Below are 55,417 nucleotides of genomic sequence, written 5' to 3' on the forward strand. Positions count from 1 at the left end.
CGCTCGGGCTCGGTCGCGGGCTGCGGGCCGCCCGGCAGCGGGAACGGGTAGGAGGGCATCGGCTGCGGGAAGGGCGCGGTGGGCGGAGCCGTCGGGTACGCCACCTGCGGGGCGGGCAGGACGGGTGCGGCCGGGGCCGGTGCCGCGGGGGATGCGGAGTCGGAGTGCGCGACCGACCCCAGGACGCTCGGGGTGGCCTCGGCCTCGGCGGACGGTGCCGCCCGGCCCGGCCCGGCGGCGATCGCGGCCCGCAGCAGGGCGGCGGTCTCCGCCGCGTCCGCGGGACGCTGATCCGGTTCCTTGGACAGTAATCGCATGACGAGCGCGTCGAGTCCGCCGAACCCGGCCAGCTCCGCCCGCCGGGCGCTCAGTGGTTGCGGGACGTCCCCGAGGTGCTGCGCCAGCACCGCCGTACCGGCACCGGTGAACGGCGGTGCGCCGGTGAGCAGCGTGTGCAGGAGACAGCCCAGGGAGTACAGATCGCTGCGGCTGTCCAGCACGTCGGGCGCCCGGATCTGTTCCGGCGACATGTAGAGCGGGGTGCCGATCACGAAGCCGACGGCGGTCAGGTCGGTACGGGTCATCTCCGCGGCCGTCGACAGCATCCGGGCGATCCCGAAGTCGAGGATCTTGATGGTGCCGGCCGCGGTGAGCAGGATGTTGGCCGGTTTGATGTCACGGTGCACGATGCCTGCCCGGTGCGCGGTCTCCAGCCCCGCGCAGATCTCCACGCCCCACCCCAGCACCTCCTCGGGCGAGGGAAGGTCCGGCTTGCTGCCCTCCAGTACGGCCCCGAGGTCGCGCCCCTGGAGGTGCTCCAGGACGAGGTAGAGGACGCGTTCCCCCGCCACCCGGGCCTCGCCGAAGTCGTGCAGGGTCACGATGTGCGGGCTCGACAGACCGCCGACGACCCGGGCCTCACGGGCGAAACGGGTCGCGGAGGTGTCCCCGTCCGGCCGGGAGAGGACCTTGACCGCGACCTTGCGGCCGATGCGTTCGTCCTCCGCGAGCCAGACCCGCCCCATGCCGCCGGAACCCACCGGTTCCGTCAGCCGGTACCGTCCGTCGAGAACCTCACCACGCATGGTTTCGCGCCCCCCTGCTCAACGTGCGTTGCCCGCCCCGTACATGATGACCCGACAAGCGGCGCACGGCCCAGTACATCGCGGTACCCGGCCGATCCGCGCGGGCGGCGCCGCCCTCCGCCGAAACCGTCCGCGTACACCGGTCTACGATCCGCCGAACCGGTCCAGCGCCCCCCGGACCGCCCGGCTCGTCGCCGCCCCGCCCAGGTGGCCCGCGTCCTCGATCACGGTCAGTTCCGCGTCCGACCACGCCTTCGCCAGCTCCCACGCGGTGACCGGCGGCCCGCCCATGTCGAGCCGGCCGTGCACCAGCACCCCCGGGATTCCCGCCAGCCGCCCCGCGTCCCGGATGAGGCCGCCCTCCTCAAGCCACGCACCGTGGGAGAAGTAGTGCGCGCAGATCCGCACCAGCGCCAGTTGGGCCCGGCCCGGCCGGCCGCTGTACGGGGGCGGTCCGGTGTACGCCTCCATGGAGAGCACCGCGTCCTCCCAGGCGCACCAGTCGGCCGTGGCCCGGGCCCGTACCTCCGGGTCGGGGCTCTCCGTCCGCCGGGCGTACGCGGCGAGCACGTCGGGCGTCGCGTCGCTCGCGGCCTCCGGCACCCCGGCACGGAACCGGTCCCACGCCTCGGGGAAGAAGTGGCCCGCGCCCCGGTACAGCCAGTCGATCTCGGAGCGACGGGTCGTGGTGACGGCCGGGATCACGATCTCGCTGACGCGCTCCGGGTGCCGCTCGGCGTACGCGAGGATCAGCGTGGAGCCCCAGGACCACCCGTACAGCAGCCACTTGTCGATGCCCAGCCGCACGCGCAGCCGCTCCATGTCGGCGATCAGACGGTCCGTCGTGTTGAACCGCATGTCGGCGGCCGGGTCGCTCGCGTGCGGGGTGGAGCGGCCGCAGTTGCGCTGGTCGAAGAGGACCACGCGGTAGCGGTCCGGATCGAAGTCCTGCCGGGGAGCGGGCGTGCACCCGGAGCCCGGACCGCCGTGGACCACCAGGGCGGGCTTGCCGGCGGGGTTGCCGCACACCTCCCAGTGGATGAGGTTGCCGTCGCCGACGTCGAGCATGCCCTGCTCGTACGGTTCGATCGGCGGGTACTTCTCGTCGGGCAGGCGTTCCATGCCAGGTGCTCCCTCTGGTCCTCAGCCCTTGACCGCGACGTGGTACGCGGAGGCCCACAGCACGGCCGCGGAGGCCAGGCCGACCGCGGCGCGCACGCTCTCGTCCGACAGGCCGGCCGCGACGAGCGCGAAGCCGGCGATCCCGACGACGGTCAGCAGTACGGCCGTTCCGTTGTACTGCCACTGGTCGTAGCAGCGCGCGAGCGGGAAGAAGTGCAGGCCCACCACGAGGGCGATGGCCGCGGGGATGAACTCGGGGCGGCCCGACGCGTTGGACGCCGCGATCACCGCGAAGACCGCCACGACCTCGACACCGTTCACGATGCCGACGGTGCGCGCCCAGTTCCGCGGGAGGTCCACCAGGCGGGGCGAGGGGGCGGCCCCCTTGCGGTAGGCGAGGAGGACCGCCGACGCGGTGAGCGCCACCGCGACGATTCCGACGGCCACGGCGGCACCCGACGACGCCAGCCCGGACGCACCGGCGAAGGCCCAGACGACGGCGAACACCGACAGCACGACGGTGCCCCGGCGGCGCAGACCGCGGGTCAGCGCGAGACATTCGGCGGCGTCCGGCGCGGCGGAGGCGGGCGCGCCGGAAGGCGCGGATATGCGCGGGCCGGAGACGGCGGAGGCGTCGGATGCACCGGAATCGTCGGACGGGCCCGGTGTCGCCGCCGGTTCCGGCGGCAGGGGCGTCGTGGGCGGTGTGGGCGTCATGGCCGGAGATTACAGCGATCATGCTGTCCGGCCGCCGGTTTTCCGGGGCCCGGTGGGCGCCGGGTGAGGCACCGCCCGGCGGCGTAGCCTGGGAATCGTGAATTCCACTCCCGCTCCCGAGGTCCTGGCCGTGCTCGGCGACCTGCTCGCCGCCGCCGCTCCCGACGATCGCGGAGCGCTGTGGCAACTGGCGCAGGAAGGACGGGAGTTGGACGCCAACCTGGTCCGTCTGCCGCCGGGCGCCGAGGTGGGGGAGCACCAGGAGGACGTCCTCGACGTCCTGCTCGTGGTCCTCGCGGGCGGCGGTCGCCTCACCCCGGGCGACGGCGGCGAGCCCCTCACCCTGGCGCCCACCACGGTCACCTGGCTGCCCCGCACCTCACGCCGCGCCCTGGCCGCCGGCCCGGACGGCCTCGCCTACCTCACGGTCCACCGCCGCCGCCCGGGCCTCGCGATCAAGCGCGGTCCGGCCCCGGCGGTGGCGTACGAGGGGGGCGAGGCGCCCTGCGCCCTGGACCGGGTCTGCCCCGAGTGCGGCCGGATGGCGCAGGAGCCGTCGCCGACGTACTGCAGCGCGTGCGGCGAACGCTTCCCCGACCGCTGACCGCTGCGGCGGGCTCAGTGGCGCGGCCGGCGGCGGCGTCCTTGCAGGAACACACCGGCGGCGACGAGCAGGAGTGCGCCGCTCGCGGCGTAGAGCGTGGTGGACGCCCCGGTGTCGGCGAGCCCGCCGCCCGGAGGCCGGTGGTGGTGCTCTCCGTCGCCGCCGTGCGGCGGGGTGGGCCGGGAGTGCGTGTGCGTCGGGGCCGGTGTCGGGGTCGTCGTCCCGTCGGTCGGCGTCGGCGTCGGTGTCGGGGTGGGTGTCGGCTCCTCCGTCGTCGGGGACGGCGACGGAGAGGGGGACGCGTCGTCGTCGCACTCGATGTCGGCGGCGAATGGGAACTCGTGGATCTCGCCCGCGTTCACGGACGTGGCACCGCCCTCGGTGAGCGGGCCGGCCGTCAGCTGCCGGGCCACGATCGTGCCCTCGATGTTGGAGGCGTCGATGTCGGTGAGGTGGGCGCGGGGCGCGTAGACCGTGCCCTCCAGCGAGTCGCCGTCCGCCATGGTGATGTCGGTGGCGTCGGGGAAGTTCCAGAGCATGTACGGGGCCTGGGCGCCCGACACTCCGGCGAGGGTCGGCATGTGCCAGGTGTACGTCCCGCCGGTCCCGGTGGTGTCGACGTCGACCACGAAGGGCGTGGTCGCGGTGGGCGGGGTGTCGAAGGTGATCTCGGCGAGGTTGTTCAGCTGCTCACCGGTGAGCCGGAGGACGTTCGTCCGCCCCTCGGTGAGGGTGACGTAGGCGTTGGTCCCGGCCGGGTAGCCGGTCTGGTCGGGGAGCGGGGTGCCGGTGTCGTCGCGCAGGACGACGTTGGTGTCGCACGTGTCGATCGCGTCCGAACGGTCCCGGAACTGCGCGAACAGGGCGTCCAGATCGGGGAGTCCGTCGGTGTCGAGGACCGAGAGGACCGGCTGGCGGACCGTCGTCTCGATGCGCGGGGTCGAGTTGTGGCCCGCGCCCTCGGCGACGACCTGGGTGTTGACGTCGGCACCGTTGGTGTCCGCGTCCACGACGGACGAGCCGGTCCGGTCGCCGATCTTCACGTAGCCGTCGCTGAGGACCTTCAGCACGCCCTGCGGCGAACTCGCGGCGTGGTCGGCCCGGCCCTTCACGAGCAGGGCCGTCGGCCGGGCGTCACCGGGCGCGGTGAACGTGCCGGGGGTGTGCAGGGCGACGTTGTACCCGGGCCCGTAGGTGAGGTTCCCCCCGATGGCCACGGAGCCCTCGGTCTCGGTGCTGCCCAGCGTGGCATCGTCCTGGACGAGGACCCCGAAGCCGTTGGAGCCGGCCAGCGGATTGCCCGAGTAGTCGGCGGCTGCGGGAGCGGCGAAGGCCAGGCAGAGGACGCAGACGGTCGCGGCGCCGGTGAGACGGGTGCGTTTCATGCCGGGGAACGTAAATGTGATGGTCGTGCCCCGAGGAACGGCGAGGCCGCAGGGTCACTCGCACGGCGGCCGCACTCCTTCCACTGGCGGGCGGCCGCTTGCCGGGGCACGGCGCGCACTCCGTCACGTCACCCCGGGTCCGTCCCGAACCGGATGGCCGGTGAAACTGATTCACCCGGTCCGCTCGTCCTCCTGATGAGCGAGGCGCGGGATCGAGGGAGCGGGGTGGATCGGATGGGCCGGGTGGACCAGGCGGACCAGGTGGGCCGGGCCGACCGGGCGGATCGGTCGGGCGGTGGCGCGACTCCGGTGACGGACGGCGCGGGGTCGCGTGTGCCGGGACGGCGGGCGGCGCGGTGGGCGCGGACCGGGTCGGCCTGGACACGGGGACGGGTGCTTGCCGCGGTCGCGGCGCTGACGGCGCTGCTGCTCGCGTTCCCCCGGGTGCTGCCGAACCGGCCCGGCCACTTGGGCAGTCTGCTGGAGGCGTTCCTGCCCTGGCTGGGCCTGGCCGTCGTCCCCCTGCTCGTCCTGGCCCTGCTGCGCCGCTCGTTCACCGCCCTGCTGGCGCTGCTGCTGCCGGTGGCGGCCTGGGCGTACGCGTTCGGCGGGCTGTTCCTCGCCGGGCCGGGGCCCGCCGAGGGCGACCTGGTCGTGGTGCAGCACAACGTGAGCGATGTGAACACGGACCCGGCGGGCACGGCCCGTACCCTGGCCGCGGCCGGACCCGACCTCATCGCGCTGGAGGAACTGGTCCCGGCGGCGCTTCCGGCGTACGAGAAGGCGCTCGCCCCGGAGTACCGCTTCCACGAGGTCCGGGGAACCGTCGGGATCTGGTCGAAGCACCCGCTGTCCGGTACGCGCGTGGTGGACATCAGGCCCAGGGGGATCGAGGGGGGCTGGAGCCGCGGTCTGCGCACCGTGGTCCACACCCCGCGCGGCGAAGTCGCCGCCTACGTGGCCCACTTGCCGTCGATCCGGCTGGGAGCGCGAGGCTTCGCCTCCTCCTGGCGGGACGAGAGCGCCCATCTGCTGGGCCGGGCCGTGGCCGCCGAGACGGTCGCCAAGGTGATCGTGCTGGGCGACCTGAACAGCACGGTGGACGACCGCGGCCTGAACCCGCTCACCTCTCAGCTGAACGTGTCGGAACGCGGTTTCGCGTTCAGCTTCCCCGCGTCCTTCCCGCTGGCCCGGATCGACCAGATCCTGGCCCGCTCGGCGACGGTCGGCCGTATCCACACCCTTCCGGCCACGGGCAGTGACCATCTGCCGATCACGGCCCGGATCACGCTGGGCTGAGCGCCCGGCAGGCCGCCGGCCGTCAGGAGGACGGCAGTTGGGTCTGTGTGATGATGCACGGATCATTGCCCGGCCCCGGGGTGAGGCCGGGTGCGTCACAGGGGGGGCAGTGTGAGCGAGGACGGGTCGTCCATACCGGACGAGGAGTGGGAGCGCTTCCTGCGGGACGCGGAGGCGGGGACTCCCGGCGCGCCCGAGGAGCCGTCGGCGCGGGCCCGGATGGTGGGGAACCGGCTGGAGGAGCGGTCCGGTCCGCCGGAGGGGTGGCGTACGCATCAGCCGCCGGTGCGGCCGGCCGGCCGGGTCCGGTACGTCGTCGGGTTCCTCGTGGCCGTCGCCCTGCTCGTCGTGGCGCTGGATCCCGGACGGGTGACCGGCTGGTTCGGCGGGGACGGGGGCGGGGACGGTGAGGTCACCGCGGTCATCACCACCGCGCCGGGGAGCCGGTCCGCGGACGAAGTGCCCACGCCCGACGATCCGTTCAGGGGCTCTCCCGCCACCGACTGGGAGGACGGGCCGGCCGCGCTCACCCTGCCCGAGGCGCGGGCCACGGGCTGGATGAGCAAGGCGCAGGTCGCCCGGGCGCTCGAACGGTCCCGGGACTTCATGACCGAGTCCAACCTCGACCCCGGGGTGCTGCGCGGGGAACGCCCCGACGAGGCGATCGCACTGATCAACCCCGAGCAGGAGGACGTCCAGCAGTACCTGGCCGCCGCACTCACCGCACCGAGCCGCAGGAACGATCCGCTGCGGATGTTCAGCCGCTTCGCACCGTCGAAGGCGCGTGTCGTCGGGGACGTGGTGAAGGCCCGCGGCAGCATCACGTACCGCGAAGGCAGGCGAGGCGCGGTCGAGGTGACCGCCGATGTCACCTTCGTCTATCCGGTCGTGCGGGCCGCCGGGGGGAGCGACGAGGTCACGCGCACCATCGTGCGCCGCGAGATCGTGATGGGCTGGGACGACCCGGCGAAGGTGATCACCGAACCGGGGACGTTCACCGTCGTCTCCTACCGCTCGCACACCGCCAACGGCGGCTGCGACAACCACACCGGTTACTACCTCCCCGAGTTCGCCGCCGAACGCGTCACCGGCGGCTCCGGGGAGGGTGCCGAGGCCGATCCGTACGACCGCGACACGACGATGGACGAACTCCTGCCGCAGGGCGCGGAAAGGAAGTGCGGAGTCGCCGGCCGGCTGTGACCGGTGACCCGCCCTTCAGCGCAGTACGGCCGTGAGCAGGTCGGTGCCCAGCTCCGTCAGGGCGGACAGGTCGAGGGTGTAGCGGACGTAGCGGCCGTCCCGTTGTGCCGTGAGCAGGCCCGCGCGGCGCAGGGCGGCAAGGTGGCGGGAGACCTCCGGGGGTGAGAGTCCCCAGGTGTGGGCCAGCTCGCGGGTGGTGTGGGGGCCGCGGGCCAGGGTGCGCAGCAGCCGCAGCCGGACCGGGTGCGCGAGTGCCGCCAGCCGCAGCGTCACCGTCTCCAGCGACACCGGCTCGGACGGACCGGGCTCGGCCACGGGGTACTGCACCACCGGCTGCCACCCGGGTGCGTGGACCGCCACCAGGTGCGGGCTGCCGAAGACGCTGGGGATGAACGTGACGCCCGTGCCGTGAGCGGTGGTCGCCTTGTCCTGCAGCTTGTCCACGACGATGCTGTCGCCGTCCGGTGCCAGGGTGACCGAGCCGGAGACGGCCGCGAGGGCTGCCCCGATGCCCTTGCGCCTCAGCAGGTCGTTCTTGACCCGCAGATCGGCGGCGAGCTGCGCGGCGATCCCCGCCCAGGCGGCGTCGAAGAACGCCTCGGCGCACATTTCGAGGGTGCGGCGCACACGCGCCCGCACCGAGGCCGGATCGGCCAGCAGCCGTTCCGCGAAGGCCTCCTGCTGTGCGCCGCGGGACTGGGCCAGGTCGAGGGCCCGCTCGCGCGCGGTCGCGTCGGTCAGGGGCGACGGTGTGCCGAAGTGGACCCGGTTGCTGCCGCACGCGGTGACGAGCGCGGCCGTCACGTACCGTTCGTCGCCGATCCGGTCCACGCCGTCCAGCTCCTCGGCGAGGGTGGGCCCGGGCCTGGACGGGACGAGGAAGTCGGCCTGCGAGGAACGCCAGAGGAACTCCGCCTCCCCCAGCCGCTCGGCCAGCTCGGGCCGCAGCCGCGCCCGGACGTCCGCGGCCCAGCCGGCCAGCCGCGGATGATGTGCGGGTGCGGCCAGCACGTGCAGCATCGCGGTCAGCTCGGCCAACGGGGAGGCGGTGAACCGCAGTCGCCCGGTCGGCAGGCCGCCGATGTCGATCCTCAACGTCACCCCGCCATCATCACCGACCGCCCGGCCGACGGCGTCATGGGTTGACGGACACCGTCAACCGACGCGGCCCGCCCCGGCGGCCGGACGCACCGTTGCCCCATGCCAACCACCACCAAGATCCGGCCGCACGTGCTCGTCCGGGCCTCCGGAGGCCGCCGCTATGTCGTCGCCCTGGCCGTGGACGCGCTCGGGACCGGCCTGCTGCGTCCCTTTCTGCTGCTCTACGGAGTGACCGTGCTGCGGCTGTCCGCGCCGGTCACCGGCATCGCCATGACGGCGGGCGTCGTCGTGGGCCTGGCGTGCACGCCCGGGGTGGGCCGGTGGCTGGACCGGGGCGCACGCAGCACGGTCGTGGCGGCGTCGATGCTGGTCCGGGTGCTGGGCGTGGTGCTGCTGCTGGTCACCCCGGCGGGAAACGCCTGGCTGTTCGCGACGGCGGCCCTCTTCCTCGGTATCGGCAACCAGGCGTTCCCCGCCGCCCACGCGGCCCTCGTCGCCACGATCGCCCGCGGCAGGGAACGCGACGTCGCTCTCGCGGGAGGCCGCGCCCTGCGCAACGCCGGCATGGGCGTGGGCGCGCTCGTCGCCCTGGCCTGCCTGGCGGGCGGCGCCGCCGCACTGCAGGCGCTGGCCGCCGTCACCGGGCTCGCCTATCTCGCGGCGGCGGCCCTGGCGTGGTCGGTCCGCCTCCGGGCACGTCCCGGCGCCGCCCCGGCCGCGGACGGGGACGACGGGCCCGCACCCCGGATGCGTACGCTGCTGGCCGCCAACGTGGTCTACGTCTTCTGCCTCAACGTTCCCGAGATCGCGCTCCCGCTGGTCCTGGTGACCCAGCTGGACGCCTCCCCGGCCTGGTCGGCGGTCATCTTCGTGGCGAACACGGTCCTGGTGGTCACCCTCCAGGTCCCGGTCACCGTCCTGACGTCCCGCTTCCCCCGGCGGACCGTGCTGTCCCTCGCCGGCGTCGTCCTCACCGCGTCCTACCTGGGCTTCCTTGCGGCGACCTCGCTGGGGGACGGCTGGGGTGCCCCGGCAGTCGCCGCGGTGTCCGTGGTGTGCACGCTCGGCGAGATCATCTACGCGGGCAGCGCCACCGCGCTCGTCACCGTCCTCGCCCCGGCCCACGCCCTGGGACGCACCCTGGCCCGCTTCCAGCTCTCCACGGGCCTCGGCCTCGCCGTCTCCCCGGCGGTCATCACCGCTCTCGCACCCCACGGCCCGGCAGCCCTCTGGGGCAGCCTGGCCGGAGCGACGCTCGTCTCCGCGGCCGCCGTACGGACGGACTGAGGCGTGACGGGCGGACCGCGTGCCCGGCAAGGGCTCAGGCGTGCAGGGCGGGACGGTAGACGAGCTCCTGGATGCTGCCGTCGAGGGTCCGCTGCTCGATGAGTTCGAGGTCGAAGTCGGCCGCGCCCCGGAAGATCGGCTCCAGACCGGTCCGGCCGGTGATCACGGGGAAGAGCGTCACCTGGACGCGGTCCACCAGACCGGCGGCCATCAGGGCCCGGTTCATCGACAGGCTGCCGTGCGAGCGCAACGGCACCGGGGACTCCTCCTTGAGCCGGGCGACGACATCGACGGCGTCGCCGCTCACGACCTGCGCGTCCGGCCAGTCGAGGGGCTCCTCCAGCGTGGTCGACACCACGGTGGCCGGGAGGCTCCGCATCCGGGTGACCCACGGGTCACGCACATCGGAGTCCGCGGTGCTCGACGCCAGCATCTCCGCGAACGCGCGGTACGTGTGGGCCCCGAGGACCATCCGCTGCTCCTCGGCGTACAGCGCGAGGCGGTGGTCGAGGAGCTCGGGGCCCTGCTTGCCCCAGTAGCCGGTCCAGTCGCCGCCGGCGGCGCCGTAGCCGTCGAGGCTGGAGAAGATGTCGAAGGTGTAGGCGACGGTCATGATGCGCTCCTCGACTGCGGTGGGTCAGATAGGTGCGGATATACACGTACAGACCGGTGGCCGCACCGAAACTCATCGATCGGCGCGTCGCGCTCCGCAGGAGTAAAGGTGCCGCCGTACGCGTTGTCGGCACGATGACCAACGCCGATGACCGACGTCGATGGGACGGGAGCCGATGAGCCTCCGGCAGTACGAGTACGCCCTGGCCGTTGCCGAGGAGGGCTCGGTGACGGCGGCGGCGGAGCTGCTGCGCGTCGCGCAGCCGTCGGTGTCCCAGCAGATCCGCGGCCTGGAGCGGGAACTCGGCGTGCAGCTGTTCGCCCGTACGCCGACCGGGCTGGTGCCCACCGTCGTCGGCCGCGCGTTCCTGCGGGAGGCGGAGGTCGCGGTGAGCGCCTCGCGGCGGGCGCGGGCGACGGCGCGGGCCGGCGCGGACGACGTGGTGGGTGAGCTGGTGGTCGCGGCGCAGATGGGCTTCGGCACGCGGCAGTTGCCGGGTGCGCTGAGCACACTGCGGCGCCGCTACCCGCGGCTGGAGGTCACCGTCTTCGAGGAGCCGAGCTCCGCGGAGCTGGAGCGGCTGTGCCGGCGGGGCGTGCTGGACCTCGCGCTGATGGCGGCGTGCGAGCGGAGCCCCGCCGACGCCCACCACCTCGGCGACGAGGAGTTCGTCGTGGTGCTGGGCGCCGGGCACCGGCTGCTCGCCGCGGACCGGGTCGGGCTGGACGCGCTGGAGGGCGAGTCGTGGGTGAGGTTCGACCGCGACAGCGCACTGGACGGGGTGCTGCTGAGCGTGGCGCGCGACAACGGACTGACCCCGGCCACGGCCGCCCGCGTGTCCCAGACGGCGACGGCCGTGCGCTGGGCCGCCCACGGGCTGGGAGTGACCCTGGTCCCGGCCTCCGCCGTGCCCGAGGGCTACGAGCAGCTCGTCCGTCCGGTGCTCCCGGCCGTGTCCCAGCCCGTGATCGCGGTGGTCCGGCAGGGCGCGGGCCCGGCGGAGACGGCCCTGCTCGAACTCCTGCGTGCGGCGGCGTGGTCCGAGCCCGAGCCCGTCTCACCGGTGTCCTGACGGCGGCGACGGTGAGGGCCTCAGCCCCGGGGGAACTCACCACCGTCCACCACGAGATCACTTCCGGTCACCCAGCTCGCCCGGTCGGACACGAGGAACAGCACCGCCTGGGCGATGTCGTCGGGCCGGCCGTCGCGCCCCAGCGGCACGGCGGTGACCTCCTGGCTCTGCGCGGGGTCCAGCCGGGCCCACTGCTCCCGCGTCGCCTCGCCGCCCGGGGTGGCGACACGGCCCGGGGTCACGGTGTTGACCCGGATTCCCGACGGAGCCAGCTCTGATGCCAGCCCCCGGCTGTAGTTCTCCAGCGCGGCCTTCGCGGCCGTGTAGTGCAGGAACGGCGGGGGAGTGGCCGGCACCGCGGCCGAGGAGATGTGCACGATCGCCCCCGAACGGCGTTCCCGCATCTCCGGCACCAGCAGCGCGTCGAGCCGTACCGACGCCAGGAAGTTCAGCTCCAGCGCCTCCTGCCACGCCTCGTCGGGAATGGCCGCAGAGCCCGGGTACGGCTGCGCCCCACCCGCGTTGTGCACGATGACGTCCACCCCGCCGAGCACGTCCTGAACGCTCACGGCGAGCGCCTCCGCACCGGCCCGCGTCCGGACGTCCGCCGCCACGAAGGAGGCCCCCTCCGGCACCGTGTCCGTCGCCGACCTGGCGGTCGTGAGCACCTGGGCACCCGCATCGAGGAGCCGGCGCACGACGGCCGCCCCGATGCCGCGGGAACCACCTGTGACCAGGGCCCGCTTTCCCGCGAGTTCACGCGTTCCCGATTCGATTCCGATTGTGGTCATGCCACCGGTTCCTTTCGACTGCGTGAATATCCGCCCGACGGAAAAGGGCCCCATATTCGGGCGGGCTCCTGGTCGAGCTGTTTCACGGTACGTTCGGAAAAGAAGGGGGGCAAAGACGAATTTTCAGCAGGGGGTATAGGGAATCCCTATACCGTCAGCGAGGGGTGGGTGCGCTATTTCTTCGGTGCCAGCGTGCGCACGACGCAGAACTCGTTTCCCTCGGGGTCTGCCATGACCACCCAGCTGCGGCCGGGGCCCTGGCCCACATCCGTGGTCGTGGCGCCGAGGCCGAGGAGCCTGGCCACCTCGTCCTCGGTGCTGCGGTCGATGGGACTGACATCGAGGTGAAGCCTGTTCTTCCCGGCTTTCTTGGTCTCGGGAACCCGGATGAAATGCAGGGTGGGCGGCATCTGGCGGGCCTGGATGTCCTCGATGGTCGGCTCCCAGGAGCTGATCTCGACCTTGTCCTCGCTCCGGTCGATCACCTGGAATCCAAGGACCTCGCACCAGAAGGCGGCGAGTATCCCCGGATCGTGGCAGTCAATGGTCAGCTCGGTGAATCTGCTGGTCATGGCTCTTTCCCGGTTCGTTGGCGCGGAAGACGGGACCGGCTACGTCCCGTTGTCGCGGTTCAAGCGGTAGTTGACGACGAACATCAGGTACAGCACGGCGAGCACACCGGACACACGCGCCGGCAGACCCTCGGCGGAGGGCACGCGATAGGGGATGCGCGCCGCCTTGATCTTGGCCTTCGCGCGGGTGATCCGCCGCCCCATGGCGGTCTCGGTGACCAGGAAGGCACGGGCGATCTCGAGCACGGTCAGACCGCCGACCATGCGCAGTGTCAGCGCCAGGCGGGACTGCATCGCCAATGCCGGATGGCAGCAGGTGAAGATCAACCGCAGCCGGTCGTCCTCGATGACGGCAGCGGTCTCGGGCGGGTCGTCGTCGTGTGTCATCCGAGCCTCCCGGTGCTTGTCGTCGCGCTTGCTCTCGCGCCGGATCCAGTCGAAGGCCTAACGGCCGGCGGTGGTGGTCAGCCAGGCGCCGGGGTTGGGCGGTACGCCGTCGGCCGGCCAGCGCTCGACGGCGGTCGCGAACGCCTCGCCGCCTCCTCGGCAATGCCGAGGTCACCGAAGCGCCTGGCCAGGACGGAGACCAGCCGGGCCCACACCTCGTGGTGGGCCCGGGCGATCGCCTCCTCGACCCCACTCACCGGAACGGCCGCACCTCGACCTTGCGGTTACAGACCTTCGACTCCTCGGAGGCGAGCCTGAGCGCGACGTCCAGATGGGCGCGCCTCCCACCCCCAGACCCCTGCCACGAGGTCACCGCGGAGAACGGTCGTGTCCTCCCAGCGGGGATCAGTGAGCGTGGTCGAGGCGACGTACTTGGGGGTCTGGCCCAAGGCCGTCCCGATGGGGTGGGCGCGCATCTGGTCGATCGATCCCCAGGAGCCGGCGAACAACTCGTAGGTGCGCCGGCCGAACGGGAACGCCTCGGCCCGCTGGTAGGTCTCCGCAATGAATGCCCTGGTGTCGTCGTCGCCCTTCCCCAGGCCCATCCACCGCGCTCGAACCCATCCGGGTGGTCGCCGGTGGGGGCGCCGTTGTTCTGCACGACACCATCGATGGAGATCTGGGTCATGGTGGTCAGCTTCATGATCGCTGGTCCTTTGCCTGGGCGTGCCGCGCCTGGTGCGTGGCCTCCTCCTTGGCTACGAACGCCACCGCCCCGATCCGACACCGCCGCCCGCATTTCTTCGAAGCACCTTCGGGACGAGTTCAGGTCGGGCGAGTACGGCTGCAGTAAGTACGGTTCGATGTCGTCGACATGGGCGGCGAGCTGGTCGCGGGGCGTGGCCCATCGCCCTCGCACAATCGGACCACCGCCCTGTACAACTTCCCCATGACCTCGTATGTCTGATCGTTCGGCGCGTGCTGGATCCGTGCCGCTCGACCCTTCGGAGGATTCCTTGATGTCGCTCACCCCACAACGGTGCCTCGCCGCCGCTGTGATCACCGTCCTCGCGATCACCGCAGGCGCTGACCTGACCGCCACCGCTGCCGCCGCGGCGCCCGGCGGCAGCTCGGTCATCGCTCGGGCGGAGCAGGACGGCGTCATCCGCATTCCGGCAGGCTCCGCGCTCTACGGCGTCGGATTGACCGGCTTCCTCACTGGATCCAACGATGCGAACGGTACGTACCGCTACCGTTGGACGCGCCTTGCGGACGGCGCCACGACAGAGCTCGCGGGCCGAGCGTACGGATCTGCCTCGGACACCGTTCTCGTCGCGGAAGGGGACGCCTACGTCCTGTACGACATGGCGGGCGGTGGCAAACCCGTACGCATCGCACGGACCTCTCTGGCCGGCAGCGAGAAGTTCTACCGGATCCTCGGCTCCACCCTCCTCATGACTGCCGACAACACGGCGGGGGGCACCGATCTGCACCTGGTCTCCGTGAGCAACGGCGAGCTGACGGACCGGAAGGTTGCCGGCCTGCCCCCTTCCGCCACGGAAGTCCTCGCGGACAGCGACTCCCCTGCCGGCACCGCTCTCCTCCGATACAAAACGCCGACCGGTCCGGGGATCGCCCTGGTGAGCATCGCCACGGGCTCCGTGCTGGAATCCCGTGAATTTCCCGCGTCCACGCTGCTGAGCGATGTTGCCGCTTCGGAGAAACACATCGCCTGGGCTGACTTCACCAGCGGAGCGGGCGCGGCGCTGTCCGTCGCCGCGCGCGGGTCCGTGGACGTGCAGCGCACCGACGTGGGCGAGGACGATCTCTCCGTCGATCTGCTGGACGACTGGGTGCTGTCAGCGCTCCGGGACGGGGCCACGGCCACCTCCCCGAGCCCCCGGATCGCGCTCAGCGCGCGCTCCACGAAGACCGGCTCGACCGTCCACCTGATGGACTACGCCAAGACGTTGCTTCCCTCGCCCGACGGGACTCTTCTGGCGCAGGGCGGGACCCTGGAGCACGGCGAGGGGTTGTACCGGATCGCGCTCAACGACGACGGCGCGCCCGTAGCCACACTTGTCGCCAGCACCGGCGAGCCGACGGCGCTCACCATCCGGAGCGTCACCGTCCCCAAGGTGATCGACAGAGACGGGGCATTCAATCTCGGTGTCGCCCTGGGTGCGAATGTCAGCCGGGGCAGCGTGAGTCTCGACGTCGAGGTGACCCATGTGGCCTCCCAGCGGCGGTGGTCCGGTCAGGGGCGGTCGGTCGGATCGGGCGGAATGGTGGCCCCCGCGACCGTCGTTGTCAACTGGGCCGGGGATGTCGAGCCTCGGGCGGACGAGCGGACCAGCTATGTGGCCGCACCCAACGGCACCTACACGTATCGGATGAAGGTCGCCCCGCTGAACGGTGTCGGCCCGGCCGTGGAAACCACCGGTACCTTCACCGTGGCCCGCAAACCCAAGCCCCACGACTTCAACGACGACGGTACGCCGGACCTGCTGGGCATCGACTCCGCGGGGCGGCTGAACCGGTACGGCACCGTCCTCGACCCGTTCCCCGGGGTGCTCTGGACGGGGCGTTCGGTGATCGGAACCGGCTGGAACATCTATGACTGGCTGGGGGCTCCAGGCAACCTCGGCGGTACAGCCCACGGGGACGTGCTGGCACGCGACAGGAGCGGCGCCCTCTGGTTGTACGAGGGGACCGGCACACCCGACAAGCCGCTCGGGCCGCGCAAGCAGGTCGGCCACGGCTGGGGCATCTACAACAAGCTCGCCGCGGGCAGCGATGTCAATGGCGACGGTCGGCCCGATCTCCTCGCCACCGACAAGTCCGGTGTCCTGTGGCTGTACAAGGGCACCGGGAACGCCAAGGCGCCCCTGTCGCCCCGGGTGAAGGTCGGCACGGGAGGCTGGGGAATCTACAACCAGATAGTCGCTCCCGGCGACCTGGGCGGCGCCAAGGCGGGCGATCTGCTCGCCCGCGACTCGGCGGGCGTGCTGTGGCTGTATCTCGGCAAGGGAGACGGAACCTTCGCCGCCCGCACCAGGGTCGGCGGTGGCTGGAACGTGTACACCCGCCTCATCGGTATCGGCGACTTCATGAACGACGGACCTCCCGACCTCATCGCCTACCAGCCGGGCCACACCCCGTTCCTCTACAAAGGCCGTGGTGACTGGCGCGCCCCCTTCGGGAAGCGCGAGGACACGTTCAACTCACTGAGCCCCGCCCCCGGCGAGTTCACTCAGTTCTTCTGACATGGCACGTGGCCGCCAGGAGGCGAACAGCAGAGATCGGGCCCGCGTCGTAATCTCGGCGATCTCCTCCCACATCCGGCGGAACGCCCGGAGCAGGGCCTTCTGTACAGCGTGGAAGCGGGCGGCTTCCTGCTCGGAGTAGGGCAGCACTGCTCGGCGGCCAACCCAAACGGCCGCCCGGTCTCGGCCTAGCGCCTGGTGGTTGCCGTCGAGTACGTCCGGGTTGGCCGCGGCGGCCACCAAATCTCGGTGACCGCCCGGTGGGCCCGGACGTGCGTGGCCGTCTTCTCTCGTCCTCGGTGCTGCGGTCGATGGGACTGACATCGAGGTGAAGCCTGTTCTTCCCGGCTTCCCTGGCCTCGGGCGCCCGGACGAAATGCAGGGTGAGCGGCATCTGGCGGGCCTGGATGTCCTCGACGGTCGGCTCCCAGGAGCTGATCTCGACCATGTCCTCGCGCCGGTCGATCACCTTGAATCCAAGGACTTCGCACCAGAAGGCGGCGAGTATCTCCGGATCCTGGCAGTTGACGGTCAATTCGGTGAATCTGCTGGTCATGGCTTTTTCCCGGTTCGTTGGCGCGGACGGGACCGGTGATGTTCCGTTGTTGTGGTCAAGCGGTTGTTGACGACAGAGCGGCCGTGAAACGGTCGCCGTCCCGTGCCGGCCGCAGCGTGATCCTAGTGACCCGCTGACCGGCCGTGCCGAACTCGATCGTGGCGAGGGGATGGCCGCCGGGGGCGATGACGTACACCGGCCTGTCGCCGAGGGTGAGCGTGCAGACCGCCTGAATGCGGTCGCGGAAGCGCACGGTCTCGGTGGCGATGTCGACGGCACCGACGACGACGGTGCGGGCGCCGCGAGGCAGGAGCGCGGCGTCGGCGTCGCGGACGCTGTCGGGCGCGAGCAACTGGAGCATCCTGCGGGTGTCCCCGGTCCGGGCCGCCGCCAGGAAGGCCTCGACGATCTCCGGGTCCGGGATCTCCGGGTCCGCCCGGCCTTCTCGCTCCAGGGCGTGCGGGGTTCCGCCGAGGCGTTGCCGGGCCCTGCTGGCGTGCTTCTTGGCACTGGACACGGTCCCGTCCAGTACGTGAGCGATCCGGTCGAACGGTACGGAGAACAGGTCGTGCAGAACGTAGGCGACCCGCTGGGGCGGGGTCAGCTGGTTCAACAGGACCATGAGCGCCCGGGAGACGTCCTCCGTGCGGAGGACCGCCTCGTCGGCGACCAGTTCCGCGGCCGGGACGGCGTCCGCGAGCAGTGGCGCTTCGTTACGACGGCGCCGGGCGCGCAGCTCGTCCAGGCAGATCCTGGCGGTGACCGTCGTGAGCCACGCCGACGGGTTCTCGATCGGCGGTGACGACCGGGCGGCCATGGCCCGCAGCCACGCCGTCTGGACGGCGTCCTGGGCGTCATGGGCCGAGCCGAGCATGCGGTGGGCAGCCGACAGCAGATGCGGTCGTGCGGTCTCGAATTCCTCGACCGTGATCGGCATGGGTGTCACCTTTCGGGTCCGGCCGGCGTCAGGACGGTCGGACAACCCATTCCTGCTCGCCTCCCGAGGAGATGACACCGTCATGATCCTACTGACCGTCGCCACTGTTGCGTGCGTCGTCGCGAACGCGTTCATCGCGATCGCGGACTACGCGCGGGCACCCTTCGTACTCGCGAACTCCGCGGGGGTCGGAGTACCGCCGGCCGCGGTGCCCTACCTGGCCACCCTCAAACTCGCGGGCGCCGTCGGCCTCGTCGTCGGGCTGCTCGGGGTGCCCTGGCTGGGCCTTGCGGCAGGAATCGGCCTCACCGTGTTCTTCGTCGGCGCGGTCCTGGCCCACGTCCGCGCGCGTGTCTTCCGGAACATCGCGTTCCCGGGCGGCTACCTGCTGCTCGCGGTCGCCGCCACCGCCTATTTCGCGATCAAGCTCTGACCCGGGCGAACCAGGTGGCCCGCCCTGGACGACCGGTCAGGCGTCGGGGTCGACTTCGGGGTGCGTGAACCGCACGGGCCTGCCCAGCGACCGGGCGTAGGCGATTTCGGCCCGCGTGCTGTCGCCGATGTAGTCACCGACCACGAGTACCTCGTCAGCGAGCCGGATCTTCGCCCGGTGCAGATCGTCGAGCCGGACCTTCAGTGCCTCGGCCTCGACGGGATCGGACCGGAGTTCGTGCGGCGACTTCATGTCGCAGCCCGGTTTGACGACAATCCTTCCGGCCTTGGTCTCCCGCAGATCGGCCTCGTTCATCTCGGCCATGAAGCGGGTGGAGCCGCAGACCACGACGATACGAGGGAGGCTCAACAGCTTCTTCGCGTCGGCGAGCCTCTCCTCGGCGGTGAGCGGTTGCGGGGACGGCACGGGTTCCTCCTGGTCCTCCGGTCACTGACCCCTGCAAAGGGATTACCTAGTGCGCGATCCCGTCGATCAGGTCCCGCGCGCCCTGGCGCAGCAGGGCGACGGCGACGGAGGTGCCGAGGGTGGCGGGGTCGAGGCGTCCGGCCCACTCGTGGGCGTTCAGGACGGTCTTCCCGTCCGGGGTGAAGACCTTGGCCCGCAGGGCGAGTTCGCCGTTCCCCTCGACCTGCGCGTACCCGGCGATCGGGCTGTTGCAGTGCCCCTGGAGAACGTGCAGGAACATGCGCTCGGCCGTCGCCTCGCGGTGCGTGGCGGGATCCCCGAGCGCGCTCACGAGGTCGATGAGCGCGGTGTCGCCCTCACGGCACTGAAGCGCCAGGATCCCCGCACCGATGGGCGGGCACATCACCTCGGGCGTCAGGATCTCGGAGATCACGTCGGTGCGCCCGATGCGTTCCAGACCGGATACGGCCAGGAGCAGCGCATCGGCCTCCCCCGCGGCGAGCTTCTCCAGGCGCCGGTTGGCGTTGCCCCGCATCGGTACGCAGTCCAGGTGCGGGTGGGAGGCGGCGAGTTGGGCGATGCGCCGGACGGACGAGGTGCCGATCCGGGTGCCCTGCGGGAGCTGGTCGAGGTGGAGGCCGGCCGGGTGGATGAGCGCGTCCCGGACGTCGTCGCGCTTGAGGAACGCCGCGAACGTCGTACCGGCGGGCAGGGGCCGGTCGGCCGGGATGTCCTTGACGCAGTGCACCGCGAGATCGGCGTCACCGGCGAGCAGCGCCTGGTCGACCTCCTTGGTGAACGCGCCCTTCCCCTCGACCAGGGCCAGGTCGCCCATCCACTTGTCGCCGGTCGTCTTCACCGGGACGACCTCGGTGCGGACGTCGGGGTACAGCGCGGCCAGCTCGGCGCGTACGCGCTCGACCTGAGCGAGCGCCATGGGCGAATCACGGGACACGATACGAACGAGATCAGCGGCCATATCACCACGATAGCCCTCGGGGAAGAGGCCCCGGCGGATATCGAAGCGGCGGCCCGTCCCAGGACGGAACTTCGGCCCCTGCTACGTTCCGGAATCATGAACAGCACTGTGTACGTGGGAAACGCGGGCAAGGACGCGGCGCTGGACCGGGGCTGGCTGCTCGGCCACTTCAAGGACGCCAACGATCCTCGGCACAGCGAGGACGTGGAGATCAAGTGGGGTGTGCACCCGCCGGGCGACGAGCGGGCCCAGTGGGTGACCGGCGAGGCGCGCACCGCTCTGCTGGTCCTGATCAGCGGCCGTTTCCGGGTGGAGCTGCCCGGACGCAGCGTGCTCCTGGCCGAGCAGGGGGACTATGTCGTGTGGGGGCACGGCGTCGACCACTCCTGGTTCGCCGAGGAGGAGTCCGTGGTGCTGACGGTCCGCTGGCCGTCCGTGCCCGGCTACAAGGTGCCCGACGCATCCGATCACACCGGGCCGGGGCACCCCGGAGGAGCTACGACGCCGCGTACGTGAGGAAGCGCGACCAGGCGGCGGGGGAGAGCGCGAGCGCGGGGACGGTGAGGTCCTTGGAGTCGCGGACGTGGATGGTGTGGGGGCAGGTGGCGACCTCTACGCAGTTGCCGCCGCCTTCGCCGCTGTACGTGGACTTGGTCCAGGAGAGGGCCACCTCTACGCAGTCGCCGCCGTTCGGGGCGCTGTAGCTGCTCTTGAACCACTTCAGGTCAGTGCTCATAGTCCTTCTGCTATCTGCTTGATCAGCCCACGCGACTCTTCAAGCCCGTGAGCCTGGGTCCGGAGCATGCCATACGTCGCAAACAAGTCTCCCAGTTGGGGTTGTTCACTGACAACGAAGTTCCGTCCCTGCACCTCCAGATACGCCAGCCGTCGCCGGTCGTCGGTCTCCAGCAGCACGAAGGGTCCGGCCATTCCGACGTGCGTCTCCCGGTGGGGAGACATCACCTGGATGTGCACATTCCGCAACTCGCTCACTTCAAGAAGGTGCTGAAGCTGCGCTCGGTGCACGTCTCGTCCGCCGATAGGGCGAGTGACCGCGCTGATTTCCAGGATGAAGCTGATGTCCGGCAGCGGCTTGCGCGTCAGCAGGGTCTGTCGTGCAAGGCGCCCGGCCACCAGTCGTTCGATCTCGTCATCGTCGAGGGGCGGGCAGACTCCCTGGTGCAGGGCGTGCGCGTGCGCCTCGGTCTGTAGCAGGCCGGGCATGGTGCTGGACTCGTACTGGTACCGCGCCACCGCCTTGGCTTCCTCCTCGGCGAACGGCTCGAACCAGGTGGCCACGCTGCTGAACTTCAACTGCACCGCCGCAGCGATCAGAGCACCGTTCGCACCGAGCGCCGCATCGGCCAGTGGGACGAAATCCCCCTTCGGCGGCCGCTGCCCCCGCTCCACCATCGCCACCTGCGACTTGGAGAACCCGATCCTGCTCCCTAACCCCTCCTGCGAGAGTCCGGCCAGTTCGCGGTAATGCCGCAACAACGCCCCGAACATCTCGGCAGTCCCGCCACCGGTACTACTGGGGTGCACACCCTCACCTCCAAGTACACAGCAGTGCACAGATGCCTTGTGTCCCTGGTCACCGTACGTGTGGGCGCCGACGCTTTACGTATGGAACCGAAAAATTCACCGGACCCGATGCCCTCCTGGATTCCCGCCACCGGGCACGCCCTGCGGCACGCCGGGATTCACTTCGACGCCGTGCGCGTCATCGGTGTTCTGGGGGAACAAGTCGCATACGAAGTCATGCAGTTCACGGACTTCGCTGCCGGACCCGTGGTCCGCTCGCACATCGGCGAACGCAGCATGTACTTCCTGCTGCCGCCCGGGAGTGCTCGTGCGTACCGATGGCCCGTCGGGGCCGAGGCGTTGGTGCGGGAAGGGGGTGCCTTCGTCGGGGTGCCCGCCCTGCACGGACTGACGTACCCGCTGGACTGGCGTTCGCTGCCCACGGCGCAAGTCCCGTTCGTAGACGCGGAACTGCTGTTCGAGCTGCTGTGCAAGGTGGTCGACGAGCAGAAACCTGCTGTACGGTGATCGCGTCATTACGCTCCGTGCGCCTCAGCGCATGGGGCGGCCCCCGGCGGTGCTACCAACACCAATCCGAGGGCCTTCACCCCACGATGGATTGCATAGAGGTCCACCGAGAATGCTCTGTCATGCTATCTCGCCGTCCCACGGCTACGTGAAGGCCGCGCACGACATCGTGCGGCATCCGCGCCTCGGCAGCGACGCGAAGATCTTGATCGCCTATGTGCAGGGACTGCCCGAGAAGTGGGCCGGCAAGGCCCTCAGCGAGCATGCCAAGAAGCTCGGCATCACCGGGCGGGCCTACCAGAAGGCCAAGAGTCAGCTCAAGGCCAACGGGTTCGTCCACGAGTGGCGGCGGCAGGGTGACCGTGGGCTGTGGGTGACCGATCAGCTCCTCTCCAACGTGCCGCTCTCCGACGACGAAGCCCGCCGGGTCCGGGACGGCGAGGCGGCCTCGCCGAAGGTCCGGCCGAGTGAGCGGAATCCGGCCGTCGGCCATCCGGGTGCCCGGTTCGTCGGTGGTTACCTACCGGTGGATGAAGAACTCGGGAAGAACTCATCCCACCCACCCACCGAAGATCCGGAGTGTGGCGGCAAGTCTGCGGGCGCCGAACCCACGGATCCGCAAGTCGCCGAGGCCGAGCGCGTCTTGCTTTCCCTCCGGCACGCGGACCTTCAGCTGCGACTCGGCGTCCACGAGGCACGCAGTCTGGCCGGGACGGCAGCCGACTGGCTTCGGCGCGGGGTGAACGCGGCCGAGTTGCGGCACGCGCTCAGCAGGGGGCTGCCCGAGGGCGGGGTCCGGTACGCCTGCGGGTTCCTGCGCAAACGGCTCGTACGCATGATGCCGGAGCCACTGCGCGACGAGCCGCCCGCATCCGTTCCGCCTGCCCCGCCCGCCGTCAGGCAGGTCATCGCCTGCCAGGCGGCGGAGGAGGGTGCCGAACACGTCTTCCGGCCCAGGGGCGACGAGACGGTGTGCGGGCCGTGCTCCCGGGAGGCCGCGTGGGAGGCGCACACGGCCAGATGGGAACCGCCGCCCTTCGACGAGAACTTCAAGGCGCCCGAGCCGTTGCCCTGGCGTGAGCGTGTCGCGGCCATCCGGGCCGCGGACGCCGAGGACGTCGGAGTGGCCGGGTGAAGCGTACGGCCGTTCGCCGGTGTGGCGGTTCCGCCGTCGGTGCGGTGGAGCGAGGAGAGTGGACCGGGGGCCCGGGGACTCGGGGGCCCGGGGGCCGGACGGACTGAGGAGGACCGGTGGTGGATGTAGCAGTGGAGCTGTGGAACGGAGCGAGGGCGGCGCGGGAACCCGGCGGGGTGCGCGCACAACTCATGGCGGCCGGGCGCACGTTGTTCGCCGTGTACGGCTATGCCCATACCTCCGTCCAGGACCTGTGCGCCGCGGCGCACGTGGAAGTGCGGGACTTCTACCGCGAGTTCGCGTCGCGCGAGGCCCTGCTCGTCGATCTGTACGACGACGTCGCGACCCGCGGGATGCGGGCGTCCGAGGTGGAGCTGACCGCCGAGGGCATGGATACGTGTCCGACCGAGGAGCGGGTCCGCAGGCTCTTCGACGCCTACGTCCGGGCCGTCACGCGGGACCCGCAGGAGGCGCGGGTCGCGTTCGTCGAGGTGCTCGGGGTGAGCCGGGAGATGGACGAGCACCTCACGATGTGGCGGTCGGTGTGGACGGAGTTCCTGACGCAGGAGGCCGAGCGCGCCAGGGGGCGCGGTCACGGGGTCGACGGTGACCTCGACGTCGTGGTGAAGGTGCTGACCCGGTCCGTCGACGAGCTCCTCGCACATCACGGCCGCCGGCCGCGCCAGGTGCCGCCCGCCTGGCTGACCAGTGAGTTCACCCGGCTGTCCATGGCCATGATCGGACCGGCGGACGGGTCGGCGGCCGGGGTGGCGGACGCCGTCTCCGGTTGACAACACCGCTTGCCGGGTTGGCAAATGGAACCATGGCAGCGGATGAGGCAGGCACAGAAGACAGCGCGATGGGGGACGACGAGCTCACGTCCGTCCTGACCGGCGTCGGGCCCCGGCTGCGCGCGCTGCGCACCGAGCGCGGGACGACGCTGGCGCAGCTGAGCGAGACGACCGGGATCTCGCTCAGCACGCTGTCCCGGCTGGAGTCCGGCGGCCGCAAACCCACCCTGGAACTGCTGCTCCCGCTGGCCAAGGCGTACGGGGTGCAGCTGGACGAGCTGGTCGGCGCCCCGGACACCGGGGACCCGAGGGTGACGTTCCGGCCGTTCAAGCGGCACGGCATGACGTTCGTGCCGCTGACCCGGCACCTCAGCGGGGTGAACGCGTACAAGCAGGTGATGCCCGGCGCGACGGGCACGGAGGGGCCCGTCGAACAGCGGGTGCACGAGGGCTACGAGTGGCTGTACGTGCTCTCGGGGCGGCTGCGGCTGGTGCTTGGTGAGCACGATCTCGTGCTCACGGCGGGAGAGGTCGCCGAGTTCGACACGCACACCCCGCACTGGTGGGGTGCCGCCGGGCCGGAACCGGTGGAGTTCCTCAGCCTGTTCGGACCGCAGGGCGAGCGGATGCACGTACGGGCGAAGCCGACGGGGAAGGGATGAGGGGGCGGCCCGCCGCCGGTTCGGCGGGTGCGTACGGACCGCCCAGCCCCCACGCCTGGTGCATCGCGTCGGCGTAGGCGGCCGCGAGCCGGTGTTCGCCGGACGGGCCGGGGTGCGTGCCGTCGTACGTGTCCGTGTGGATGTCGTAGCCCGGCGGGCGCGAGGCGAGCAGGAGCGGGGACATCGGCTCGTCCAGGTCGGCGACCGTCTTGGCGAGCAGTTCGTTGAAGCGGGCGCACTCGGCGGCGAAGGGGGCGTCGGACTCGGCGCGGATGTTCGGTATGACGGGGAGCAGCACGCATCTGATGTGCGGGTTCGCCGTGCGGGCCGCGCTGAGGAAGGCGCGGGCGTTCAGCGCGGTCTGCTCGCTGTCCGTGTAGAAGCCGAGGTCTATCAGGCCGAGCGAGACGAGCAGGACGTCCGCCCGGTGGGCGGCGACCGTGTCCGCGATGACGGGGGCCATGTGCAGCCAGCCCTCGCCCCAGCCGGCCAGGTGGCGGCGGGCTTCGGCGGGGAAGCCGGGGACCGCGTACGCGGTCGAGACGGGCGTGCCCGTATCGGTGTCGTACAGCTCGGTGCGCGGGCCGACGATCGCGTACGGGCCGTCGAAGGAGGTTTCCAGGTGCTGCCACAGGCGGTAGCGCCACGTGAAGTCGCCGGCGCGCCCGATGGTCATGGAATCGCCGACGCACATGAAACGCATGGCGCCATCATGGCGGATCATGGCTCCGGCCTGCGACGTGACGATGGACACTTGTGCCATGCGTTCGTACCGACTGACCGTTCTCGCCGCCGCCGCGCTCCTGTCCTTCGCGGCGGCCGCGCCCGCCGTGGCCGACGACGGGGAAGCCGACCGGAGCTTCACGATCGAGGATCCGCGGATCACCGAGTCCAGCGGCCTGGCGGCCAGCCGCGCCCACCCGGGGATCTACTGGACGCACAACGACAGCGACGACGGGCCGTACGTCTTCGCCGTCGACTCCCGCACCGGGAAGACCGTCGCGCGGATCACGATGAAGGGTGTGGGCGCGCCCCGGGACGTCGAGGCGATCTCGCTCGGACCCGACGGGAACCTGTACGTCGGTGACATCGGCGACAACCTGAACGGCAGCTGGGACCACGTCTGGATCTACCGCTTCCCCGAACCGAAGGAGCTCCGGGACCAGGTGATCCGGGCCACGCAGTTCGACGTGACGTACGCCGACGGCCCGCGCAACGCCGAGGCGCTGATGGTCCACCCGAAGACCGGCCGGGTGTACATCGCGTCGAAGAACGAGGACGGCGGCGGGCTGTACGAGGGCCCCGCGAAGCTCACGACCGGCGGGAACAACGTGTTCCGGCGGGTCGGGGAGGTGCCGTGGGTGACGGACGGGGCGTTCTCGCCCGACGGCAAGGAGCTGGTGCTGCGCTCGTACTTCAGCGCGCGCGGCTGGGCGTTCGCGAACGGCAGGCTCGGCAAGGACTACCCGGTCCAGGCCCCGCTGCTGCCGCAGGCCGAGTCGGTGACGTACACGGCGGACGGTTCGGCGCTGATGTACGGCTCCGAGGGGGAGCAGAGCAGCGTCGAGCGGGTGGACCTGAAGAAGGCCGGGGACGACGGGCCCGCGCGGGCCGGTGGCACGTCCCCGTCGTCCGGCGGGGCGGGTGGTTCCGGGGACGGGAGCGGAGTGCCGGTGAAGGGCACCACGCTGACCGGGGTCGCCGTGCTTGCCGGGATCGGGCTGCTGCTGTTCCTGGGCAGGCGCCGCAGCCGGCGCTGACTTGCCCCCGGTGGCGCGACCCGAGGGTCACGTTTCGAGCGGGCGGACCTCGTAGTGCAAGGTGCGGTCGCGCTTGATCCGGTGGGCGAGCGGGACGAGGACGCCGTGCATGACGGGGTACTTGCGGGACAGCATCCGGGCGGCGTGCGTGTTCTCCTTCGAGCCTGCCTGGAGGAGCCGGGCGTGCGCGGCGATCTGCGGTCCCGTAGGCCTGCCGCGCACCGTGCAGGGGCCGATGCGCACGGTGGGATGGTTGCGCATCCGCTCCACCTTCCACGCCGACGAGAACGTACGGATGAAGGCGTGGTCGCCCTCGACGGCGATGTTCACGGGGGTGTCGGCCTGCGTCCCGTCCTGGCGCCGCGTGCTGAGCAGGACGGCGTATTGCTTCACGAACGGCCTCAGCTCGGGAATCGTCTCCATACCTTCCATGGTCCGCCGCCCGGGCGTCGTGCTCATCCGCGCGGAAGTTGTCGAACGTGTGTTTCGGAGGTGGTGGCGGGCGCGGCATAGGGTGGCAGGCCTATGACGACCGACAACGGGCCCACGCCCTTCGCCACCACTCGCCTCGACGCACTGCCCCTGCGGGTGGCGTACGCGGACGAGATGGCCCGCGTGCTCGCCGATCCGGCCCTGCACACCTTCACCGGGGGTGCCCCGGAGGACGCGGACGCCCTGCGGGCCCGTTACGAACGGCAGACGGCCGGATCGCCGGACCCGGCCGAGCTGTGGTGGAACTGGGTGCTGCGGGTCCGGGACGAGGACCGCCTGGCGGGCTATGTGCAGGCGTCGGTGCGCGGCTCGCGCGCGGAGATCGCCTGGGTGACCGGGGCCGAGTGGCAGGGGCGGGGGTACGCCAAAGAGGCGGCGCGGGGTCTCGTCGCGCACCTGTTGGGCGGGGGAGCGGTCCGTACGGTCATCGCCCACATCCATCCCGAGCACGCCGCGTCCGCCGCGGTGGCCGCGGCGGCGGGGCTCATGCCAACCGGCGAGTGGGAGGACGGCGAGGAACGGTGGTGTCGGGACACCCCGGCGAGCTCCGTGTCCTCAATCGCCGGACGGGCTTGAATCGGCGGACAGGCTTGAATCGGCGGACTGGCTCGATTTCGCCCTGCCGGCCCCGATCAGTTCGGCGACGTCGAGGGTGACCTCGGCTCCGATCGACTCGGGAAGCGGGGCCTGCTGGCCGGGGGCATACACCTCGTGGCGGTCATAGGTACCGCCGACGGGTTCCGTCAGGACGTGGACCCGGCTGTGCTTGCGGTCGAGGATCACGTAGACGGGGATCTTTGCCTCGGCGTACACCGCGACCTTGTGCCGCAGGTCGCTCTTGTAGTTGCTGGAGGTGACCTCCAGGACCAGGCGGAAGACGGCCGGGTCGTAGCAGTTGTTGTCGAGTCTGTGCGCGTCGAGATCGGCGTCGACGAGGGCGAGGTCGGGGATGGCGTAGTCCTCGGGACCGCCCGGCAGCCAGAGGCCGATGCCCTGGAGGACGACCGAGTCCCCGTCGTCGAGTCCGGCCGCGATGAACGGCCGCATGAGCTTGGTCAGGGCGCGGGCGTGCGGGCCGTCCGGGGGTGGGGCCACGGTGATGACGCCTCCGATGATCTCGACGCGACGACCGGGAAGCTGCTCCGCGAGCTCGTTGGCTTCTTCGAGCAACGACAGCTCCGGCTCGTCTTCACAGGGGTGCTCGACTGCTGCTGCAGACATTGCGGGCCTCCTGGAATGGCTGGTGTCGAGAGCATCATCGTAGGACGGTACGGCCGAAGGCCCCGGCTCTGGCATATGCCACTCGGTCGAGTGAAGCAGAAACGGCCCTGCTCACCTCGCGGTGCGCAGGGCCGTTCCGGAACGTACGGACTACAGCTTCTCGATCACGTAGTCGATGCACGCCGTCAGCGCCTGCACGTCCGACGGGTCGATCGCCGGGAACATCGCCACGCGCAGCTGGTTGCGGCCCAGCTTGCGGTAAGGCTCCGTGTCGACGATGCCGTTGGCGCGGAGCACCTTGGCGACCGCGGCGGCGTCGATCTCGTCCGCGAAGTCGATCGTGCCGATGACCTGCGAGCGCTTGGCCGCGTCCGTGACGAACGGGGTCGCGTACTTCGACTCCTCGGCCCAGCCGTACAGGTGGCCGGAGGAGGCGGCCGTGCGGCCGGTGGTGAAGTCCAGGCCGCCCTGGGTGTTCATCCAGGTCAGCTGCTCGTTCAGGAGGAACAGCGTGGCGAGCGCCGGGGTGTTGTACGTCTGGTTCTTCAGGGAGTTGTCGATCGCCGTCGGCAGTGAGAAGAACTCCGGGACGTGCCGGCCGGAGGCGTGGACGCGGGCCGCGCGCTCCAGGGCCGCCGGGGAGAAGACGCCGATCCACAGGCCGCCGTCGGAGGCGAAGGACTTCTGCGGGGCGAAGTAGTAGACGTCCGTCTCGGTGATGTCGACGGGCAGACCGCCCGCGCCGGAGGTGGCGTCCACCAGGACCAGGGAGCCCTCGTCGGCGCCCGCGACGCGCTTGACCGGCGCCGCGACACCGGTCGAGGTCTCGTTGTGGGTGAAGGCGTAGACGTCGACGCCCGCCTCGGCCTTCGGGTCCGGGTGGGTGCCCGGGTCGGAGGCGATGACGGTCGGGTCGGCGAGCCACGGGGCGAGCTTGGCGGCCTTCGCGAACTTCGAGGAGAACTCGCCGAAGTTCAGGTGCTGGGACTTCGACTCGATCAGGCCGTGCGTCGCGACGTCCCAGAAGGCGGTGGAGCCGCCGTTGCCCAGGATCACCTCGTAGCCCTCGGGGAGGGAGAAGAGGTCGCGCACGCCGTCACGTACCGCGCCGACCAGGTTCTTCACCGGAGCCTGGCGGTGGGACGTACCGAGAAGAGAGGTGCCGGTGGCGGCCAGCGCGTCGAGCGCCTCCGTCCGCACCTTGGAAGGACCGGCGCCGAAGCGTCCGTCGGCGGGCTTGATGTCAGCGGGAATCTGGATGTCGGCCACGAGTCGGAGCGTAGCCGCTCGGTGCGGCGGCCACGCACCCTGTCCGTCGGATGAGACAGGGGATCCGACTCGTGGACCTTGGATGTACGTCCGTACGGGGCCGGTTCAGCCCAGTTCGACCGGCAGGTCGTACAGGTCGTTCTGGGTGACGATCGGCTTGTTCCGCAGCTCGGAGGCCGGTACGGCGAGCTCCAGCTCCGGGAAGCGCTCGTACAGGGCGGGGAGTGCGACCCCCGCCTCCAGGCGCGAGAGCGCCGCGCCCGGGCAGACGTGCGGGCCGTGGCCGAAGGCGATGTGGCGGTTGGGGGTGCGGGTCGCGTCGAACTCACCGGCCGTCGGGCCGTACTGCGCCTCGTCCCGGCCCAGCGCGCCGAACGACACGATCAGGGCCTCACCCTTGGGGAGGACCTTCTCCCCGACCGTCACGTCCTCCGTCGCGAACCGGATCAGGACGTGCGAGGTCGGGGTGTTCCAGCGCAGCGTCTCCTCGATCACGCTCTCCCACGGCAGCGCGCCGGAGAGGACCTGCTTGCGCTGCTCGGGGTGGGTCTCGAGCGCGACCACGGCGTTCACGATCAGGCTGATCGTGGTCTCGTGGCCCGCGGCGATGATCAGCTGGAGGGTGTTGACGATCTCCTCGTTGCTGAGGTGGTCGCCGTCCTCGGAGGCCGCGATCAGGGCGCTCGTCAGGTCGTCGCCCGGCTCGGCCCGCTTCGCGTCGACGATCTTCGTGAAGAGCGTGCCGAGGTCCGCCATCATCTGCGGGACCTCCTCCGGCGGCGTCTGCGTCGAGAAGAACTTCTCGAAGAGCTCCTTGAGCCGCGGGTGGTCGGCGCCGTCCACGCCCATCAGCTCGCTGATCACGTTCATCGGCAGCGGGTAGGCGAACTCCGCCTTCAGGTCGACCTTCTCGCCCTTGGGCAGCGCCGCGAGCCGGTCCAGGCTCGCGGTCGTCAGCGCCTCGATGCCCGCGCGCAGCCGCTCCACCCGCTTCACGGTGAGCGCCTGCGCGACCAGGGTGCGCAGCCGGCGGTGGTCGGCGCCGTCCACGGTCAGCATGGAGCGGCCCGGGTTGGCCAGGCCGATCAGCGGCCAGTCCATCGGGATCTCGCCGCGCTGCCAGGCACCCCAGACGTTGATGTCCTTCACGATCCGGGAGTCGGTCAGCAACTGCCGGGCCTCCGCGTGGTGGGTGACCGCGTAGCAGTGCACCCCGCCGGGCAGCTCCACCTCGGCGAGCGGGCCCGCGGCGCGCAGTGCGGCGCTCTCGCCGTCGAGGTCGGCGACGAAGGGGTCGAGGGCGATCCGGGTCATATCTGGCCTCCGATGGCGGATCCTGTGGCGGGGGTGGGCGTGAAGGCGACGGGCAGGTCCGTCAGGCCCCGCAGCCACGGGGAGGGGCGTCGGGTGAGCTGTTCGGCGGGGACGTCGAGGTCGATGTCCGGGAGGCGGTCCAGCAGGACCTCGATGCCGGTACGGGCGATGACCTCGGCGGTCTCCTGGGCCGGGAACGGGCAGCGGTGCTCGCCGTGGCCGAAGGAGAGGAACGCGTTGTTCCCACCGGTCAGCGCCGAGCCGTCGGTGCGCACCTGCGGGTCGGCGTTGGCGGCGGCGAAGCCGAGGACCAGCAGGTCGCCCGCCTGGATGTGACGGCCCCCGAGGTGGGTGTCGCGGGCGGTCCAGCGCCCCGCGATGTTCTGCGTCGGGGTGTCCTCCCACAGGACCTCGTTCATCGCCTCGGCGACGCTGTGCCGGCCGCCGGAGAGCGAGGCGGCGAACCGGTCGTCGGTCAGCATCAGCCGCAGCGAGTTGCCCATCCAGTCCGCGGTCGGCTGGTGGCCGGCGGCCATCATGACCATGAGGTCCTGGGCGACCTCCTCGTCCGTGAAGCCGCCGGGGTCGGCCAGCATCCGGGTCGCGACGTCGTCGGCGGGCTCGGCGTGCTTGTCGGCCAGCAGCTGGAACATCGACGTGCCGAGGTGCTGCTGGCCTGCCAGGGCGCGTTCCCGGCCGTCGATCATGTCGTTGATCGAGCTGACGAGCGCGTCGCCGGTCTCGTCGCTGAATCCGTAGATCCGCGCCAGCACCCGGGCGGGGAGCAGCATCGCGTACTCGGCGATGATGTCGACCGCGCCCTTGGAGCAGAACCGGTCGATGAGTTCGTCGGCGAACTCCTCCGCGTACCGCTTGAGGGCGAACGGGTCGACGGCCTCCAGGGCGTTGCTGATCATCGCGGCGCGCTCGACGTGCCGGGGGCCGACCGTGTAGAGGATCGATGGCTGCTTGCGGCCGATCATGGGCAGCAGCGGCCAGTCGTCGGGGATGTGCTCCCACTGGCTCCACAGGTCGGAGTCGCGGCTGAACAGCACCGGGTCGCTGGTGACCTGGTGCAGTTCGCGGTAGCCGAGGACCAGCCAGGCCGGGATGCCGCCGTCCAGCACGATGGGGGCGACGGCGCCGTGGTCGCGGCGCATCTCCCGGTACAGCTGGGTGGGTTCGGTCTGGAACCGCGGACCGGACAGCGGCACGCGGTCGTGTGCCGGGCAGCCCGGGGGCGGTTCGGGGGGCTGGGTCACGGGGTGGGCTCCGGGGTCTTCTCCGGAGTGGTGTCCGGACGGGCGGCTGCGGAGGAGCTGACCTTGCCCCGGGAGAGGGCGTAGAGGTGCTCCACCAGCGTGATCAGGACGTACTTGCTGGAGGACCGGTCCCGGGCGTCGCACTCCACGAGCGGCACGTCGTCCGAGAGGTCGAGCGCCTCACGGATCTGCTGCTCGGTGTGGAGCGGGCCGCCGAAGTCGTTGCACGCGACGATGAACGGCGTGCCGTGGTGTTCCAGCCGGTCGATGGCGTACCAGGAGTCGGCGAGGCGCCGGGTGTCGACGAGGACGACCGCGCCGAGCGTCCCGGAGAACAGCCGGTCCCACAGGAACCAGAAGCGCTCCTGGCCGGGTGCGCCGAAGAGGTAGAGGACCGAGCGCGCGTCGAGCGTGATCCGGCCGAAGTCGAAGGCGACGGTCGTGGACGACTTCGACTGCACCCCGTCGAGGTGGTCGACGGCCTCGCCCGCGCGGGTCATCGTCTCCTCCGTGTTGAGCGGACGGATCTCGCTCACGGATCGGACCATGGTGGTCTTGCCGACCCCGAAGCCACCGACGACGACTATCTTCAGTCCGTTGTCGGCCGTGGCCTGCAGGGCGGCACGGTCAGAGGTTGCGGAGTCCAACGAGCACCTGTTCCAGGATGTCGGGGTCGGGGAGCCGGTCCGCGACACGGGCGGTACGGGGGTGGCGGGCGCTGATCCGGCCGGTGTCGAGCAGATCGCACAGCAGGATGCGCACGATGCTGACGGGCAGGTTCAGTCCGGCGGCGAGTTCGACGACCGCGGTGGGCCGTTCGCACATCCGCAGGATCGTGACGTGCTCCGACTGCATGCCGGGGGCCGGCTCGCATTCGGAGACGACCAGCGTCACCAGGTCGAAGGCGGCCGAATCGGACCGGCTGCGGCCACCGGTGAGGGTGTACAGCCGGTCCGGGTCGTCGTCCCGGCCGGGGCGGGGGCGGGGAGTCATACGGCCGCGGTTTCGGAGGCTTCGGCGGGCTCGCGCGGCGGGGCGACGAGGTGCTCGCCGAGCTGCTCCACGAGCTCGCTCATGTTGTGGCCGACGAGGCCGACGTCGGCGTCCTCGGACGCGACGACGGCGAGGTGGGCGCCGGCGCCCGCCTCCACGATGAACAGCACGCCGCCGTAGAACTCGGCCATCGCGGAACGTACGCCGCCGGTGCCGTCACCGAACTCGACGGACGCGCCGTGCGAGAGGCTCTGGATCCCGGCCGAGATCGCGGCCAGCTGGTCCGCCTGGTCGACGGAGAGCTCGGGGGTACGGCACAGCTTGAGGCCGTCCCTGGACAGCACGAGGGCGTGACGGGCGCCGGGGGTGCGCTCAAGGAGCCCCTCCAGCAGCCAGTTGAGCTTCTCGTCGGTGGTCGCGGTCATCGGGTGTTGCCTTCCGGGTGCGGGGAGTTGGGCCGTACGGCCTGGCGGAAGCTGCTGAAGCGGGCTGCCTGGGCCTTGGGGTCGGCGGTACGGGGCCGGGGGGTGGTGCCGTCCGCGGTCTCGGCGTCCGACGCGTCGGACGCCGCCCGGGCACGGGACTCGGCGGCGGCCAGGGTGCGGCCGCGCGAGCGCTTGGGCAGTCCGCTGTCGCCGAACCGGGGGAGTCCGCCGGTCGTGTCCGAGCCGGAGTCGGAGCGCAGGGGCTCCGGGGAGCGGGACGCGTCGGGGGACGTGTCCGGGGTGCCGGTGCGGTCGGCTCCGGAGGCGTGGACCGGCTCGGGCTCGCGCGGCGCGGGGATCACGGGGCCGGCGGCGGGCTCGGGGGCCGGCATCGGGGTGCGGGTGATGATCTCCTGCGGGAGCATCATCAGCGCGCCCGTGCCGCCGCGGGCGGAGGGCCGGAACGAGACGGTCAGTCCGTGCTTGCGGGCCAGCCGGCCGACGACGGCGAGGCCGAGCCGGGTGCCGGAGAGGCCGGTCAGGTCCTGGTTGACGGCGGAGACGGCGCGTTCGGCGCGGCGCAGCTGCACATCGCTCATGACGAGACCGCTGTCCTCGACGGTCAGCACGATGCCGGCCGGGACCTCCTCCACGTACACATGGACCTCGGCGGTGGGCGGCGAGAAGTTCGCGGCGTTGTCGAGGAGTTCGGCGAGTGCGTGCATGACGCCCTCGGCGGCGTGACCGGCGATGGCGACATCGCTGGTGGAGTGGAGACGGATCCGCTGGTATCCGCTGATCCGGCCCATCGCGCCGCGCAGGATGGACTCCATCACGATCGGCTTCGCCCAGCGCCGCCCGGAGCGGGCGCCGGTCAGCACGGCGATGGAGTCGGCCAGCCGGCCCGCCTGGGCGGTGCGGTGGTCCAGGTGCAGCAGATCGCCCAGGACGTCCTCGGCGGAGTGGCGGTGTTCCATGTCGCGCAGGTCGGCGAGCATGCTCGTCGCCAGTGCCTGCATCCGGCCCGCGGCGTTGGCGCAGGCGGCGACGGCGGCGGAGCGCTCGGTCTCACTGCGGGAGACGCGGGCCTTGAGCTTCGCGTTCTCCTTGGTGAGCCGCTCGGTTCCGGCCGCGGACTCCGCGACGACGCGGGCCGTCTCGGTGGCCGCTGCGGCCTTGATCCGGGCGGTCTCGGCGGTGAACCGCTGGGCGTCGGCGGCGGACGCCGACACCATCCGCGAGGTCTCGGCGGTGAACCGGCCGCTTTCGGCCGCGAGGAGCTCCCGCAGCCGGCGGGCCGTGGCGCGGGCGTGGACGGCGGTGGCGACGGCGGCGGAGAGCAGCACGGCGGCGGCGCTCGCCCCCCAGGCCACTGCGGTCCTGGCCGATTCGGGGGCGGCGGCGGCCGCCCACAGACACAGGGATCCGGTGAGGGCCACGGTGACCAGCAGGGCCAGTGCGGTCGGCCGGGTTGAGGGGCGCAATCGGAGTCCTTGGGGGGCGGACGGTGACGGATGGGACGGTTCGGGCGAGTCGGTACTGCGTCGAGCAAATGCGACAACTGGAACAGAAGATTCCCAGACAAGTCTCGGTCACTATATGAGAATTGACGATCTGTTTGGGAAGAACTTGTGGTGCTCTCTGTTTCGTTTATGTTCGCGAGTCCGACGTAATCCGACGTATTGACGTAATCGACGAAAACGCGCGGGGGCGTCGGCCGGGCCGTCCGGGAGGGCGGCATGCTGTCCGGATGGCACCTGGCACCCCTGAGAAGGACGCCGCCGCGCACGGTGGCTCCCCGCGCGACGGCGCTCCCGCCGAGCTCGTCCGTGACCTGCGCGCTGCCGTGCGCGGAGCGGTGGAGTTCGACGCCACCGCACGGGCGCTGACGACGATGGACGCCTCCAACTACCGCCGGGTGCCGCTCGGTGTCGTCGCCCCGCGCGACGCCGACGACATCGCCGCCGCGCTCGCCGTCTGCCGCGCGCACCGGGTGCCCGTCGTGCCGCGCGGCGGCGGCACGTCCATCGCCGGGCAGGCCACCGGCACCGGAGTCGTCCTCGACCTCACCCGCCACCTCCGGTCGATCGTCGAGCTGGACCCCGGCTCCCGCACCGCCGTGGTCCAGCCGGGCGTCGTCCTGGACGACCTGCGGGCGGCCGCCGCCCCGCACGGGCTCACCTTCGGACCCGACCCCTCCACGCACAGCCGCTGCACCGTCGGCGGCATGATCGGCAACAACTCCTGCGGCTCGCACTCGGTCGCCTGGGGCACCACCGCCGACAACGTCCACGCCCTCACCGTCGCCCGCTACGGCGGCGGCACCCTCCGCCTGGCCCCGGGCGCCGAGGGCCCCGCCGGACTCCGCGAACTGACCGCCTCCCACCTCGCCCTCCTGCGCACCGGCTTCCCCGGACTCCCGCGCCGCATCTCCGGATACGCGCTGGACGCGCTGCTGCCCGAACGCGGCGCCGACACCGCCCGCGCGTTCTGCGGGAGCGAGGGCACGCTCGGCGTGGTGACGGAGGCGACGCTGCGGCTCGTCGAGGCACCCGCGGCCCGCGCCCTCGCCGTCCTCGGCTACGCCGACGAGTCGGCCGCCGCCGAGGCCGCCCCCGGCCTCCTCCCGCACCACCCGCTGACCGTCGAGGGCATGGCCGCCGACCTCGTAAGCGAACCCGCGGGGCTGCCGCGCGGCGCCGCCTGGCTCTTCGTCGAGACCGGCGGCGCCACCCCGGCCGAGGCCCGGGCGCACGCCGAACGGATCGCGCGGGCGGCCGCCGGGGGCGCGGTGGACACCGCCGTCGTCACCGACCCGGCCGGCCAGCGGGCGCTGTGGCGGATCAGGGAGGACGCGTCCGGCACCGCGACCCGGATGCCCGACGGCAGCGAGGCCTGGCCCGGCTGGGAGGACTGCGCCGTGCCGCCTGCCCGGCTCGGCCCCTACCTCCGCGACTTCCGCGCCCTGCTCACCGAACACGGCCTGCGCGGCACCCCGTACGGGCACTTCGGCGACGGCTGCATCCACGTCCGCATCGACTTCGACCTCCTGACCGGGGACGGAGTGGCGCGTTTCCGCCGCTTCTCCGAGGAACTCGCCTCACTGGTCGTCGCCCACGGCGGCTCCCTGTCCGGCGAACACGGCGACGGCCAGGCGCGCGCCGAACTGCTCCCCCGGATGTACGGGGACGAACTCGTCGCACTCTTCGGCCGGTTCAAGGACCTCTGGGACCCCGACGGCGGCATGAACCCGGGCATCCTCGCCCGCCCGGCCCGCCTGGACGAGAACCTGCGCTTCGAGGTGCTCCCGAAACAGCCGGTCGACGTCGCGTTCGGCTACCCGCACGACGGCGGCGACTTCTCCGCGGCGGTGCGACGGTGCGTGGGCGTCGCCAAGTGCCGTACGAAGGAGGCCGCCGGCCCGTCCGTGATGTGCCCGTCCTTCCGCGCGACTGGCGAGGAGGCGCACTCGACGCGCGGCCGCGCCCGGCTGCTCCACGAGATGCTGGCCGGCACCGCGGGCGGGGTGATCACCGACGGCTGGCGCTCGACGGAGGTACGGGACGCGCTCGACCTGTGCCTGTCCTGCAAGGGCTGCCGCAGCGACTGCCCGGTGGGCGTCGACATGGCCACGTACAAGGCGGAGTTCCTGCACCACCACTACCGGCACCGGCTGCGCCCGGCCGCGCACTACGCGATGGGATGGCTGCCGCGCTGGCTGCGCCTCGCGTCCCCCTTCGCGGGCGCGCTGAACGCCCTGGCCCGGGTGCGCCCGCTCGCCGCCCTTGCCAAGCGGCTGGCGGGCATCGCGCCGGAGCGGGGGATTCCGGTCCTGGCGCGGGAGACGTTCACGCGGTGGCTGAACCGGCGCTGGGGCAAGGGGACGTTCATCCTCTCCAACGACCAGGTGGCCGTGGTCTGGCCCGACACCTTCACGGAGCACCTCTCGCCCGAGGTGGGCCGGGCGGCGGTCCGGGTCCTGGAGGCGACGGGCCGCAAGGCGCTCCCGGCCGGCCGCGGCCTGTGCTGCGGGCTCACGTACGTCTCGACCGGCCAGCTGACCCGGGCCCGCACGGTGATGCGCCGCACCCTGAAGCGGCTCGGCGGCATGCTCGGCGACCCCGTGATCGTCCTCGAACCGAGCTGCGCGGCGACGCTCCGCAACGACCTCCCGGAGCTGCTCCCCGACGACCCGCGCGCCGCCGAACTGGCCGCCTCGGTCCACACCCTGGCGGAGTACCTGGAGAAGTACGCCCCCGACTGGCGGCCCCCGCGGCTGGACCGCCCGGTCACCGGCCAGACGCACTGCCACCAGCACGCGGTCCTGGGCGACGGGGCGGACCGGCGGCTGAGGGAACGGGCCGGTCTGAAGGGCGAGTTGACGGGCGGCTGCTGCGGCCTGGCCGGCAACTTCGGCTTCGAGCGGGGGCACTGGGAGGTTTCGGTGGCCTGCGCGGAGGACCAGCTGCTGCCGGCGGTACGGGACGCGCCGCCGGACGCGGAGGTCCTGGCGGACGGGTTCTCGTGCCGGACGCAGCTGGCGCAGCTGGGCGGGGTGCGGGGGCGGCACCTGGCGGAGGTACTGGCCGAGGGGCTGGACCCGGGGGCTCCGCCCCCGGACCCCCGCTCCTCAGTCGCCGGAGGGGCTTGAGTTCGCCGCCTCCACCACCGCGGCGACCAGCCGGACGTTCTCCGGGGCCGCCCCGCCCGGGAACGCGAACCGTCGGCGTGTGTAGCCGTACGCGATCCCGTTCGACGGGTCCGCGAACGCCTGGGAGCCCGCCGCGCCGCAGTGGCCGAACGCGCCCTCGCCCAGCGACGGGTAGAGCATGCGCGGGCGCTCGAAGCCGAGGCCGAAGTGGTCCACCTCGTCGGTCACCCGGTCGATGCCCGCCATGCTCAGGCGGGCGAACTCGGTCCGGGTCTCCGCCGTGAGGAGCGGGGGCCGGCCGGCGAACTCGCCGAGCGTGGCCGCGTACATCCCGGCCAGCGCGCGCGCCGAGCCGACGCCGCCCACCGACGCCGGGCCGAGCGCCCGTACGGACGGGGTGTTGATCCAGGCGACGGTATCCGTCGGGACGTTGAAGGCCACCGCCTGGAGGCCCTTCGGGTCGAAGGGGCGGGCGGCGAACTCGGCCTTCTGCTCCGGTGTCGGATTCATGGACCGGACGGGGAGGTAGCGGGGCTCCAGCTCCGCGGGCTGGCCGAGGTAGAGGTCGAGGCCGTACGGGGCGCGGACGCGCTCCTCGAACAGTTCCTGGATCGAACGGCCGGTGACCCGCCGCACCACCTCGCCGGTCAGCGCGCCGATCACGAACGCGTGGTAGCCGAACTCCTTGCCGGGCTCCCAGAACGGGGCCTGCCCCGCGAGCCGGGCGGCGATCACCCGGTCGTCGGCCAGCTCGTCCAGGAGGAAGCCGCCCTCGACGCCGATCACCCCGGAGCGGTGGCCCAGCAGCTCCCGCAGCGTCAGTGCGCCCTTGCCCTCGGCCGCGAACTCCGGCCAGTACGAGGCGACCGTGCGGTCCAGGTCGAGGATGCCGTCCTGCACGAGCAGGGCGACGACGAGGTGGGCCGCGCCCTTCGTGGAGGAGAAGACGGCGGGCAGCGAGTCGGCGTCGACGCCCTCGCCCGCCCAGAGGTCGACGACCCGGCGGCCGTTCCGGTACACGGCGAGCTGCGAGCCCGGCTCGTTGGGCTCCTCGACGAGTACGGCGGCGAACTCGTCCCGTACGGCTTCGTAGCCGGCGGCCACGGTGCCGTGCACGGTGATTCCGCCCGAGTGGTGGTCCGACATGACTTCCCCCTGTTCCGCGCGGCCCTCGCGCCTGTTCCACTGGACCCCAACTGCACACCCGTGCCGGGAAATTCCCTCATTCCCCGGCGTCCCGCGCCACGATCTCGCGGGCCAGTGCGGCGAGGTCGGCGAGCGCCGGATGGCCGGGTGCGTCGCGGCGGGCGAGCAGCACCGGGAGGGGCGGGGCGTCCACGAGCGGGCGGTAGGTGACCCCGGCGTGCGGGTGCATGGTCGCCGTGGACGCGGCCGAGACCCCGGTGCCGCGCCCCGCCGCGATGGCGGTCAGCCAGTCGTCGGTGTTGGCCACGGTCAGGGTGGCGGCGGGGCGGGCGGACGGCGGCCACAGATCGGGGGTGGTGGTGCCGGAGACGGTGTTCAGGACGACGGTGCCGGTCGCCAGATCGGCCAGCCGGAGCGTGGCGCGGGAGGCGAGCGGGCCGTCCACCGCCACGGCCGCCACCCGCTCCTCCTCGTACAGCACCTCCGTGACGAGCCCGGGTGTCTCGACCGGGCCGCGCAGCAGCGCCGCGTCGACCTCGCCCCGGGTGAGTCCCGCGGTGCGGTCGTCGATGCGGCGCAGTTCCAGCGGGGTCCGCGGAAAGCGCTCCTGCCAGCTGCGGAGCAGCGGTGTGGTGTGCCGGCCGAACGCGGACCAGGCGTGTCCGAGCCGCAGCGGCCGCCGGCGCAGGTCCCCGGGGTCGAGGGCCGCGTCGAACGCGGCGACGGCAGTGGCCGCCCGGTCGCGGAAGGCGACGCCCTCGGGGGTGAGGGCCAGGTGGTGGGTGGAACGGTCGACGAGGCGGATGCCGAGGTGGCGTTCCAGGGCGGCCAGGGTCCGGGACACGGCGGGCTGGGTGAGCCGGAGCCTGGCCGCGGCCCGGGTGACGCTCGACTCGTCCGCGACGGCGAGGAAGGCGCGGAGATGGCGGATCTCGACGGCGCGGCCGGTGTTCCCGGCGGATGGGCCCGTGCTCGGTACCGTGCTCATGCGTGTGGAGCATAACGGGAGCCCAATCGGCATTTCACGCGCCGCGCGCAGGTCCCTACGGTGGAGAGATGTGCTGCGGTGTGCGAGTGCAGTATCTTCAATTGGGCAGTGCACTGTAGTGGACTGTCATTCTCGGACCAGCTTCATGACCGTTACCTCCGAACCCAGAAGGACAGGCCACAGGTGAACGACCAGGGCACCGCCGCAGAGCCGGCCGCCGCAGTCTCCGTCCCCGAGGCGGTCACCGCCCTCGGTGAACAGGGCGGCCCCGCCGGCGGACGGCGCGGGGCGGCGCTCGCCCCGGTCGCGCTGGTGGTCGCGGGCGGGCTCTCCGTCCAGTTCGGCTCCGCCGTCGCGGTGCTCCTCATGCCGAAGGCCGGTGCGCTCGGCGTCGTCACGCTGCGCCTCGCCGCGGCCGCGCTCGTCCTGCTCGTCGTCTGCCGCCCGAAGCTGCGCGGCCACTCGCGCGCCGACTGGGGCACGGTGCTGGCCTTCGGCCTCGCCATGGGCGGCATGAACACGCTCTTCTACCAGGCCGCCGACCGCATCCCGCTGGGCGCCGCCGTCACCCTGGAGGTGCTGGGCCCGCTCGCCCTCTCGGTGTTCGCGTCGCGCCGGCTCGTCAACGTCGTCTGGGCCGGCCTCGCGCTGGGCGGGGTGCTCCTGCTGAGCGGCGGGGGGTTCGACCGGCTCGATCCGGTGGGCGCCGCCTACGCGCTCGGCGCCGGTGTCATGTGGGCGACGTACATCATCTTCAGCGCCCGCACCGGCCGCCGCTTCCCGCAGGCCGACGGACTGGCCCTCGCGATGGTGGTGGCCGCCGTCCTCTCGCTGCCGCTCGGCATCATGGAGTCCGGCTCGAAGCTCCTGGTCCCGTCCACGCTCGGGCTGGGCGCGGCCGTCGCCCTGCTGAGCTCCGTCCTCCCGTACACCCTCGAACTCATGGCGCTGCGCCGGCTGCCCGCGCCCACCTTCGCGATCCTGATGAGCCTGGAGCCCGCGATCGCGGCCACCGCCGGCTTCCTCATCCTCGACCAGGCCCTCTCCACGACGGACGCCCTGGCCATCGCGCTGGTCATCGGGGCGAGCATGGGGGCGGTACGCAGTCAGGTGCGGGGCGCCCGGAAGAAGTGACGGCGGACCCGGCGCGGGCGCGGGCGGGTGATCCCGTTCGCCCTGCGCGGCCCGGATCCCGATCCTAGGGTGGTCGCGAAGACCACCCTGGAGGAACACATGCCGGAACGCGACGATCTGCTCGCCCTCGTGACCGACCAGCGCACCAACTTTCTCTTCACCGTGGAGCGGCTCGACGACACGCAGGCCCGCGCCCGCACGACCGTGAGCGAGCTGACGCTCGGCGGTCTGCTCAAGCACCTCGGCCTCGTCCAGCGCAGCTGGCTGGACGTGATCGACGGCACCGCCCCGGCCGCGGTGGACTGGGCGGACCTCGACCCCGACGGCAACCGGATGACCGACGTGGAGACCCTGCCCGAGCTGCTGGAGGCCTTCCACGCGGCGGCGGCCGACTTCGACCGTACGGTGCGCGAGGAGGCCGACCTCGACCGCGAGGTCACACTGCCGGCGTACCCGTGGTCGCCCCCGGAGCCCGTCGTCTGGACGGTCCGCCGCGTCCTGTGGCACATCTTCCGCGAGATCGCCCACCACAGCGGCCACGCCGACATCATCCGCGAGGCGCTGGACGGCGCCAGCACCACGGCGAAGATGGCCGAGGCGGCGTCGAAGGGGCAGTAGCCGGGCGGCGGACGCCCGGTCCCCGGGGCGCGGACCCTCACCCTCCACCCGCGCCCCGCACTCCGGGCCGTCCTGCGCTCAGAAAATCATGCAAGCGTGCTTGATTGTTTATCCTCCCCCTGGCAGGCTCCGGGGCACACCGCCACGCCCCGAGGGGAGCGCACCGTGTCCGATGCCTCAGCCGTGCTCGATGATCTGCGCAGCGAGAGCGAGGAACTCGACCTGCTCGTCGCCGGGTTGAACGCCCGGCAGTGGGCGGGGGCGACCCCGGCCGCAGGGTGGACGGTCGCCCATCAGGTGGCCCATCTGAGCTGGACCGACGAGGTCGCGCTGCTCTCCGTCACCGAGCCCGAACGGTTCGGCGACGAGGTGGCCAGGGCGATGAAGGACCCCGAGGGCTTCGTCGACCGGGCCGCGGACGAGGTCGTCACGGCGTACGCCCCGGACGCGCTGCTCGTCCGCTGGCGCACCGGCCGCGCCCGCCTCCAGGACGCACTGCGGGCGGCGCCCGCCGGGACCCGGTTCCCCTGGTACGGGCCGCCCATGAGCGTCGCCTCCATGGCGACCGGGCGGCTCATGGAGACCTGGGCGCACGGCCAGGACGTCGCCGACGCGCTGGGCGTCACCCGCACCCCCACCGCCCGGCTGCGGCACGTCGCACGGATCGGGGTGCGGGCCCGCGACTACGCCTTCCTCGTACGGGGGATCCAGGCGCCCACCGAGGAGTTCCGGGTGGAACTGGGCGCGCCCGACGGCGATCCGGTCGTCTTCGGGCCCGAGGACGCCGCCCAGCGGGTCACCGGCCCCCTCCACGACTTCTGCCTGCTCGTCACCCAGCGCGCCCACCGCGACGACCTCTCCGTCCGGGCCGAGGGCGCCGACGCCGACGCCTGGCTGGACATCGCGCAGGCCTTCGCCGGGCCCGCCGGAACAGGGCGGGCGCCGAAGGCGGACCGATGACCGCGCCGCCCGCCGCCAAGCCGCCCGTGAACGCCGCCCCGCCGCTGCGGATCGGCAACGCCTCCGGGTTCTACGGCGACCGCTTCGACGCCGTGCGCGAAATGCTCACCGGCGGCCCGCTCGACGTCCTCACCGGTGACTATCTCGCCGAGCTCACCATGCTCATCCTCGGCCGCAGCCGGCTCAAGGACCCCTCGCGCGGCTACGCCACCACCTTCCTGCGCCAGCTGGAGGAGGGGCTCGGGCTCGCCCACGAGCGCGGGGTGCGGATCGTCACCAACGCCGGCGGGCTCAACCCGGCCGGACTGGCCGACGCGGTGCGGGAGCTGGCCGGCAAGGTCGGTGTGCCCGTGCGCGTCGCCCACGTCGAGGGCGACAGCATCCCCGTACCCGACGGGTACCTCACCGCCAACGCCTACCTCGGCGGCGCGGGCATCGCCGCCTGTCTGCGGGCCGGTGCCGACGTCGTGGTCACCGGCCGGGTCACCGACGCCGCCCTCGTCACCGGACCCGCCGCCGCCCGCTTCGGCTGGGGCCCCGAGGACCACGGCGCGCTCGCCGGAGCCGTCGTCGCCGGCCACGTGCTGGAGTGCGGCACCCAGGCCACCGGCGGGAACTACTCCTTCTTCCGGGGCCACGACGTCCGGCGCCCCGGCTTCCCCGTCGCCGAGATCCACGCCGACGGGACGTCCGTCATCACCAAGCACGACGGCACGGGCGGCGTCGTCGACCTCGGCACGGTCACCGCCCAGCTGCTGTACGAGACCGGCGGCGCCCGGTACGCCGGCCCCGACGTCACCGCACGGCTCGACACCGTACGGCTGTCTTCCGACGGACCCGGCCGGGTCCGGATCTCCGGGGTGCGCGGCGAGGCCCCGCCGCCCACCCTCAAGGCCGGACTCACCCGGCTCGGCGGCTGGCGCAACGAGGTCGTCTTCGTCCTTACCGGACTCGACATCGAGGACAAGGCCCGGCTGGTCAGGGACCAGTTCGCGGACGCGTTCGCGCGCTCCGGACGGCAGCCGGACGACGTGCGGTGGGAGCTGGCCCGTACCGACCGGGACGACGCCGGCACCGAGGAGACCGCGAGCGCCCTGCTCCGGCTCGTCGTCCGCGACCAGGACCCGGACGCCGTCGGGCGCGCCCTCTCCGGCGCCGCGATCGAGCTGGCCCTCGGCAGCTACCCGGGCTTCCACGTCACCGCCCCGCCCGGAAAGGGCGCGCCCTACGGGGTGTTCGAGGCCCGGTACGTACCGGCGGGAGACGTGACGCACGTCGCCGTGCTCCCGGACGGGCGGCGCGAGGTGCAGGAGCCGCCCGCCCGGACGCTGCCCCTCGTGGACGCCGAACAGCCGCCGCTGCCCGAGCCGTTGGCCGCGGGGCCCACCCGGTCCGCGCCGCTCGGGCTCGTCGCGGGGGCCCGCAGCGGGGACAAGGGCGGGGACGCCAACGTCGGGGTGTGGGTCCGGAGCGACGAGGCATGGCGGTGGCTGGCCCACGAGCTGACCGTCGAGCGGTTCCGCGCACTCCTCCCGGAGACCGCCCCGCTCACCGTCGTACGCCAGGTCCTGCCGAACCTGCGCGCCCTGAACTTCACCGTCCACGGGCTGCTCGGCGAAGGGGTCGCCGCCCAGCACCGCTTCGACCCGCAGGCCAAGGCACTGGGGGAGTGGCTGCGCGCGCGCCGCCTGGAGATACCCGTGGCGCTGCTGGACAGTGCCGACGCACCGGAGGTGCACGCATGACCGTCCTGCCCACCGGGCTCGACACCGCGAGCCCCGACTACACCGCCAACCGTTCCGCGATGCTCGGCAAGCTCGCCGAACTGGACGCCGCGCACGCCAAGGCGCTGGAGGGCGGCGGCGAGAAGTACGTCGAGCGGCACCGGGCGCGCGGCAAGCTGCTGGCCCGCGAGCGGATCGAGCTGCTCGTCGACCGCGACACCCCGTTCCTGGAGCTGTCCCCGCTCGCCGCCTGGGGCAGCGACTATGCGGTCGGCGCCTCGCTCGTCACCGGGATCGGGGTGGTGTCGGGCGTGGAGTGCCTGATCACGGCCAACGACCCGACCGTACGCGGCGGCGCCTCCAACCCCTGGACGCTGAAGAAGGCCCTGCGGGCCAACGAGATCGCCTTCGCCAACCGGCTGCCCACCATCAGCCTGGTGGAGTCGGGAGGCGCCGACCTGCCCTCCCAGAAGGAGATCTTCATCCCGGGCGGGGCGCTCTTCCGCGACCTCACCCGGCTCTCCGCCGCCGGCATCCCGACCGTGGCCGTCGTCTTCGGGAACTCGACGGCCGGCGGGGCGTACGTCCCCGGGATGTCCGACCACACCGTCATGATCAAGGACCGGTCGAAGGTCTTCCTCGGCGGCCCGCCCCTGGTCAAGATGGCCACCGGCGAGGAGAGCGACGACGAGTCGCTCGGCGGCGCCGAGATGCACGCCCGCACCTCCGGCCTCGCCGACCACTTCGCCGTCGACGAGCAGGACGCCCTGCGCCAGGCCCGCCGCATCGTCGCCCGCCTCAACTGGCGCAAGGCGCAGTCCGATCCGGGACCGGCCGAACCGCCGAAGTACGACGAGGACGAGCTGCTCGGCATCGTGCCAGGGGACCTGAAGGTGCCGTTCGACCCGCGCGAGGTCATTGCCCGGCTGGTCGACGGCTCGGACTTCGACACGTTCAAACCGCTGTACGGGACCAGCCTGGTCACCGGCTGGGCCAGGCTGCACGGGTACCCCGTCGGCATCCTCGCCAACGCGCAGGGCGTGCTGTTCAGCGAGGAGTCGCAGAAGGCCGCCCAGTTCATCCAGCTCGCCAACCAGCGCGACATCCCGCTCCTGTTCCTGCACAACACCACCGGCTACATGGTCGGCAAGGAGTACGAGCAGGGCGGCATCATCAAGCACGGCGCGATGATGATCAACGCCGTCTCCAACTCCAGGGTCCCGCACCTGTCGGTCCTGATGGGCGCCTCGTACGGCGCCGGGCACTACGGCATGTGCGGCCGGGCCTACGACCCGCGCTTCCTGTTCGCCTGGCCCAGCAGCAAGTCCGCCGTCATGGGGCCGCAGCAGCTGGCCGGGGTGCTGTCCATCGTCGCCCGCGCGTCGGCCGCCGCGAAGGGCCGCCCGTACGACGACGAGGCGGACGCCGGACTGCGCGCCATGGTCGAGCAGCAGATCGAGGCCGAGTCCCTGCCGATGTTCCTGTCCGGGCGGCTGTACGACGACGGGGTGATCGACCCGCGCGACACCAGGACCGTCCTCGGGATGTGCCTGTCCGCCATCCACACCGCACCGGTCGAGGGCGCCCGCGGCGGCTTCGGCATCTTCCGGATGTGAGAAACCAGATGATCACCACTCTGCTCGTCGCCAACCGGGGCGAGATCGCCTGCCGGATCTTCCGCACCTGCCGTGCGCTCGGCATCGCGACCGTCGCCGTGTACTCCGACGCGGACGCCGACGCCCTGCACGTACGGGAGGCCGACACCGCCGTACGGCTGCCGGGGGCGGCCCCCGCCGACACGTATCTGCGCGGCGACCTCGTCGTCGCCGCCGCGCTCGCCGCGGGCGCCGACGCCGTCCACCCCGGGTACGGCTTCCTCTCCGAGAACGCCGGATTCGCCGCCGCCGTGCAGGACGCCGGGCTGCTCTGGGTGGGCCCGCCGGCCGGGGCCATCGAACTGATGGCGTCCAAGACCCGCGCCAAGGAGCTGATGGCCGCGGCCGGGGTTCCGCTGCTCGCCGCCGTCGACCCGGCGGCCGCCACCGCCGAGGACCTGCCGCTGCTGCTGAAGGCGGCTGCCGGAGGCGGCGGACGCGGCATGCGGATCGTCCGGGAACTGGGCGACCTGCCCGGTGAGCTGACGGCCGCGGCGGCCGAGGCGCTGTCCGCTTTCGGGGACGGCGAGGTCTTCGCCGAGCCGTACGTGGAGCGCGGCCGGCACGTCGAGGTCCAGGTCATGGCCGACGGGCACGACGGCGTCTGGGCACTCGGCACCCGCGACTGCTCCCTCCAGCGCCGCCACCAGAAGGTCATCGAGGAGGCCCCCGCGCCCGGTCTCACCTGCGCGCTCCGCGAGCGGCTGCACACCGCCGCCACGGCCGCCGCACGGGCCGTCGGATACCGGGGCGCCGGCACCGTCGAGTTCCTGGTCACCGCCGACGAACGGCCCTACTTCCTGGAGATGAACACCCGCCTCCAGGTCGAACACCCCGTCACGGAGGCCGTGTTCGGCCTCGACCTGGTGGCGCTGCAACTGCGGATCGCGGAGGGAGAACCGCTGCCCGCCGCCGAACCGCCCACGCCCGTCGGGCACGCCGTCGAGGCCCGGCTCTACGCCGAGGACCCGGCGCGTGACTGGCAGCCGCAGACCGGAGCACTGCTCTCGTTCGACGTGCCGGACGAGCCGGGTCTGCGCCTGGACACCGGCTACACCGGCGGCGACACCATCGGGGTGCACTACGACCCGATGCTCGCCAAGGTCATCGCCCACGCCCCCACCCGCACCGAAGCCGTCCGCCTCCTCGCCCGCGCCCTGGAGCGCGCCCGCATCCACGGCCCCGTCACCAACCGCGACCTGCTCGTACGCTCCCTGCGCCACCCGGACTACGTCGCCGCCCGCCTCGACACCGGTTTCTACGACCGGCACCTGGCCGCGATGGCCTCCGCGCCCGACGCGGCGGACGTGCGGCTGGCCGCCACCGCCGCCGCGCTCGCCGAGGCGGCCCGCAACGCCACATCGACCACCGCGGGCGGGTTCGTCCGCTTCGGCGCCTGGCGCAACGTCCCCTCGCAGCCCCAGCTCAGGAGCTACCGCAGCGAGCCGGACGGCCACGAGTACGCGATCGCCTACCGCACCACCCGTGACGGTGTGACCGTCGACGCGGAGGGCGTCCGCGTCGTCTCCGCGGGCCGCACGCGCGTCACCCTCGAACAGGAAGGCGTCACGAGGCGCTTCCACATCCTCGGCCGCGACCGGCGGCTGTACGTGGACACCGCCACCGGCTCCTACGCCTTCACCGCGCTGCCCCGCTTCACCGACCCCGCCGCACGCACCGAACCCGGCTCCCTGCTCGCCCCGATGCCCGGCACCGTCGTCCGCCTCGCGGAGGGGCTGGAGGCCGGGAGCACCGTCGAGGCCGGGCAGCCGCTGATCTGGCTGGAGGCGATGAAGATGGAGCACCGCATCCTCGCCCCCGCGTCCGGCACCCTCACCGCGCTCCACGCCGCACCCGGCCTCCAGGTGGAGGTCGGCGCCCTGCTCGCCGTCGTCACTGATGCACAGGAGGAACCGAACGCATGAGCACCGTCCTCGAAACCGAAGAGCACCAGGCCCTGCGCACCGCCGTCGCCGCCCTCGGCAAGCGGTACGGGCGCGACTACATGACGTCCGTCGTCCGCGACGGCGCCCACCCCCGCGAACTGTGGGCCGAGGCCGCCAAGCTGGGCTACCTCGGCGTGAACCTCCCCGAGGAGTACGGCGGCGGAGGCAGCGGCATGGCGGAACTCTCCATAGTCCTGGAGGAGTTGGGGGCAGCCGGCTCGCCGCTGCTCATGATGGTCGTCTCGCCGGCCATCTGCGGCACCGTGATAGCCCGCTTCGGCACCGATGCCCAGAAGCGGCAGTGGCTGCCCGGCCTCGCCGACGGCAGCCTCACCATGGCCTTCGGCATCACCGAACCCGACGCCGGCTCCAACTCCCACCGGATCACCACCACCGCCCGCCGCGACGGCGAGGACTGGGTGCTCACCGGGCGCAAGGTCTTCGTCTCCGGGGTCGACATCGCCGACGCCACCCTCATCGTCGGCCGCACCGAGGACGCCAGGTCGGGCAAGCTGAAGCCCTGCCTGTTCATCGTCCCGCGCGAGGCCCCCGGCTTCCTGCGCTCGCGGATCGACATGGAACTCCAGGCCCCGGAGAAGCAGTTCGAGCTGGTCCTCGACGACGTACGGCTGCCTGCCGACGCCCTGGTGGGAGACGAGGACGCGGGCCTGCTCCAGCTCTTCGCCGGGCTGAACCCCGAACGCATCATGACCGCCGCGTTCGGCATCGGCATGGGCCGCTACGCGCTCGGCCGCGCCGTCGAGTACGCGAAGACCCGGCAGGTGTGGAAGGAGCCCATCGGCGCCCACCAGGCCATCGCCCACCCCCTCGCCCAGGCCCACATCGAACTCGAACTGGCCCGGCTGATGATGCAGAAAGCCGCCCGGCTCTACGACGACGGCGACGACATCGGCGCGGGCGAGGCCGCCAACATGGCCAAGTACGCGGCCGGGGAGGCCTGCGTGAAGGCCGTCGACCAGGCCGTCCACACCCTCGGCGGCAACGGCCTCACCCGCGAGTACGGCCTCGGCTCCCTGATCACCGCGTCCCGGGTGGCCCGGATCGCGCCCGTCAGCCGGGAAATGATCCTGAACTACGTATCCCACCAGTCCCTGGGTCTCCCCAAGTCGTACTGACGCGGGCCATTCTGTCTCTCCACACCGTGCCGGGCCCGTCCCTCCCCGACCCCCGGGGGTCGGCCCCGGCCACGGCACCGTACGCCATCTCCCCACGCGTCGTACGGGACGGCCCACCCGCCGTCCCGCCATTCCGCACCGAAGGGACCATCCGCCATGGTGTTCGTGTTCCGGAGCGACTATCCCGACGTCCAGCCACTCGACACGGCCATCCACGACGCCGTCCTGGGCCGGGCCGCCGAGGAGTTCGGCGACAACGTCGCCCTGATCGACGGGACGGACGACGCGAGCCGGCTCACGTACCGGCAGCTCGACGGCTTCCACCGGAAGATATCCGCCGGTCTCGCCGCCGCCGGAGTCGCCAAGGGCGACGTCCTCGCCCTGCACAGCCCCAACACCATCGCCTACCCGGCGGTCTTCTTCGCCGCGACCCGGGCCGGTGCCACCGTCACCACCGTCCACCCGCTCGCCACCGCCGAGGAGTTCGCCAAACAGCTCCGCGACTCCTCCGCCCGCTGGATCGTCACCGTCTCCCCGCTCCTGGGCACGGCCCGCCGCGCCGCCGAACTCGTCGGCGGGATCCAGGAGATCTTCGTCTGCGACCAGGCCGACGGACACACCTCCGTCCTCGACATGCTGACCACCACCGCCCCCGAGCCGATGGTGACGATCGACCCGGCCGAGGACATCGCCGCCCTGCCGTACTCCTCCGGCACCACCGGCACCCCCAAGGGCGTCATGCTCACCCACCGCTCCATGGCCACCAACCTGGAGCAGCTGAGCCCCTTCATCCCCATGGGCCCCGGCCACCGCATCCTGGCCGTCCTGCCCTTCTTCCACATCTACGGGCTCACCGCCCTGATGAACGCGCCCCTGCGCACCGGCGCCACCGTCGTGGTCCTGCCGCGCTTCGACCTCGCCCAGTTCCTCGCCGCGATCGAGACGCACCGCATCAACGGGCTGTACGTGGCCCCGCCGATCGTGCTGGCCCTCGCCAAGCACCCGGTCGTCGACCGCTACGACCTGTCCTCGCTTGAGTACATCGTCAGCGCCGCCGCCCCGCTCGACGCGGACCTCGCCACCGCCTGCTCCCGGCGCCTGGGGCTGCCGCCCGTACGCCAGGCGTACGGGATGACGGAGCTCTCACCCGGCACCCACGTCGTCCCGCTCGCCGCGGAGAACCCGCCGCCCGGAGCCGTCGGCACGCTGCTGCCCAGCACCGAGATGCGGATCGTCTCGCTCGACGCCCCGGACGAGGACGCCGGAACCGGCACCGACGGCGAGATCCTCATCCGCGGCCCGCAGGTGATGAAGGGCTACCTGAACCGCCCCGAGGCAACCGCCGAGATGATCGACGCCGACGGCTGGGTGCACACCGGCGACATCGGCAGGGTCGACGAGGACGGCTGGCTGTTCGTCGTCGACCGGGTCAAGGAACTGATCAAGTACAAGGGCTACCAGGTGGCCCCCGCCGAACTCGAAGCGCTCCTCCTCACCCACCCCGCGATCGCCGACGCGGCCGTCATCGGCGTGTACGACTCCGACGGGAACGAGATCCCCAAGGCCTTCCTCGTCCGCCAGCCGGCCGCGCGGGACATCACCGCCGACGACGTCATGGCGTACGTCGCCGAGCGCGTCGCCCCCTACAAGAAGGTCCGGCAGACCGAGTTCATCGACGCGGTGCCGCGCGCCGCGTCCGGGAAGATCCTGCGCCGCGAACTGCGCGAAAGGGAGAAGCAGCAATGACCCTCGCCCCATCCACGCACGAGCGTGGCATCACCACCCTCACGCTCGACTCCCCGGCCAACCGCAACGCCCTGTCCGCACGCCTCGTGACCGGCCTGGCCGAGGCCCTCGGCACCTGCGCGGCGGACGACGCCGTCCGGGCCGTGGTCCTCACCCACACCGGCAACACGTTCTGCGCGGGCGCCGACCTCACCGCCCCGGCCGACCCGCACGCCTTCGTCGCCCTCCTGCGGCAGATCGTCACCCTTCCCAAACCGGTCGTCGCCCGGGTCACCGGCCACGTCCGGGCCGGCGGCCTCGGCCTCCTCGCCGCCTGCGACATCTCGGTCGCGGGACCCGGCTCCTCCTTCGCCCTGACCGAATCCCGCCTCGGCCTCGCCCCCGCTGTGATCTCCCTCCCGCTGCTGCCCCGCCTGGAGCCCCGGGCGGCGGCCCGCTACTACCTCACCGGCGAGCGCTTCGACGCGACGGAAGCCGCCAGGACCGGCCTCGTGAGCATCGCCGCCGAGGACGTGGACGAGGCGCTCGTACCGGTACTCGACGGACTGCGCAGAGCCTCGCCGCAGGGCCTGGCCGCATCGAAGGAGCTGGTCACGGCTACTGTGCGGGAGACTTTCGATCAGTACGCCGAAGACCTCATCGCCCGCTCCGCGGCACTCTTCGCCTCCGACGAGGCCCGGGAGGGGATGACGGCCTTCCTGGAACGACGGGACCCCGCATGGCTGCTGTGACACCGCCCAAGCAGGACCGCAGCCGCGCCACCCGGCAGAAGCTCCTCGAAGCCGCGGTCGCCTGCCTCGCCGAACACGGCTGGGCCGGCTCCACGGTCTCCGTGGTCGCGATGCGCGCCGGCGTCTCGCGCGGCGCCGCCCAGCACCACTTCCCGACCCGCGAGGACCTGTTCACCGGGGCCGTCGAATACGTCGCCGAGGAGCGCTCCGCCGCTCTGCGGGCCCTCCCCGACCAGGACCGTGCCGCGGTCGTCGCCGCCCTCGTCGACCTCTACACGGGCCCGCTGTTCCGCGCCGCCCTGCAACTCTGGGTCGCCGCCTCCAACGAGGAGCAGCTCCGCCCCCGCGTCACCGAACTGGAGGCCCGCGTCGGCCGCGAGACCCACCGCATCGCCGTCGGCCTCCTGCACGCAGACGAGTCCCGCCCCGGCGTGCGCGAAACGGTCCAGGGCCTCCTCGACATGGCCCGCGGCCTGGGCCTCGCCAACGTCCTCACCGACGACACGGCCCGCCGGCGGAGAGTCGTCACCCAGTGGGCGGCGCTGGTCGAGAACGCCCTGGGCTGAGAGGCCCACCGCGGCACAGCGTCCGCCGCCGGCCCCCGGATATCCTTCCTCGTCCTGAACAGGCCAGGGAGGTCCCGCACCATGAACAGCACCCCGTCACCCTTTCCCGACGACCTCCGCGTCACGGGGGAGGGCCTCGTCCTGCGCGACTGGGCGGAAGAGGATCTGGCCGCCATGCCCGGGCTGTTCGACCACCCCGACATCGCGTACTGGACGCCGATCGTCTCGCCGTTCGACGAAGCCGCCGCCCGGACCCGGCTGGACAGGGCCCGGCAGCTGCGGGCGGAGGGCACGTCCATCCTGCTCGCCATCACCCTCGACGGCGGCGCACCGCTCGGCGAGGTGATGCTGCGGCGCGCGCCCGAGGGCACGGAACTCGGTTACGCCGTCGGCCCGGCACACCGCGGCCAGGGGCTGGCCGCGCGGGCGGTGCGGGTGATGGCCGGCTACGCCTTCGAGGAGCTGGGCGTGGAGAACGTGATCCTCGAACTGGAGGCGGAGAACGCCGCCAGCGTCTCGGTGGCCAGGGCGACGGGCTTCCGGCTGCTCGGCGTGCCGCTGATCGAGGGGGAGGAGAAGGGGCGGCCGTACTCCTTGCAGACGTGGGGCCTAAACCGCCCCTAAGGGGTAATCAGCCCCAACATCTCGATCTGGACATTTAGGGGTTCATTTCCGGACCCTGAGGCCGTGGACGATTGCCCCGCGTGGCCGCCTGGGGGATCTTCGTAGAGCAAGAACAAGTGAGCAATGCATGGGATGACGGAATGGCCGCGCAGAGGTGGGAAAATACTTCTTCTCTACTCCTCATGCGTTCGGCCGCGACCACCGTCTTCCCGTTCGGGCATTGAATGAAGGGGAACTTGTGATCTCGAAGACGAAGAGGACGGCCCGTTCCGTGGGCGTGGCGATCGCCGCCACCGCGGCGGTCACGATGGTCATGCCCATGAGTAACGCCGCCGCCATCGACCACGTCGAATGCCGTGGCGGGGAGAACTTCCTGAAGGTCTGGTCCCACCTGGACGGTCGCACCAGCGTGGACTGCTACGCCAACAAGGGCCGGACCGGATTCGGCAACTGGTGGGTCGACCGGATCTCGACGGGCAACAACGATCTCATCTACTACGACGCGAACGGCGATTCCGTGCGCATCAACCGGTGGACCGACATCACGTTCCCGAACAATCCGCCGCGGGTCAAGGACATCGAAATCCTCTGATCCTCTTCGCGGCCGTCCCTTCGGGCCCGCACGCCTGCGCTCGAAGGCGGGTGGCCGCCGGCCGGGCACGCCGTCAAGGACGAGATGCCCGGCGCGCGGACACGGGAACGGGCGGTCAGCTGGTCCAGAGGACCGGGCTGTCGCTGTACGCGTCACCATCCTCGAACAAGGCGGCCGCGATGGGATCGGTCTTCGTGGCGCTGAGCGAGCAGGTCTCGTACGACGCGCCCTTGGTGGTGAAGTCGCGCGGGGCCGTTTCGTTGTCGCACTTGCCCGGGAGGTCGCCGATCAGGATGACGCCCGTGGGGCCGCCGCCCTCCAGCTTGCCGCGCAGCCTCAGGGACGCGTACGACAGGTCGGTGCCGCTGACGTTCTCCACCTTCATGCGGATGTAGTAGGGCGTCATGCCCTTCGCCTTCGCGCCGAACGGGGCCATGTCGGCCTCGGCGCCCTTCTCGATCGCCGTAACGGTCACGGCGACGGTGCCCTTCTTCTCGGTTCCGTATGTGAACGGCAGGATCGCCCGGTCGCCTATCTTGAGCTTCGTGCCCGGTGCGGCGACGTCACCGCCGGCCGGTGCGCCGGCGTCGTCGCCGGTGTCCGCGGACGGGCTCTCGCTGCCCGGGTCGGACGACGCCGGGTCCGGCGATGCCGGGGCGGAGGCCGAGGGCGACTCCTGCGCCGATGACGAGTCCTCGCCGTCATTGCAGGCCGTGAGCCCGAGGGCCAGGGTGGTGAGGGCGACTGCGGTGACGATGCGTCCCTTGTGCGTCATTTTGACCTAACTGGCAATGAGGGCTGCCTCGTGCGACAGCCGGAACGTTCAACAACTGGACGAAGCGCCCGGTCATGTGACCGGACGCGCCGGAGCGGCACGATCGCGGCGGTACGTCAACGAGGCGCGCCGCGTCGCCATCTCAGGCTGAGGCGGGAATGCCACAGGCTCGCCACAGACGCGGCACAGGCGCGGCACAGGCATGGCCCGGCACGGCGCGAGACCGGGCAGAGGCGGACCCGGCCGCGCGGGTCGCGCGGGCGGACGGATCAGCAGGCTGCGGCATCGGTCGGGGACAGCAGGTCGTAGCGGGCGATGCTCACGTTCTCCTTGAACGAGATCCCCACGTTCCCGACGGCGCCGCTCCCCTCGTACTGCGACCAGCTGATGGTCTTGATGTCGCCTGGCCCCACCTGCTTGCCGAGCGACATGATCATCAGGCGCCCGGTGCACGAGGAGGTGGAACTGCCGCCGCCGGAGGGCGGGTTCGCCGTGACCAGGGCCGATCCGTCGATGGTGAACCTCTGCTGGTCGACCGTCTCCACCGTGTAACCCCGCTTCTGCTTCGCCCCGTCGACGACGGTGGTGAAGGAGACGTCGAAATAGCCGACGTGGACGGTCACGGGCTTGCAGAGCTTCGGCGGCCCGCCGAACTCGATGGGCAGGTAGGCGGTCACGCTGCGCCCGCCCAGATTGCCGTCCAGCCAGCTCTTGTCACCCCGGACACAGGAAGGCGTGGGAGACGGAGGCGTCGTGGGGGTGGCGGCGCCGGAAGGCCGCGGGCTCGCAGACGTGGCCGAGGAGGCGCCCGGGGCGTCGTCGTCGTCGCTGTCACCGCCGCCGCAGCCGGAGAGGCCGATTGCTCCCGCCAGGACGGTGAGCAGGGCGATGGCCCGTAACGGTGCCGGTCCCGCCTGGTCAGTCACCGGACCATGCTGACCGAACGGCACAGACGAGTCAATGGCGCCCACACCGGCCGCGCCGCGGCGGCGACCGGCTGCCTCCGACGGGGTCGGGGCCGGCTGCGCGCCCCGCCGATACCGCCCGGGCAACGAGCCGCCGGCCCCTGTGACCCCACGCGCTCGTGCCTCAGTTGCCCAGATCCGCCAGCTGCTCGTATCCGGGAATGTCCCGCGGGCTGCGCGTCCCCGGACCGACGTACTTCGCAGACGGCCGCACCAGGCGTCCCGTCCGCTTCTGCTCCAGGATGTGCGCCG

At 72.0% G+C, this 55,417-nt stretch carries 57 protein-coding genes and 1 pseudogene (2 of these 58 cut by a window edge); 28 read left to right on the forward strand and 30 right to left on the reverse strand.

The window, feature by feature from the left end:
- The 3 genes from OG408_RS22395 to OG408_RS22405 form a co-directional block, all read right to left on the reverse strand.
- Window positions 1–1,085: the 5' portion of a serine/threonine-protein kinase gene (locus OG408_RS22395; RefSeq protein WP_326671576.1), read on the reverse strand. It extends 607 nt beyond the left edge of the window; the window shows 1,085 of its 1,692 coding nt (coding positions 1–1,085); it begins with the start codon at window positions 1,083–1,085; its stop codon lies beyond the left edge, outside the window.
- A gap of 144 nt (window positions 1,086–1,229) precedes the next feature.
- Entirely contained in the window at window positions 1,230–2,207 is a 978-nt protein-coding gene (gene pip, locus OG408_RS22400) for a prolyl aminopeptidase (protein WP_326671578.1), read from the reverse strand.
- A gap of 21 nt (window positions 2,208–2,228) precedes the next feature.
- Window positions 2,229–2,924, reverse strand: coding sequence for a hypothetical protein (locus OG408_RS22405; RefSeq protein ID WP_326671580.1), 696 nt, complete (start codon window positions 2,922–2,924; stop codon window positions 2,229–2,231).
- Window positions 2,925–3,021: 97 nt separating this feature from the next.
- On the opposite strand from OG408_RS22405, the gene OG408_RS22410 reads away from it, so the two are divergent.
- Window positions 3,022–3,528 (forward strand): hypothetical protein, encoded by a 507-nt coding sequence (locus tag OG408_RS22410; RefSeq protein ID WP_266781220.1) that lies wholly within the window; start codon window positions 3,022–3,024, stop codon window positions 3,526–3,528.
- 14 nt (window positions 3,529–3,542) lie between these two features.
- Here the strand turns inward: OG408_RS22410 and OG408_RS22415 are convergent, their stop codons facing one another.
- Complete coding sequence (locus tag OG408_RS22415) at window positions 3,543–4,913, reverse strand: choice-of-anchor A family protein (RefSeq protein ID WP_326671582.1); 1,371 nt, start codon at window positions 4,911–4,913, stop codon at window positions 3,543–3,545.
- A gap of 393 nt (window positions 4,914–5,306) precedes the next feature.
- Here OG408_RS22415 and OG408_RS22420 point away from each other — a divergent pair, with 393 nt between their 5' ends.
- Both OG408_RS22420 and OG408_RS22425 read left to right on the forward strand, forming a co-directional pair.
- Complete coding sequence (locus OG408_RS22420) at window positions 5,307–6,212, forward strand: endonuclease/exonuclease/phosphatase family protein (RefSeq protein ID WP_442806058.1); 906 nt, start codon at window positions 5,307–5,309, stop codon at window positions 6,210–6,212.
- A gap of 111 nt (window positions 6,213–6,323) precedes the next feature.
- Window positions 6,324–7,412 carry a hypothetical protein gene (locus OG408_RS22425; protein WP_326671584.1) on the forward strand — a complete coding sequence of 363 codons (1,089 nt, stop codon included), beginning with the start codon at window positions 6,324–6,326 and terminating at the stop codon, window positions 7,410–7,412.
- 15 nt (window positions 7,413–7,427) lie between these two features.
- Here the strand turns inward: OG408_RS22425 and OG408_RS22430 are convergent, their stop codons facing one another.
- Window positions 7,428–8,513, reverse strand: a complete 1,086-nt coding sequence (locus tag OG408_RS22430; protein WP_326671586.1) for a helix-turn-helix domain-containing protein — start codon at window positions 8,511–8,513, stop codon at window positions 7,428–7,430.
- A 99-nt stretch (window positions 8,514–8,612) separates the two neighbouring features.
- On the opposite strand from OG408_RS22430, the gene OG408_RS22435 reads away from it, so the two are divergent.
- Window positions 8,613–9,800, forward strand: a complete 1,188-nt coding sequence (locus OG408_RS22435; protein ID WP_266781228.1) for an MFS transporter — start codon at window positions 8,613–8,615, stop codon at window positions 9,798–9,800.
- A gap of 34 nt (window positions 9,801–9,834) precedes the next feature.
- On the opposite strand, the gene OG408_RS22440 is transcribed toward OG408_RS22435, so the two are convergent.
- Complete coding sequence (locus OG408_RS22440; RefSeq protein WP_285569988.1) at window positions 9,835–10,413, reverse strand: dihydrofolate reductase family protein; 579 nt, start codon at window positions 10,411–10,413, stop codon at window positions 9,835–9,837.
- 175 nt (window positions 10,414–10,588) lie between these two features.
- Between OG408_RS22440 and OG408_RS22445 the strand changes: the two genes are divergently transcribed.
- Window positions 10,589–11,485 (forward strand): LysR family transcriptional regulator, encoded by an 897-nt coding sequence (locus OG408_RS22445; protein ID WP_285569985.1) that lies wholly within the window; start codon window positions 10,589–10,591, stop codon window positions 11,483–11,485.
- Window positions 11,486–11,505: 20 nt separating this feature from the next.
- Here the strand turns inward: OG408_RS22445 and OG408_RS22450 are convergent, their stop codons facing one another.
- The 3 genes from OG408_RS22450 to OG408_RS22460 all read right to left on the reverse strand — a co-directional run bounded on the left by OG408_RS22450 (window position 11,506) and on the right by OG408_RS22460 (window position 13,235).
- Complete coding sequence (locus tag OG408_RS22450; RefSeq protein ID WP_326671590.1) at window positions 11,506–12,276, reverse strand: SDR family oxidoreductase; 771 nt, start codon at window positions 12,274–12,276, stop codon at window positions 11,506–11,508.
- Window positions 12,277–12,449: 173 nt separating this feature from the next.
- Window positions 12,450–12,848 (reverse strand): VOC family protein, encoded by a 399-nt coding sequence (locus OG408_RS22455; RefSeq protein WP_326671592.1) that lies wholly within the window; start codon window positions 12,846–12,848, stop codon window positions 12,450–12,452.
- 39 nt (window positions 12,849–12,887) lie between these two features.
- On the reverse strand, window positions 12,888–13,235 hold the full coding sequence (locus tag OG408_RS22460) for a sigma factor-like helix-turn-helix DNA-binding protein (protein ID WP_326671593.1): 348 nt from the start codon (window positions 13,233–13,235) through the stop codon (window positions 12,888–12,890).
- Window positions 13,236–13,622: 387 nt separating this feature from the next.
- Here OG408_RS22460 and OG408_RS22465 point away from each other — a divergent pair, with 387 nt between their 5' ends.
- Window positions 13,623–13,751: a hypothetical protein gene (locus OG408_RS22465; protein WP_326671595.1), complete on the forward strand. Its 129-nt coding sequence runs from the start codon at window positions 13,623–13,625 to the stop codon at window positions 13,749–13,751.
- A 503-nt stretch (window positions 13,752–14,254) separates the two neighbouring features.
- The gene (locus OG408_RS22470; RefSeq protein ID WP_326671597.1) at window positions 14,255–16,501 is read left to right on the forward strand and encodes an FG-GAP-like repeat-containing protein; all 2,247 of its coding nucleotides are present in this window, start codon (window positions 14,255–14,257) and stop codon (window positions 16,499–16,501) included.
- A 259-nt stretch (window positions 16,502–16,760) separates the two neighbouring features.
- Here OG408_RS22470 and OG408_RS22475 read toward each other — a convergent pair.
- A pseudogene (locus OG408_RS22475) lies at window positions 16,761–17,057 on the reverse strand (VOC family protein); the annotation flags it as partial.
- A gap of 55 nt (window positions 17,058–17,112) precedes the next feature.
- A complete protein-coding gene (locus OG408_RS22480) occupies window positions 17,113–17,994 on the reverse strand; it encodes a sigma-70 family RNA polymerase sigma factor (protein ID WP_326671599.1) in 882 nt (293 codons plus the stop codon).
- An 82-nt stretch (window positions 17,995–18,076) separates the two neighbouring features.
- On the opposite strand from OG408_RS22480, the gene OG408_RS22485 reads away from it, so the two are divergent.
- Entirely contained in the window at window positions 18,077–18,427 is a 351-nt protein-coding gene (locus tag OG408_RS22485; protein ID WP_285569975.1) for a DoxX family protein, read from the forward strand.
- Window positions 18,428–18,463: 36 nt separating this feature from the next.
- Here OG408_RS22485 and OG408_RS22490 read toward each other — a convergent pair whose 3' ends face one another.
- Window positions 18,464–18,853 (reverse strand): hypothetical protein, encoded by a 390-nt coding sequence (locus tag OG408_RS22490; RefSeq protein WP_326671602.1) that lies wholly within the window; start codon window positions 18,851–18,853, stop codon window positions 18,464–18,466.
- Window positions 18,854–18,899: 46 nt separating this feature from the next.
- Window positions 18,900–19,832, reverse strand: a complete 933-nt coding sequence (gene hemC, locus OG408_RS22495) for a hydroxymethylbilane synthase (RefSeq protein ID WP_326671604.1) — start codon at window positions 19,830–19,832, stop codon at window positions 18,900–18,902.
- Between the two features lie 96 nt (window positions 19,833–19,928).
- Here hemC and OG408_RS22500 point away from each other — a divergent pair, with 96 nt between their 5' ends.
- Complete coding sequence (locus OG408_RS22500) at window positions 19,929–20,348, forward strand: signal peptidase I (protein ID WP_326671606.1); 420 nt, start codon at window positions 19,929–19,931, stop codon at window positions 20,346–20,348.
- Here OG408_RS22500 and OG408_RS22505 read toward each other — a convergent pair.
- Together OG408_RS22505 and OG408_RS22510 are read right to left on the reverse strand one after the other, a co-directional pair.
- Entirely contained in the window at window positions 20,329–20,568 is a 240-nt protein-coding gene (locus OG408_RS22505) for a DUF397 domain-containing protein (RefSeq protein ID WP_266781248.1), read from the reverse strand. The two genes, OG408_RS22500 and OG408_RS22505, sit on opposite strands and share 20 nt — an antisense overlap.
- Window positions 20,565–21,377, reverse strand: coding sequence for a helix-turn-helix domain-containing protein (locus OG408_RS22510; RefSeq protein ID WP_442806059.1), 813 nt, complete (start codon window positions 21,375–21,377; stop codon window positions 20,565–20,567). The genes OG408_RS22505 and OG408_RS22510 overlap by 4 nt, the downstream gene beginning before the upstream one ends.
- Window positions 21,378–21,458: 81 nt before the next feature.
- Between OG408_RS22510 and OG408_RS22515 the strand changes: the two genes are divergently transcribed.
- The 4 genes from OG408_RS22515 (at window position 21,459) to OG408_RS22530 (ending at window position 24,472) form a co-directional block, all read left to right on the forward strand.
- Entirely contained in the window at window positions 21,459–21,884 is a 426-nt protein-coding gene (locus tag OG408_RS22515; protein ID WP_326671609.1) for a hypothetical protein, read from the forward strand.
- Between the two features lie 112 nt (window positions 21,885–21,996).
- Window positions 21,997–23,019, forward strand: a complete 1,023-nt coding sequence (locus OG408_RS22520) for a hypothetical protein (RefSeq protein ID WP_326671611.1) — start codon at window positions 21,997–21,999, stop codon at window positions 23,017–23,019.
- Between the two features lie 116 nt (window positions 23,020–23,135).
- On the forward strand, window positions 23,136–23,810 hold the full coding sequence (locus tag OG408_RS22525) for a TetR/AcrR family transcriptional regulator (RefSeq protein WP_326671613.1): 675 nt from the start codon (window positions 23,136–23,138) through the stop codon (window positions 23,808–23,810).
- A 68-nt stretch (window positions 23,811–23,878) separates the two neighbouring features.
- Window positions 23,879–24,472 (forward strand): helix-turn-helix domain-containing protein, encoded by a 594-nt coding sequence (locus OG408_RS22530; RefSeq protein WP_266786345.1) that lies wholly within the window; start codon window positions 23,879–23,881, stop codon window positions 24,470–24,472.
- Here the strand turns inward: OG408_RS22530 and OG408_RS22535 are convergent.
- Complete coding sequence (locus OG408_RS22535; protein WP_326671615.1) at window positions 24,408–25,175, reverse strand: GDSL-type esterase/lipase family protein; 768 nt, start codon at window positions 25,173–25,175, stop codon at window positions 24,408–24,410. The two genes, OG408_RS22530 and OG408_RS22535, sit on opposite strands and share 65 nt — an antisense overlap.
- Before the next feature lie 58 nt (window positions 25,176–25,233).
- On the opposite strand from OG408_RS22535, the gene OG408_RS22540 reads away from it, so the two are divergent.
- Window positions 25,234–26,232 (forward strand): WD40 repeat domain-containing protein, encoded by a 999-nt coding sequence (locus tag OG408_RS22540; RefSeq protein ID WP_326671617.1) that lies wholly within the window; start codon window positions 25,234–25,236, stop codon window positions 26,230–26,232.
- 27 nt (window positions 26,233–26,259) lie between these two features.
- Here the strand turns inward: OG408_RS22540 and OG408_RS22545 are convergent, their stop codons facing one another.
- Window positions 26,260–26,655: a PPOX class F420-dependent oxidoreductase gene (locus tag OG408_RS22545; protein WP_266781263.1), complete on the reverse strand. Its 396-nt coding sequence runs from the start codon at window positions 26,653–26,655 to the stop codon at window positions 26,260–26,262.
- Between the two features lie 102 nt (window positions 26,656–26,757).
- On the opposite strand from OG408_RS22545, the gene OG408_RS22550 reads away from it, so the two are divergent.
- Window positions 26,758–27,300, forward strand: a complete 543-nt coding sequence (locus OG408_RS22550) for a GNAT family N-acetyltransferase (RefSeq protein ID WP_266781265.1) — start codon at window positions 26,758–26,760, stop codon at window positions 27,298–27,300.
- On the opposite strand, the gene OG408_RS22555 is transcribed toward OG408_RS22550, so the two are convergent.
- The 8 genes from OG408_RS22555 to OG408_RS22590 all read right to left on the reverse strand — a co-directional run bounded on the left by OG408_RS22555 (window position 27,280) and on the right by OG408_RS22590 (window position 34,692).
- Entirely contained in the window at window positions 27,280–27,945 is a 666-nt protein-coding gene (locus OG408_RS22555) for a Uma2 family endonuclease (protein ID WP_285569941.1), read from the reverse strand. The genes OG408_RS22550 and OG408_RS22555 overlap by 21 nt on opposite strands.
- A 150-nt stretch (window positions 27,946–28,095) precedes the next feature.
- The gene (gene serC / locus OG408_RS22560; protein WP_266781269.1) at window positions 28,096–29,214 is read right to left on the reverse strand and encodes a phosphoserine transaminase; all 1,119 of its coding nucleotides are present in this window, start codon (window positions 29,212–29,214) and stop codon (window positions 28,096–28,098) included.
- Between the two features lie 105 nt (window positions 29,215–29,319).
- Complete coding sequence (locus tag OG408_RS22565; protein WP_266781271.1) at window positions 29,320–30,528, reverse strand: cytochrome P450 family protein; 1,209 nt, start codon at window positions 30,526–30,528, stop codon at window positions 29,320–29,322.
- On the reverse strand, window positions 30,525–31,790 hold the full coding sequence (locus tag OG408_RS22570) for a cytochrome P450 (RefSeq protein ID WP_285569934.1): 1,266 nt from the start codon (window positions 31,788–31,790) through the stop codon (window positions 30,525–30,527). The genes OG408_RS22565 and OG408_RS22570 overlap by 4 nt, the downstream gene beginning before the upstream one ends.
- Window positions 31,787–32,437, reverse strand: coding sequence for a GTP-binding protein (locus OG408_RS22575; RefSeq protein WP_266781275.1), 651 nt, complete (start codon window positions 32,435–32,437; stop codon window positions 31,787–31,789). The genes OG408_RS22570 and OG408_RS22575 overlap by 4 nt, the downstream gene beginning before the upstream one ends.
- On the reverse strand, window positions 32,418–32,783 hold the full coding sequence (locus tag OG408_RS22580) for a DUF742 domain-containing protein (protein ID WP_219573777.1): 366 nt from the start codon (window positions 32,781–32,783) through the stop codon (window positions 32,418–32,420). The genes OG408_RS22575 and OG408_RS22580 overlap by 20 nt, the downstream gene beginning before the upstream one ends.
- On the reverse strand, window positions 32,780–33,208 hold the full coding sequence (locus OG408_RS22585; protein WP_266781281.1) for a roadblock/LC7 domain-containing protein: 429 nt from the start codon (window positions 33,206–33,208) through the stop codon (window positions 32,780–32,782). Before OG408_RS22585 ends, OG408_RS22580 begins: the two co-directional genes overlap by 4 nt.
- The gene (locus OG408_RS22590) at window positions 33,205–34,692 is read right to left on the reverse strand and encodes a sensor histidine kinase (protein ID WP_285569924.1); all 1,488 of its coding nucleotides are present in this window, start codon (window positions 34,690–34,692) and stop codon (window positions 33,205–33,207) included. Before OG408_RS22590 ends, OG408_RS22585 begins: the two co-directional genes overlap by 4 nt.
- A gap of 266 nt (window positions 34,693–34,958) precedes the next feature.
- On the opposite strand from OG408_RS22590, the gene OG408_RS22595 reads away from it, so the two are divergent.
- A complete protein-coding gene (locus tag OG408_RS22595; protein WP_442806060.1) occupies window positions 34,959–37,859 on the forward strand; it encodes an FAD-binding and (Fe-S)-binding domain-containing protein in 2,901 nt (966 codons plus the stop codon).
- Here the strand turns inward: OG408_RS22595 and OG408_RS22600 are convergent.
- Together OG408_RS22600 and OG408_RS22605 are read right to left on the reverse strand one after the other, a co-directional pair.
- A complete protein-coding gene (locus OG408_RS22600; RefSeq protein WP_326671622.1) occupies window positions 37,839–39,005 on the reverse strand; it encodes a serine hydrolase domain-containing protein in 1,167 nt (388 codons plus the stop codon). The two genes, OG408_RS22595 and OG408_RS22600, sit on opposite strands and share 21 nt — an antisense overlap.
- Before the next feature lie 76 nt (window positions 39,006–39,081).
- Entirely contained in the window at window positions 39,082–39,993 is a 912-nt protein-coding gene (locus OG408_RS22605) for a LysR family transcriptional regulator (RefSeq protein ID WP_326671624.1), read from the reverse strand.
- Window positions 39,994–40,176: 183 nt separating this feature from the next.
- Between OG408_RS22605 and OG408_RS22610 the strand changes: the two genes are divergently transcribed.
- The 12 genes from OG408_RS22610 (at window position 40,177) to OG408_RS22665 (ending at window position 53,425) form a co-directional block, all read left to right on the forward strand.
- Window positions 40,177–41,127 (forward strand): EamA family transporter, encoded by a 951-nt coding sequence (locus tag OG408_RS22610; protein ID WP_266781289.1) that lies wholly within the window; start codon window positions 40,177–40,179, stop codon window positions 41,125–41,127.
- A 99-nt stretch (window positions 41,128–41,226) separates the two neighbouring features.
- Entirely contained in the window at window positions 41,227–41,745 is a 519-nt protein-coding gene (locus tag OG408_RS22615; RefSeq protein WP_266781291.1) for a DinB family protein, read from the forward strand.
- Between the two features lie 165 nt (window positions 41,746–41,910).
- The gene (locus tag OG408_RS22620; protein ID WP_326671626.1) at window positions 41,911–42,705 is read left to right on the forward strand and encodes a TIGR03084 family metal-binding protein; all 795 of its coding nucleotides are present in this window, start codon (window positions 41,911–41,913) and stop codon (window positions 42,703–42,705) included.
- Window positions 42,702–44,450, forward strand: a complete 1,749-nt coding sequence (locus tag OG408_RS22625) for an acyclic terpene utilization AtuA family protein (protein ID WP_326671628.1) — start codon at window positions 42,702–42,704, stop codon at window positions 44,448–44,450. The genes OG408_RS22620 and OG408_RS22625 overlap by 4 nt, the downstream gene beginning before the upstream one ends.
- The gene (locus OG408_RS22630) at window positions 44,447–46,045 is read left to right on the forward strand and encodes an acyl-CoA carboxylase subunit beta (protein ID WP_326671630.1); all 1,599 of its coding nucleotides are present in this window, start codon (window positions 44,447–44,449) and stop codon (window positions 46,043–46,045) included. Before OG408_RS22625 ends, OG408_RS22630 begins: the two co-directional genes overlap by 4 nt.
- An 8-nt stretch (window positions 46,046–46,053) precedes the next feature.
- Window positions 46,054–48,009 carry an ATP-binding protein gene (locus tag OG408_RS22635; protein WP_326674582.1) on the forward strand — a complete coding sequence of 652 codons (1,956 nt, stop codon included), beginning with the start codon at window positions 46,054–46,056 and terminating at the stop codon, window positions 48,007–48,009.
- The gene (locus OG408_RS22640) at window positions 48,006–49,166 is read left to right on the forward strand and encodes an acyl-CoA dehydrogenase family protein (protein ID WP_266781301.1); all 1,161 of its coding nucleotides are present in this window, start codon (window positions 48,006–48,008) and stop codon (window positions 49,164–49,166) included. Before OG408_RS22635 ends, OG408_RS22640 begins: the two co-directional genes overlap by 4 nt.
- A 156-nt stretch (window positions 49,167–49,322) precedes the next feature.
- The gene (locus tag OG408_RS22645) at window positions 49,323–50,912 is read left to right on the forward strand and encodes a 4-coumarate--CoA ligase family protein (RefSeq protein WP_326671633.1); all 1,590 of its coding nucleotides are present in this window, start codon (window positions 49,323–49,325) and stop codon (window positions 50,910–50,912) included.
- The gene (locus OG408_RS22650; RefSeq protein ID WP_266781305.1) at window positions 50,909–51,643 is read left to right on the forward strand and encodes an enoyl-CoA hydratase family protein; all 735 of its coding nucleotides are present in this window, start codon (window positions 50,909–50,911) and stop codon (window positions 51,641–51,643) included. The genes OG408_RS22645 and OG408_RS22650 overlap by 4 nt, the downstream gene beginning before the upstream one ends.
- The gene (locus OG408_RS22655; protein WP_266781306.1) at window positions 51,631–52,209 is read left to right on the forward strand and encodes a TetR/AcrR family transcriptional regulator; all 579 of its coding nucleotides are present in this window, start codon (window positions 51,631–51,633) and stop codon (window positions 52,207–52,209) included. Before OG408_RS22650 ends, OG408_RS22655 begins: the two co-directional genes overlap by 13 nt.
- 81 nt (window positions 52,210–52,290) lie before the next feature.
- Window positions 52,291–52,833, forward strand: coding sequence for a GNAT family N-acetyltransferase (locus OG408_RS22660; protein ID WP_266781308.1), 543 nt, complete (start codon window positions 52,291–52,293; stop codon window positions 52,831–52,833).
- Window positions 52,834–53,071: 238 nt separating this feature from the next.
- The gene (locus OG408_RS22665) at window positions 53,072–53,425 is read left to right on the forward strand and encodes a beta/gamma crystallin domain-containing protein (RefSeq protein ID WP_266781310.1); all 354 of its coding nucleotides are present in this window, start codon (window positions 53,072–53,074) and stop codon (window positions 53,423–53,425) included.
- A 115-nt stretch (window positions 53,426–53,540) separates the two neighbouring features.
- On the opposite strand, the gene OG408_RS22670 is transcribed toward OG408_RS22665, so the two are convergent.
- The 3 genes from OG408_RS22670 to OG408_RS22680 form a co-directional block, all read right to left on the reverse strand.
- Window positions 53,541–54,200 (reverse strand): hypothetical protein, encoded by a 660-nt coding sequence (locus tag OG408_RS22670; RefSeq protein ID WP_285569882.1) that lies wholly within the window; start codon window positions 54,198–54,200, stop codon window positions 53,541–53,543.
- 269 nt (window positions 54,201–54,469) lie between these two features.
- A complete protein-coding gene (locus tag OG408_RS22675; RefSeq protein ID WP_326671638.1) occupies window positions 54,470–55,126 on the reverse strand; it encodes a hypothetical protein in 657 nt (218 codons plus the stop codon).
- Between the two features lie 163 nt (window positions 55,127–55,289).
- A protein-coding gene (locus tag OG408_RS22680; protein ID WP_266781316.1) for a citrate synthase 2 crosses the window boundary here: on the reverse strand, window positions 55,290–55,417 show its final stretch. The gene runs 982 nt beyond the window's last position; 128 of the gene's 1,110 nt are visible here — the last part of the coding sequence; its start codon lies off the right edge, out of view; its stop codon occupies window positions 55,290–55,292.

It is taken from the genome of Streptomyces sp. NBC_01257 (assembly GCF_035917255.1).
GTDB lineage: Bacteria > Actinomycetota > Actinomycetes > Streptomycetales > Streptomycetaceae > Streptomyces.

Coding starts and splice junctions, on each gene's coding strand:
- pip (WP_326671578.1), bottom strand. CDS start 2,207: ATGGAACGCCTGCCCGACGAGAAGTACCCGCCGATCGAACCGTACGAG.
- OG408_RS22405 (WP_326671580.1), bottom strand. CDS start 2,924: ATGACGCCCACACCGCCCACGACGCCCCTGCCGCCGGAACCGGCGGCG.
- OG408_RS22415 (WP_326671582.1), bottom strand. CDS start 4,913: ATGAAACGCACCCGTCTCACCGGCGCCGCGACCGTCTGCGTCCTCTGC.
- OG408_RS22435 (WP_266781228.1), top strand. CDS start 8,613: ATGCCAACCACCACCAAGATCCGGCCGCACGTGCTCGTCCGGGCCTCC.
- OG408_RS22440 (WP_285569988.1), bottom strand. CDS start 10,413: ATGACCGTCGCCTACACCTTCGACATCTTCTCCAGCCTCGACGGCTAC.
- OG408_RS22445 (WP_285569985.1), top strand. CDS start 10,589: ATGAGCCTCCGGCAGTACGAGTACGCCCTGGCCGTTGCCGAGGAGGGC.
- OG408_RS22450 (WP_326671590.1), bottom strand. CDS start 12,276: ATGACCACAATCGGAATCGAATCGGGAACGCGTGAACTCGCGGGAAAG.
- OG408_RS22455 (WP_326671592.1), bottom strand. CDS start 12,848: ATGACCAGCAGATTCACCGAGCTGACCATTGACTGCCACGATCCGGGG.
- OG408_RS22460 (WP_326671593.1), bottom strand. CDS start 13,235: ATGACACACGACGACGACCCGCCCGAGACCGCTGCCGTCATCGAGGAC.
- OG408_RS22470 (WP_326671597.1), top strand. CDS start 14,255: ATGTCGCTCACCCCACAACGGTGCCTCGCCGCCGCTGTGATCACCGTC.
- OG408_RS22480 (WP_326671599.1), bottom strand. CDS start 17,994: ATGCCGATCACGGTCGAGGAATTCGAGACCGCACGACCGCATCTGCTG.
- OG408_RS22485 (WP_285569975.1), top strand. CDS start 18,077: ATGATCCTACTGACCGTCGCCACTGTTGCGTGCGTCGTCGCGAACGCG.
- hemC (WP_326671604.1), bottom strand. CDS start 19,832: ATGGCCGCTGATCTCGTTCGTATCGTGTCCCGTGATTCGCCCATGGCG.
- OG408_RS22500 (WP_326671606.1), top strand. CDS start 19,929: ATGAACAGCACTGTGTACGTGGGAAACGCGGGCAAGGACGCGGCGCTG.
- OG408_RS22505 (WP_266781248.1), bottom strand. CDS start 20,568: ATGAGCACTGACCTGAAGTGGTTCAAGAGCAGCTACAGCGCCCCGAAC.
- OG408_RS22515 (WP_326671609.1), top strand. CDS start 21,459: ATGGAACCGAAAAATTCACCGGACCCGATGCCCTCCTGGATTCCCGCC.
- OG408_RS22520 (WP_326671611.1), top strand. CDS start 21,997: ATGCTCTGTCATGCTATCTCGCCGTCCCACGGCTACGTGAAGGCCGCG.
- OG408_RS22530 (WP_266786345.1), top strand. CDS start 23,879: ATGGGGGACGACGAGCTCACGTCCGTCCTGACCGGCGTCGGGCCCCGG.
- OG408_RS22535 (WP_326671615.1), bottom strand. CDS start 25,175: ATGCGTTTCATGTGCGTCGGCGATTCCATGACCATCGGGCGCGCCGGC.
- OG408_RS22540 (WP_326671617.1), top strand. CDS start 25,234: ATGCGTTCGTACCGACTGACCGTTCTCGCCGCCGCCGCGCTCCTGTCC.
- OG408_RS22545 (WP_266781263.1), bottom strand. CDS start 26,655: ATGGAGACGATTCCCGAGCTGAGGCCGTTCGTGAAGCAATACGCCGTC.
- OG408_RS22550 (WP_266781265.1), top strand. CDS start 26,758: ATGACGACCGACAACGGGCCCACGCCCTTCGCCACCACTCGCCTCGAC.
- OG408_RS22555 (WP_285569941.1), bottom strand. CDS start 27,945: ATGTCTGCAGCAGCAGTCGAGCACCCCTGTGAAGACGAGCCGGAGCTG.
- OG408_RS22565 (WP_266781271.1), bottom strand. CDS start 30,528: ATGACCCGGATCGCCCTCGACCCCTTCGTCGCCGACCTCGACGGCGAG.
- OG408_RS22580 (WP_219573777.1), bottom strand. CDS start 32,783: ATGACTCCCCGCCCCCGCCCCGGCCGGGACGACGACCCGGACCGGCTG.
- OG408_RS22585 (WP_266781281.1), bottom strand. CDS start 33,208: ATGACCGCGACCACCGACGAGAAGCTCAACTGGCTGCTGGAGGGGCTC.
- OG408_RS22595 (WP_442806060.1), top strand. CDS start 34,959: ATGGCACCTGGCACCCCTGAGAAGGACGCCGCCGCGCACGGTGGCTCC.
- OG408_RS22600 (WP_326671622.1), bottom strand. CDS start 39,005: ATGTCGGACCACCACTCGGGCGGAATCACCGTGCACGGCACCGTGGCC.
- OG408_RS22605 (WP_326671624.1), bottom strand. CDS start 39,993: ATGAGCACGGTACCGAGCACGGGCCCATCCGCCGGGAACACCGGCCGC.
- OG408_RS22615 (WP_266781291.1), top strand. CDS start 41,227: ATGCCGGAACGCGACGATCTGCTCGCCCTCGTGACCGACCAGCGCACC.
- OG408_RS22625 (WP_326671628.1), top strand. CDS start 42,702: ATGACCGCGCCGCCCGCCGCCAAGCCGCCCGTGAACGCCGCCCCGCCG.
- OG408_RS22630 (WP_326671630.1), top strand. CDS start 44,447: ATGACCGTCCTGCCCACCGGGCTCGACACCGCGAGCCCCGACTACACC.
- OG408_RS22635 (WP_326674582.1), top strand. CDS start 46,054: ATGATCACCACTCTGCTCGTCGCCAACCGGGGCGAGATCGCCTGCCGG.
- OG408_RS22640 (WP_266781301.1), top strand. CDS start 48,006: ATGAGCACCGTCCTCGAAACCGAAGAGCACCAGGCCCTGCGCACCGCC.
- OG408_RS22645 (WP_326671633.1), top strand. CDS start 49,323: ATGGTGTTCGTGTTCCGGAGCGACTATCCCGACGTCCAGCCACTCGAC.
- OG408_RS22650 (WP_266781305.1), top strand. CDS start 50,909: ATGACCCTCGCCCCATCCACGCACGAGCGTGGCATCACCACCCTCACG.
- OG408_RS22655 (WP_266781306.1), top strand. CDS start 51,631: ATGGCTGCTGTGACACCGCCCAAGCAGGACCGCAGCCGCGCCACCCGG.
- OG408_RS22660 (WP_266781308.1), top strand. CDS start 52,291: ATGAACAGCACCCCGTCACCCTTTCCCGACGACCTCCGCGTCACGGGG.
- OG408_RS22670 (WP_285569882.1), bottom strand. CDS start 54,200: ATGACGCACAAGGGACGCATCGTCACCGCAGTCGCCCTCACCACCCTG.